Raw genomic sequence first — 55,732 nt, forward strand, 5'->3', positions numbered from 1 at the left:
CAGCAGGCCATAGGTGAGCTCCGGTGAGATCGGCAGGCGCGCGGAGAGATATTCCGGAAAACGGGTGTGATAGCTCGTGGTGAAGGGCCGCCCCTCAGTCAAACATACATGACGCGCGGCGAGGCCGATGGGCCCTTCGGTCGCGATGTGCAGATGGGTCGCATCGGCACGCTCGATCAAACGCCGCACATGCCGGGGCAGCGACGCCGACAGGCGAATTTCCGGATAGGTCGGCATCGGGAAGGAGCGAAAATGTTGCGGCGTCAGAAACATCACCTCGGCGCCGAATTGCGGCGCCAGCTCGGCCATGTATTCGAGAGACCGCACGACCCCGTTGACCTGCGGGCGCCACGCGTCCGTGGCAATGAGCACGCGCATTACGCGGCCACCGGTGCGTGGATTTCGCGCCGCCGTCTCGCTGCCGTGTCGGCCCACCGCACCATTTCGAGCGCGCCATCGTAATGTTCGACGATGGCGGTGCAGGATTCGACCCAGTCGCCCGTGTTGACATAGGCAATTCCGTCCAGATCGCGCATGGTCGCGTGGTGGATGTGACCGCACACGACCCCGTCCGCTTGATGGCGCTTCGCCTCGGCGGCGAGCAACTCCTCGAAACGTCCGATGTAATTGACGGCGTTCTTCACACGCAGCTTTGCCCAGGACGACAAGGACCAATAAGTGAGACCGAGCTTGCGCCGCACGATGTTCAGATGGGTGTTGACGAAAAGAGCCGCCGAATACGCGCCGTCACCGAGAAGCGCCAGCCACCGGGCATGGCGGACCACGAGATCGAACTGGTCACCGTGGATTACCAGATAAACCTTGCCGTCGGCCGCCTCGTGAAGCGCGAAATCCGCAAGCTCGATTCCGCCCAGATTCATCCCCAGGAAGTCACGCAGGAACTCGTCGTGGTTTCCGGCGATATAGACGACGCGCGCGCCCTTGCGGACCTTCCGCAACAGCTTTTGCACCACGTCGTTATGAGATTGCGGCCAGTACCAACCCGTTTTGAGGCGCCACCCATCGACGATGTCGCCCACCAGATAGATCGTGTCGGCGTCGTAATGCCTGAGGAATTCCAGGAGCTGCACCGCTTGGCAGCCTTTCGTGCCGAGGTGCAGGTCGGACAGAAAGAGAGTGCGGATGCGAATTGCCTGACTCATGAGACAGCCTCCGGTCTGAATGTGGTCAGGCAGAGCAGATTCGTGTCTCAGGGCTGTGACCGGGCCTTTGCAAATTTGTGACGCCGTCACATCGATTTCGACAAAATACGACATCGCCTCCCGGATTGGCCTTCACGTGGCGTCTGCCCCGTGGTTGTCTGCGGGTCCTCTCCCCCTACCGACTCAGAGTCCGTTGAACCCACTTCTCGGGATTTTCCTCAAAATACTGTCCGCTCTCGTCTTCACCGCCATGTCCGCCGTGTTGAAGACGCTGACGACGCGCTATCCGATCGGCGAGGTCGTCTTTTTCCGCTCGGCTTTCGCGCTGATCCCGCTTCTCGCGTGGCTCGCCTGGCAGCGCGCGCTCATCAACTCGGTGCGCACCCACAACATCGTCGGACACTTCAAACGCGGATTCATCGGCACGGCGGGGATGTATCTGGGATTTTCGGCGCTTTCGTTTCTGCCCCTCCCCGATGCCATCGCCATCGGCTACGCGTCTCCGCTCATCGTGGTGGTGCTCGCGGCGCTCGTGCTCAAGGAAAAGGTGCGCGCCTATCGCTGGACTGCCGTGGGCATCGGTTTTATCGGCGTCCTGATCATGCTCTCGCCCTATCTCTCGCCGGGGATGTTTGCCGGTGGTCTGACGTCGGGCCCGACGCTCGGCGCGGCGGCGGCGCTGGCCGGCGCCTGTTGCTCGGCCGGCGCCATGATCCAGGTCCGGCGACTGACCGCCACGGAGAAGACCGGCGCCATCGTGTTCTATTTCTTCATCCTCGCGTCGGGCCTGTCGCTCCTGACCCTGCCCTTCGGATGGCGCCTGCCGGACCGCCCCGACCTGCTCCTCTTCATCCTTGGCGGCACGTTCGGCGGGGTGGGGCAGATCCTGCTGACGGAGAGCTACCGTCACGCCGACACATCGATCATCGCTCCGTTCGAATACACGAGCATGATCTGGGCGCTTCTCATCGGATGGACGATGTTCGGGGACCTGCCGGCCCTGACGGTGATCGTCGGCGGCCTGATCGTCGCCGCCTCCGGGCTCCTGATCGTCTGGCGCGAGCGAAAGCTTGGCCTGCAGCGCGCCAAGGAACTGGCGGCTGCCTCGGCGAAATCCTCCGGATAGGCGCAATCCATGCCTTAGTCCGGTGCTTGACCCCGGCCCCTCCTTACCCCAAAACCTTTTTGTGGAACGATCGTTCGTTCTTTCAGGACACAGGACGGCTGGACATGGGCGTAGAAGGCAAAGAGCGGCACCGGGAACTGGACGCCGGCGCACAGGTCTTGTCCGGCCATATGGGCAAGACGATCCAGCGGCTGCGCAAGGCCTACAACCTTTCCCTGTCCGAACTCGCCGAGCAATCCGGCGTTGCAAAATCGATCATCAGCCAGATCGAGCGCAACGAGACCAACCCGACGCTGGCAACGATCTGGCGCCTGTCCCAGGCGCTTGACGTCTCGATCGAGCGGGTCCTGGCCTCGAGCGACGAGGAGCCCTTTATCGAGAAATCCTCCCGCGCCGATACGCCGAACCTCTTGTCGGAAGACGGCAAGGTGCGCCTTGCCATCATCGGCTGGATCAAGACCATCGAATGGTTGCAATGGTACGACGTGCAGGCCGAGCCGGGCGGCGTCCTCGATTCCGATCCGCACCAGCGCGGCTCGGTGGAATGCCTCTCCGTGCTCGACGGCGAGTTCGAGGTCGAGGTCGGCGACGTGGTGCAGCGGGCGAAAGCCGGCGAAACCCTGCGCTATCGCTGCGACCGCCGCCATACGGTCAGGTGCGTGGGCCCGGGTCCCGGACGCGCAACGATGGTCTGCATTCTCAAAGCCGCCGTGATGGACTGATCCGTCCGTCGGAAGCTGTCAGGGCTTCTTGTAGGCGTCCAGTGGCGGCAGCGACAGGATGTACTCGGCCATGGCGGCGCGATCCGCCTCCGACAGCTGAGCGGTGTTGCGAACCACATCCGCCATCGGTCCGCCCACGGTGTCGAAATTCGGCGTGTCGCCGGTCTTCAGGAGCGTCACGACTTCCTCCTTCGTCCAGCCGCCGATGCCCGACGGGCTCGGGGTGATGTTGGGAACGACACCCTTCCCTTCCGGGTGGGGGCCGCCCGCGAAACGGCGATCCGGGATGATGGCGCCGGCGAAATTACGCTCGCTGTGGCACTCCGCGCAATGACCCGGTCCATTCACCAGATATGCGCCGCGATTCCAGCTCGCCGATTTCGAGGGATCCGGCATGAAGAGCTTGCCGTCGAGGAACGCCAGATCCCAGAGGCCGATGCCGCGACGAACCGTGAAAGGAAACTTCAGTTCGTGATCGCGCACGCGCCCTTCGACCGGCGGCAGCGTCATGATGAACGCGTGGAGATCGGTGAGATCCGCCGGCGACATGCGCTGGTAGGATGCATACGGAAAGGCCGGGTAGAGATGGGTTTCGCCGGGCCCGATCCCCTCGCGCATGGCGCGAACGAAATCCTTCACGCGCCATGCTCCGATTCCATCCTGCTTATGGGGTGAAATGTTGGGGACGTGAAACGTCCCGAAGGGGGTGGCGAGCGCGAGACCGCCGCCGAGTTTCAGCTTGTCGCTTTGCCCGGGAACCGCATGGCAGGATGCGCAGCCGCCAGCGTAGAACAAGGTCTTGCCGTTGTCGGAGTTGCCAGCGCGACTGGGAAAGCCCTCAGGAACCCGCACAGTCTCAGAGTCGCTGCGAATCCAGCGATAGACAGTGGGAGACGTCAATGCGTAAAAGCCCGCCGCGCCAAGCAGCAGCAGGCCGACGAGCGAAAGCAGCGCTTTACGCATTCCCGCACCCCTCAATGTGATGACGGGCGGCGCAATGCCGCCCGCGATTCAACGCCCCGCCGATCAGCTCTTGCGGTAGGTCTTGTGGCATGTCCCGCAATTCTGCAGGACATTCGGCACCTGAGCTTTGAAGGAGGCCTCGTCCGTGACACTGGCCAGAGCCTTCTGCGAGGCCGAATCGAGGGAGGCAAAAAGCTTCTCGAACTCGGCCTTGTTCTCCCACACTGTCGGCAGCGCCTCGGTTTTTGCCGCAGTCTTGGTGCTTTCCGGAAATAGCGGCGGCAATTTCTTCGCAGTCTCCGACACCGTCTTCAGGGCGGCCTGCGCCTGCGCCAGATCGAACGGTGTCTGACCCCGCAGCATCCCGGCAATCGTTTTCGATTGCGCGCCGAACTGCTTCATCAAATCCTGCCGCTGCTCGACGACGTTGCTCTGGGCAATGGCCGCGGTCAGGCCAAGCGTCATCAAGCCGATGACGATAATCGCACGCTTCATGTAATCCCCCTGTCCGCGGCAGGCTCGAATGCCTGCCTTGCAATGCGGATGGTCCAAGTAAGGCACATATTCCGCAGGTTTCGCAGCCCGGCCGGAAACAAATATCCGTGAGCCACAGTGAAATTCGCGGTCGATTACTCGATCGGCTCGCCGGCCTCGGCCCAATCCTTGAATCCGCCCTTGTAATGTTCCCGCAGATCCACGCCCGCCGCCTGCGCAAGCTCCGCCGCCCGCACTGACCGGACACCGGAGCGGCAGGACAGGACGACGCGCTTGCCGGTGGGAATCGAGCCGGGCTCGAACGCCGACAGGGGATACGAGACGGCGCCGGGAATATGCCCCTCGGCGAATTCGTGGGGCTCGCGCACATCCACGATGAGCATCGAACCGTCGCTCAAACCCCGCTTGATGGCGTCGCGGTCGAGATCGACGAGGTTCGGTTTACTGGCGGTCATGACTGATTCCTCCGTGCGGTGGCTCTCGGATGTAGAGCGCCGCGCGGAGGACGGCAATCGTCGGATCAGGCGCTTGGCGGGATGCGCAGGACCCAGCCCGGCTGGATCATGTCGGGATTTTTGACGGGAGGTGAGTTGGCCTTGACGATTTCCGTATATTTGGCGCCCTGTCCCTTGCCGTAATGCTTCTCCGCGATCGCCCAGAGCGTGTCGCCCTTCACGACGGTGTACATCACCGATTCCGACGCGGGCTTCTGGATCTTGAGGCCGGTGGTATCCACCTCGGCGACGCCGTACGTGTTTCCGAGAGCCAGAATGATCTTCTCGGCCTCTTCCTGCGTGACGGCGTCTCCCGACAGCTTGACCTTGTCGCCGGTGACTTCGATGCCCAGTTTGTCGGCGTTGAAGCCGTGACCCTTGACCTCTTCCTTCAGCTTGTCCGCTGTGGCCGCCTGTGCGCTGCCGCCGAAAATCTTGGCGCCCGCTTCCTTGATGAAACTGAACAGACCCATGGAAAATCTCCCCTCTCAGCTTAGCCGTTGCGGCCAAGCTGAGAGCAAGACTCCTTGAACCGCCCTCGGGTTCCGTTCAGGCAAGCGATGACCGGGCGTCGGCAAGGGAAGGCAGGCGGTCTTTCAGGCGCAGCAAGGCTATGCGGGCGATCTGCTCGAGTGCGGTCCGGAATTCGGTATCCTGGTCGTGATCCAGCCGTTCCTCGAAAGCCTTCAGGATCTCCTCCTTGGAGCCACCCTTCACGGCCATGATGAAGGGAAAGCCGAACTTCTGCCGGTAGGCGTCGTTGAGCGCGAGAAACCCATTGCGTTCCGATTCCGTCAACGCGTCGAGCCCGGCGGAGGATTGTTCGCCCCTTGAATCCTCGGTCAACTCGGCGAGTTTCAGCCGCCCGGCGAGATCCGGATGCGCGTTGATGAGGGCGAGCTTCTCGTCCCGGCCCGCATTCTCGAGGACCGCCAGCAGGGCTGCGTGCAGGCCTTCCGCCGTGTTCTGCGCCGGCGACAAACCGCCCTCATGGGCCTTCGCGGCGATCCACGGCGAATGCTCGAAGATGTCGCCGTAAAGCGCGACGAAGACAGCCCGGCTCAGCGTGCTCGGCTGCAATTCGCGCGGGCGGTGATGGGTGAGCCAATGGCGCGCGATATCGATGCGCCGCGCCACCCAGACCCGCTCGTGGGAGCCGATGTAGTCGAGGAACCTTGCCAGCGCGGCGGCGCGACCCGGGCGTCCGACAAGCCGGCAATGCAGGCCCACCGACATCATCTTCGGAGCGGTCTCCCCTTCGGCGTAGAGCGTATCGAACGTGTCTTTCAGATAGGCATAGAACTGGTCGCCCGAATTGAAGCCCTGGGGCGTCCCGAAGCGCATGTCGTTGGCATCGAGGGAATAGGGCACCACAAGCTGCGTGCCCTCCCAATAGGGGAGCTCGTCCGCATACGAATCCGCCGTGTAGAGAAAACCGCCCTCCTCCGCCACCAACGCATTGGTGTGCCCGGATGTCCGCCCGGTATACCAGCCGGTCGGACGCTCGCCCGTGACCGCCTCGTGGATCCGGATCGCCTCGTTGAGATGCGCGCGCTCCTCGGCGACTCCGAAATCCTTGTAGTCGATCCATTTCAGGCCATGGCTGGCGATCTCCCATCCGGCCTCCTTCATGGCCGTCACGGCGTCCGGGTTGCGCTGAAGGGCGGTGGCGACACCGAAGACCGTCACCGGCAGGTTGCGCTCGGTGAACATCCGCCAGAGCCGCCAGAACCCCACGCGCGAACCGTATTCGTAGATCGATTCCATGCTCATGTGGCGCTGGCCCGGCCACGGGGCGGCACCCACCATCTCGGACAGGAACGCCTCGGAGGCCCGGTCCCCGTGCAGGATGTTGTTCTCACCCCCCTCTTCATAATTCACCACCAGCTGGACGCAGATCCGGGCGTCGCCGGGCCAGCGGGGATGAGGAGGATTGCGGCCGTAGCCGATGAGGTCGCGCGGATAGGATGTCTCGCTCATGGGTCAGCTGCCCCGATAGGTGGAATAGCTCCACGGCGTCACGAGGAGCGGCACATGGTAATGCCCATCGGGCTCGGCGATCGAGAACCGGACCGGCACGAGATCGAGGAAGGACGGTTCGGCCGCGGCCTCGGTGCTGCGGAAGTAGGGTCCCACGTGAAAGACCAGCTCGTAGGTGCCCGTATGAAAGGTGTCGCCGCTCAGCAGCGGCGCATCGGTGCGTCCGTCGGCATTGGTGCGGGCCGTCGTGACCCGGCGCCGCGTCTTGCCCTCGATGGCGAAGAGTTCGATTTCGACCCCGCTCGCCGGGCGGCCCAGCACATTGTCGAGGACGTGGGTTGATAGCCGGCCCATGGATGCTCCTTGGGAACGCCAATATCGGCGTCCGTGGCCATTCTACCGGAATGGCTTCCTGTTGAAAAAGCCCGAAAGCGGACCTTTCGCAAATGCTCGGGCCGCCTTAGGCTGCCGGCCCCTGCCCGCGTCAAGTGATTGCATGATCGACCCGCAAATTTCCGAATGGATCAGCCAGCTCTTACGCTGGGTTCATGTGATTACCGCGATTGCGTGGATCGGCTCCTCCTTCTATTTCATCCACCTCGATCTCAGCCTGAAGAAACGCGATGGACTGCCGACCGGCGTCGGCGGCGAGGCCTGGCAGGTCCATGGCGGCGGCTTCTACAACATGCGCAAATATCTGATCGCGCCTCCGGAACTGCCCAAGGACCTGACCTGGTTCAAGTGGGAGAGCTACAGTACCTGGATCACGGGCTTCTTCCTGCTGGTCTGGGTCTATTATCTCCGGGCCGATCTCTACACGATCGACCCCGCCATTCGCGTTCTCGCCCCTTGGCAGGCCGGCACCCTCGGGGTCGGCGCGCTGGTTTTGAGCTGGCTCGTCTATGAGGGGCTGTGCCGCTCGCCCGTCGGCCGGAACCCGGTTCTCCTCGGCGGCGTGCTGTTCGTCTATATTCTCGCCGCCGCCTATGCGTTCACGCATCTGTTCAGCGGGCGCGCGGCGTTTCTGCACACGGGGGCGATGATCGCCACATGGATGTCGGCAAGCGTCTTCTTCGTCATCATCCCCAATCAGAAAAAGGTCGTGGCGACGCTGCTGGCTGGAGGGATTCCCGATCCCGCCCTGGGCCTTCAGGCCAAGCAGCGCTCGACGCACAACAACTACCTGACGCTGCCTGTCATCTTCCTGATGCTGTCGAACCATTATCCGCTGGCGTGGTCGTCCCGTTATGCGGTCGGCATCATCGCCATGATCCTGATCGCCGGCGCGCTCATCCGCCATTTCTTCAACGCGCAGCACGCAGGGAAGAAAACACCCTGGTGGACATGGCTCGTGGCGGGCTATTGCGTGGCTGTCGCCATATGGCTGTCGATCATCGGCAAGCCCGGCTACGTCAACCAGGCCGAGGTACAAACCGGCGCAACCCCCGCATCCGTCGCGTCCTCCTTCGACGACGCGGTTCTGGTGATCCAGTCACGCTGTTCCATGTGCCACGCCGCGGAACCGTCCTGGGATGGGATCCCGGGTGCGCCCAAAGGCGTGTATCTGGACACCCCAGAAGCGATTGCACGGCAGGCGGAGATCATCCGGGTCCAAAGCGTGTTGACCCATGCGATGCCGCCCAACAACATCACCGAAATGACGGTGGATGAGCGCAAGGCCGTGGCCACATGGCTGGCGCAAAAGGACGCTATCCTGCGCTGAAGGCGCCGGCGATCGACAACGAAACAAACCACCAAAGGAGACAGGCGTGTCGGAACTCACCCTGGAAGTCGCTCAGACCATTGCTACCGCCGCGCTGAAGACCGCTCGCGAGAAGTCGTTCAAGCCGCTCTCGGTCGTGGTCTATGACCAGCGCGGCGCCATCAAGGCGCTCATGTCGGAAGATGGCACCAGCCTGAAACGGGCGGAGATCGCCATGGGCAAAGCCTATGGGGCGCTGGCCATGGGAGTGGGATCCCGCGCGCTCCACAAGATGGCGACGGACCGCCCGTATTTCGTCGCCGCCGCCACCCACGCGGTGGGCGGGCAACTGGTCCCCGTTCCCGGCGGCGTGCTGATCAAGGACGGTCAGGGCAAGATTCTGGGTGCCGTCGGAATTTCGGGCGACACGTCCGACAACGACGAGATCGCGGCGGCTGCCGGTATTGGGGCAGCAGGACTGACCTTTGATGCCGGCGCATAGGCCGGCACCGGAGGTCAAAACGTTGTTTTATAAGGGTTTTTAATACCCCTAGACAGAGGCCCCGGTTTGCTCAACAAATGAGATAAGGTCACCGAAAAGCGGTGACCGACATTTATCGGAACGATCAAGAACACGCCAAAGAGAAGGGAACGCGTCACATGTCATGGTTCAAACGCATGGCTCTCGCGACCGTCGCCACCGCCGCCCTCATGGGAACGGCGTCTGCCGAAGTGGTCTATAACCGGGCCAATTCCGGCGAGCCCGAAACGCTCGACACGCACAAGACCTCCACCGTCCAGGAAGCCCATATCCTGCGCGACATGCTCGAAGGTCTCGTGACCTACAATGCGAAGGGCGAGGCCGTCCCCGGCCAAGCCGAGAAGTGGGAAATCAGCGACGACGGCAAGACCTATCGCTTCACCCTCCGCGACGGCGTCAAATGGTCGAACGGAGACCCGGTGAAGGCCTCCGACTTCGTCTATTCATACCGCCGCATCATGGATCCGGCGACGGGCGCGAAATACGCCAACATCCTGTACCCCATCGCGGGCTCGGAAAAGGCCAACAAGGGCCAGGGCAAGATCGAGGATATCGGCGTCAAGGCGATCGACGACAAGACCCTCGAAATCCGCCTCGAACAGGCGACCCCCTACTTCCTCGAACTCCTGACCCACCAGACCAGCCTTCCCGTGCATCAGGCCTCGGTCGAGAAGTTCGGCAAGGATTTCGTCAAGCCCGGCAACATGGTGACGAACGGCGCCTACAAGCTCGCCGAATTCGTTCCGAACTCGCACATCAAGCTCGTCAAGAACGAGAATTATTACGGTGCCAAGGACGTCAAGATCGACACCGTGAACTACTTCCCCAACTCGGATTTCTCCGCGATGGTGCGGCGCTACGAGGCGGGCGAGCTCGACACCACGGACGATCTGCCCGCCGACCAGATGAAATCCCTGAAGGAACGCTTCAAGGATCAGGTCAAGCTCGGGCCGTGGCTCGGCACCTGGTATCTCGTGGTCAACTCGTCGAAGGCCCCGTTCAACGATGTGCGCGTGCGTCAGGCACTCGCGACCGGGCTTGATCGCGAATTCATCGCCGAGCAGATCTGGGGCCAGACGATGCAGCCCGGCTATTCCTTCATGCCGCCCGGCGTCGGCAATGCGGGCGAGCCGGCCTACATGGACAGCAAGGACCTCTCGCCGATCGATCGCGAAGACAAGGCGAAGGCGATGCTGAAGGAAGCAGGCTTCGGCCCCGGCAAGCCGCTGAAGGTCGAGATCCGCTACAACACCACCGACAACAACCGCAACACGGTGATCGCGGTGGCGGAACAATGGAAGCAGCTCGGCGTCGAGACGACCTTCGTCAACACCGACGGCAAGACGCACTTCGCGCATCTGCGGGATGGCGGCGATTTCGACATCGCGCGCTATGGATGGATTGCCGATTTCTCGGATCCGGAGGGGTTCCTGTTCCTGCTCAGGAGCGACAATAAGGGATTCAATTACGGCAAGTACAACAACCCGGAATTCGACGGTCTGCTGAAACAGGCCTCGACGGAGCTCGATCTCAAGAAGCGCGCCGAGATCATGCACAAGGCCGAGGCGATCCTGATGAAGGACATGCCGTGGATCCCCGTGATGTACTACGGCAAGAGCCACCTGATCTCGCCGAAGATCCAGGGCTTCTTGCAGAACACCCGTGGCGTCTATCCGACGCGGTTCTTGTCGAAGACCCAGTAAGCACTGGCAATCGGGGGCGGCCGGCAGACCCGGACCGCCCCCAATTTTTTAACTTTGACACAGCAGGAGGAGCCTCGTGCTCTCCTTCATCATCCGCCGGTTCATGTCGGCCATCCCGACGCTGCTGATCATCGTCACGATCTCGTTCTTCCTGATCCGCCTCGCGCCCGGCGGACCTTTCGACCTCGAACGCCCGCTCGAGGCCAAGGTGATGGAAAACCTCAACCGCATCTACCAGCTCGACAAGCCGCTGATCCAGCAATACTGGCTCTATCTGACATCCGTCGCGCAGGGTGATTTCGGTCCGTCGTTCTTCCTGCGCGATTTCTCGGTTGCCGAGTTGTTTGCGCGCGGCCTGCCAGTGTCGATGACGCTCGGCGCGCTCGCCCTGTCTTTTGCGATCATCATCGGGGGCACGCTCGGCTCCATCGCCGCCATGCGACAGAACAGCGGCGTCGACTATCTCGTGACAGGGCTTGGCGCGCTCGGGCTGACCATCCCGAATTTCGTCGTGGCCCCCGTCTTTCAGATCGTCTTCGGTCTAACGCTCGCGTGGCTGCCCGTCGGCGGCTGGGCCAACGGCTCGGTGCGAAACCTGATTCTGCCTGTCACGGTGCTGGCGCTGCCGCAGATCGCCGTGATCTCGCGCATGACCCGCGCGGCGATGATCGAGAACCTGCGCTCGAACCATATCCGGACGCTGCGCTCGCTCGGCCTGCCGCTGCATGTGATCGTCCAACACGCCTTGCGCGGCGCGGCCCTGCCGGTGGTCTCCTATCTCGGTCCGGCGGCCGCCGCGCTTCTCACCGGCTCGGTCGTGGTCGAGACGATCTTCGGCCTGCCGGGAATCGGCCGCTATTTCGTCGAAGGGGCGCTCAATCGCGACTACACCCTCGTCATGGGCACCGTCGTGGTCATCGCCGTGTTCGTGCTTCTCTTCAACCTCGTGGTCGATATCCTCTATGCGCTCATCGATCCGCGCATTCGTTACGATTGAGATGTGCCATGGCTGAAGGCGCCGTCATCCCCACCGAACTCATCACCGGCCCCGTCGTCGGCCGTTCTCTCTGGGCGGAAGCCCGCGTGCGCCTGGTGCGGAACAGGGCCGCCCTCATCAGCATCGTGGTGCTCGGCATCGTCGCCCTCGCCTGCATCTTCGGACCATTCGTGACCGGGCATCCGTTCGATCGCGTGTATCCCGACTATGTGCGGGCGCCTGCGAGCCTGTCCGCCTACCCGACCGCCCAACAGGTCGAGCCCGCCATCGAACGCATCGGCGCGCGCATCCGCGCAAAGGCCGAAAATCTGCAGATCGGCTACGATTCGATCCGCATGAATCTCGTGAGCCCGCGGCCCATCGACGAGCGGTTGCTCGCCTATTTCGAACGCTCCGACCTGTTTGGAACAGCGAAAGTGGCGGAGCGTCTCGACGAGGGCCGGACGCTGGTGGTCGATGTGCCGGTCAAGCGCACCTATTTCCTGTTCGGCACCGATGCGAACGGGCGCGACCTCCTCACGCGCACCATGAAGGCGGGCCAGATCTCGCTGGCCATCGGCCTGCTTGCCACCTTCGTGTCGATCCTCATCGGCGTCGTCTACGGTGCGACCTCCGGCTATCTCGGCGGTCGTGTCGACCTGATCATGATGCGCATCGTGGACGTGCTGTATTCGCTGCCGTTCATCTTCTTCGTCATCATGCTGGTGGTGTTCTTCGGGCGTAATTTCATCCTCATGTTCATCGCCGTCGGCGCGGTCGAATGGCTCGACATGGCGCGCATCGTGCGCGGCCAGACCCTGTCGATCAAACGACAGGAATACGTCCAGGCCGCCGAAGCGCTCGGGGTCGAAACCCGCGGCATCATCCGGCGTCACGTGATCCCCAACACCCTCGGACCCGTCGTGGTCTACATGACGTTGCTGGTGCCGAAGGTGATCCTGCTGGAAAGCTTCCTGTCCTTCCTCGGTCTGGGCGTCCAGGAGCCTGCGACAAGCCTCGGCGTGCTGATTTCCGAGGGCGCCAAGAATATCCAGGGCGCCACGTGGATGCTGCTCTATCCCTCATTGACGCTCGTCACCATCCTGTTCTGTCTCAACTTCATCGGCGACGGGCTGCGGGACGCTCTCGATCCGAAGGATCGCTGACATGGCCGAACCCGTTCTGACGGTCCGCAATCTCAACGTCCGGTTCCGCACCGGCGACGGCATCCTGCATGCGGTCAAGGGCATCGACATCGATGTGGCGGCGGGCGAGACCGTCGCCATCGTGGGCGAGTCGGGCTCGGGCAAGAGCCAGACCATGATGTCCGTCATGGGCCTTCTCGCTTCGAACGGCTGGGCCGAAGGCTCGGTGAAATACCGCGGCGAAGAGCTTGTCGGTCTCTCACCCGGCAAGCTCAACGATTATCGCGGCTCGAAGCTCACCATGATCTTCCAGGAGCCGATGACGTCGCTCGATCCGCTCTACAGGATCGGCGACCAGATCGCGTTGCCGCTCACCGCCCATGGCGGCATGAGCAAGGCAAAGGCGCGCGAGCGCGCGATAGAGCTTCTCGAACTCGTGCGCATTCCCGAACCGACGCGGCGGATCGATTCCTACCCGCACGAAATGTCCGGCGGACAGCGCCAGCGCGTGATGATCGCCATGGCGCTCGCCAACAATCCCGATGTGCTGATCGCCGACGAGCCGACGACGGCGCTCGACGTGACGGTCCAGGCGCAGATCCTCGAGCTGCTCGCCGACCTGCAGAAGCGCCTCGGCATGTCGATCGTCTTCATCACCCACGATCTGGGCATCGTGCGCCGCTTCGCCGACCGAACCTACGTGATGAAGCGCGGCGAGGTGGTGGAAAGCGGCGACACGAACGACATCTTCACGGCGCCAAAGCACGCCTATACGCGGATGTTGATCGACGCGGAGCCGACCGGTCGCAAAGAAGCGGTGGCGGCGGGGTCGCCGACGGTGATCGACGCGAAAGACATCAAGGTGACGTTCGGGCTGAAAAAAGGCTTCCTCGGCAAGGCGGGGCATGTGCTCCATGCGGTGGATGGCGTCAGCCTGTCGGTGCGCCAGGGCGAGACCGTCGGGGTCGTCGGCGAATCCGGCTCGGGCAAATCCACGCTCGGTCGCGCGATCCTGCGCCTGCTTCCAGCCAGCGGCACGGTGCGGTTCGAGGACCGGGAGCTGATGCCCCTGGACCGGGCCGGCATGCGGCCCTTGCGCCGGCATCTGCAACTGGTGTTCCAGGACCCCTTCGGATCGCTCTCTCCCCGCATGACGGCCGGCGAGATCGTCACCGAAGGCCTGCTGGTTCACGAACCCCGGATTACCCGCAAGGAGCGCGACCGCCGTGCCGCGCAGGCCTTCGAGGAAGTGCGGCTCGATCCGGCCTGGCGCAACCGCTTTCCGCACGAATTTTCGGGCGGCCAGCGCCAGCGCATCGCGATCGCACGGGCGATGATCCTGCATCCGAAGCTCGTCGTGCTCGACGAGCCAACCTCCGCCCTCGACCGTTCGGTGCAGAAGGAGATTGTCGATCTGCTGCGCGATCTGCAGACGGCCCATGGCCTCGCCTATGTGTTCATCAGCCACGACCTCGCGGTCGTACGCGTGCTCTCGGACGAGATCATGGTGATGAAGAGCGGCAAGGTGGTGGAGCGCGGCAACGCCGAGGCGATCTTCGACAACCCGACGCAAAGCTACACGCAGGACCTGATTGCCGCCGCGTTCCTGCGCGGGCTGGAGGACGTCAAGACCGGCGCCTCCGCGACGCCGCTGGCTTCATGAACGCCGTCGCAGCCCGATGAGCGTGGTGATCCGCCTCGCTTCACCCGAGGACCGTCCCGCCATCGAGGCGATCGTCGGGCGCGCGTATGATCCCTATATCGCGCGGATCGGACGGAAACCCGGGCCGCTGCTCGACGATTACGGCGCGCTGATTCATGATCACAAGGTGCATGTCCTCCTGGCCGAGGATACCATTCGGGGCTTCGTCGTCCTCATCCCCGAGGCAGACGCGATGCTGCTCGACAACGTGGCGGTCGATCCCGACGCGCAAGGACGCGGATACGGACGCATATTGCTGGATTTCGCCGAACGCACCGCCCGCGCCAAAGGCTTTGACTCGATCAGGCTCTACACCAACGAGGCGATGAGCGAGAACATCGCGTTGTATTCCCGCATCGGTTTCGTCGAAACGCATCGCGCGGAAGAGAAGGGGCTTCGCCGGGTCTACATGGCGAAGCGGATCGGCTAGACGAAGGGCTCCTTGATGCCCTCTTCCCGCAACGCCTCCTGCACGGCAGGACGTGCCAGAACCCGTTCCGCGAAGGCCCCGAGATTGGGGATCGTCCGCGGCGGCCGCGGCATTCCGCGGCCCCACCGGATGAGCACGAACAACAACAGGTCCGCGGTTGAGAACGTGTCGCCGAGCAACCATGGGCGATCGCCGAGTTGTCTGGCAATCACGTCGAACATCGCGTTGAGCCGTTTCTCGGCGGCATTCTTGACGCTGGCGACCGCTTCGTCGTCCATCGTGTGCTCGCGCGGATAGAACCAGGCGCGAAACTCAGCCTGCGGCGTGTTGGTCAGGTGCACCATCCACTTGTAGTATTCGCTCCGTTCCGGCGTACCGAGGGCGGGAGCAAGCTTCGCATCCGGGTACCTGTCGGCGAGATGCATCGCAATGGCGGCCGTCTCGAACAAAACCTGGCCGCCATCGACCAGGACCGGGATGCGCCCGCTGGGATTGAGTTTGAGATATTCGGGGCTCTGCTGGGCATTCTGGGTTCGGTCCACGAGTCGAAGCTCGAACGGCACACCGATCTCCCGCAGGATCATGTGCGGCACCAGGCTGGCATTGCCAGGATAATAATAGAGCGCGATCATCGGCCGGGCCTCGTTCGAATTTCCGTTCCGATCCTTGCTAGGGCGATCGCGGCCCGCCGTAAAGACGGGTTGCCTGTTGTCCGACCTTCCTTTTGCGGCGCTCCGCCCTATCGTCATAACAACAGCAGAGGGGGCACCAATGGCCAACAAGATAAAGGACTTGATCGACGCGTTGCGGGTCAAGCCGGGCGACAAGGTGAAACTGAAGGCCAAAGACGCGCGCGGCGAAGGCCTGTTTCCGGACGAACAGGAGACGAGGGCCGCGACGGCCGCTTTGGCGGAAGACATCAATGCGCTGCAAGATCGCCTCTATGCCGAACGCAAGCGCGCCGTCCTGGTGGTGCTCCAGGGCATGGACACGTCGGGCAAGGACGGCACCGTGCGGGACGTCTTCAACGCCACCGGTCCGATCGGCATTGAAGTTCACGCCTTCGGCCGGCCGTCGGAACTGGAACTGGCGCATGATTACCTGTGGCGGGTCCATGCCGTCTGCCCACGCCGGGGAATGATCGGCATTTTCAACCGCTCGCATTACGAAGATGTGCTGGTTCCGAAGGCCCACGATCTTCTGCCGAAATCGGAAATCGAGAAGCGCTACGACCACATCAACGATCTCGAACGCATGCTCACCGATAACGGCACGGCCGTGCTGAAATTCATGCTGCATATCTCGGCCAAGAAACAGGCCGAAAGCCTGCAGGAACGGTTGGACGATCCAAAGAAGCGCTGGAAGTTCAACCCCGGCGATCTCGAAGACCGCAAGCGCTGGGACGCTTTCGAAGACGCGTACGAAACCATGCTCGAAAAGTGCTCCACCAAGGCTGCTCCGTGGTATGTGATTCCGGCGGACCGGAAATGGGTTCGAAATGCCGCCGTCGGCCATGTCGTGAAGGCGACCCTGGAGGAAATGGACCCCCAATATCCGGCCCCGGCGTGGAAGCCATCGGATTTCCAGGTCGTCTGAGCCTGCGCAACGCCCGGAACGGGCGCGCAGGGACTTGCGGAGAATGCTCTTGAGCGCGACAATACTCTCATGAAAAGCATCCTTGTTCCGATCGAAGATCACGGCGTCATCGAATCCGCCCTCGAAACGGCCTTTCTCCTTGGCCAGAGCTTCGGCTCATACATCGAAGGCCTTGCCATCACGCCGGATTACCCGGTGGTGCTGCCGGTCGACATCGCGATCGGGGTGCCCTCCCCGATCACGCCGGAGAACCGGCAGGAGATGGCGACCGCCTGCCACGAGCGCTTCGACGCGTTCATGACCCGCAAGTGTGTGTCGGCCTCGACGAGCAGCCTCTCCGGACTAAGCTACGGCTGGCGGCAGGAAGGCTTGAGCGAAGACGCATTCATGGGGGCTTATGGTCGGGTTTTCGACGTGACGGTGCTGGGACGTCCCGACGGAGCCAGCGGTCATGCGCGGCTTTCCACCGTGGAAGCAGCCCTGTTCGAAACCGGACGCCCGGTGCTGATCGCCCCCCCTACGGCCCCGAAGACGCTCGGCAAGACTATCGTGATCGCCTGGAACCGCAGCACCGAGACGGCGCGCGCGGTGCTGGGCTCGATGCCACTGCTTGCCAAGGCCAACCGCGTCGTCGTGCTGGAGCTGGAAAACTGGGGCGTGCCAGGCCCATCGGGCTCGGAGCTCGTGCGGTCGCTGGCGATGCACGGCATACCGGCCGAAGCGCTCATCGGCAGCGATCCCGCCAACCGTCCCGGCGAACGAATCCTTGGCGAAAGCGCCGCGCTGGGCTGCGATCTTTTGGTGAAGGGCGCCTATACTCAGAGCCGCCTGCGCCAGATGTTCTTTGGCGGCGCCACCAGCCATATCCTCGGCAACACCACGATGCCCGTCCTGATGGCTCATTGAAACCGGGCGGCATCGGGGGACAACTCCCGACGCCCCATGGACGGAGGGTCGCCGCACGCGCATGCACCATATCGTTTGCCGCGATTGAGTCGTTTCATGTCCCCCGTCGCCAGTTCAAGGCCCGACCCGTTTAGCCATCCCGCGGCTCCCCGCTTCGCGGGCCGTCAGCCATGAGCGCTGCCGGCGCAACCCGTCCGCAAATAGTGCGATCAGGCGCGCTTTTCGGCATCGGCCTGATGCTGCTCGGTATCTTTCTGTTCGCGGTGAACGACGTGATGGGCAAATGGCTCGTTGCGACCTATTCGGTCGGCCAGGTGCTGTTGCTGCGCAGCGTCGCCGCGCTCGTCGTCCTTCTGCCCATCATGCGCAGGCAGAAAACTCCGCTGGCGATCCCGCCCCGTCCGGGGCTGCACACGATCCGCATCGTGCTCTCGACCCTCGAGGTCGCCTGCTTTTACGCGGCCGTCACCTATCTGCCGCTCGCTGACGTCATGACCTATTATCTCGCGGCGCCAATCTATGTGGCGGCTTTCGCGGTCTTCCTGCTGGGGGAGAAACTGGATTGGCCACGCATCCTCGCCATCGCGGTCGGTTTCGTCGGCGTGCTGGTGGCGCTGAGGCCCTCGCCCGCAACTCTCACTCTGCCGGCTCTGATCGCGCTCGCCGGAAGCCTGTTCTACGCCTTGTTGATGATCACCACGCGCCAGCTGCGCGAGACACCGGACGGAACGCTTGTCCTCGGCCAGATCGCAGGCGCGCTCGTGTTCGGCGCGGTCACGGCGCCGTTCGCCTGGGTTCAACCCTCGGCCCTGGAGCTCGCGGCCCTCTTTCTCCTCGGGATCGTGTCCATGGCCGGACATGCCTGCGTGAACCGCTCGCTCAAACTCGCACCCGCCTCCATCGTGGCGCCCTACCAATACACGCTCATCATCTGGGCGATCGTTCTCGGGTATCTGGCGTTCGGCGACATCGTGCAATTCTGGACATTGGTCGGCGCGGGAATCATTTGCGCCGCCGGCCTGGTTCTTCTCTTTCTGGAGCGAAGCGCCGCGCGCCGCGGACGTGTCGCGCAGGATATCGAAAAGCCGATACTCCCCGAAGCCTGAGGCCGCCTCGGAGCCGACAGCCGACATCGTTCTGCCCAAGACTTGCGCTTGACAGACGGTGCCGCGCGCGCCCCAATAACATCACAAAAATCAGAGGAAACACATGCGCCGGATACTCACTGTCACTGCCGCAACGGCAGCCGTCCTCATGGCATCGACTGCGATGGCTCAAGACATCAAGATCGCCCTGATCGCCGGCAAGACCGGTCCGCTCGAGGCTTATGCCAAGCAGACCGAGGCCGGCTTCATGATGGGGCTCGAATATCTCACGAAAGGCTCGATGAGCTGGAAGGGTCGCAAGATCAGCGTGATCGTCAAGGATGATCAGCTCAAGGCGGATCTCGCCAAGACCTTGCTCGAGCAGGCCTACAACGACGACAAGGTCGATCTCGCCATCGGAACCACCTCGTCGGCGGCCGCGCTGGCGATGCTGCCGGTCGCCGAGGAAAACGGCAAGGTGCTCATCGTCGAGCCGGCCGTGGCGGATGCCATCACGGGCGAAAAATGGAACCGCTTCATCTTCCGCACGTCGCGCAATTCCACGCAGGACGCCTATGGCGCGGCGGCGGCGATTCCCGCGACGGGCGAGGTGAGCGTCGCGACGCTGGCGCAGGATTATGCGTTCGGCCGCGACGGCGTCGCGGCGGTCAAGACCGCGCTCAAGGAAATCCGCCCGAACGCAAAGGTGGTTTTCGAGGAATACACACCCCAGAACGCCACCGATTTCACCGCTTCCGCGCAGCGCCTGTTCGACGCGCTGAAGGACAAGCCCGGCAAGAAGATCATCACCATCATCTGGGCGGGCCAGCACCCGCTGCCCAAGATCGCGGATCTGAAGCCCGAGCGGTACGGCATCGAAATCGCACCCGGCGGCAACATCCTGCCGGCGATGCAGATCTACAAGAACTATCCCGGCATGGAAGGCGCGATCTATTACTACTACGCCTTCCCCAAAAACCCGATGAACGATTGGCTCGTCGCCGAACACCAGAAGCGCTTCAACGCGCCGCCGGACTTTTTTACGGCGGGCGGCTTCGCTGCTGCCTCGGCGGCTCTGACCGCCATCGATAAGGCGGGCGGCACCGATACGGAGAAGCTCATCGGCGCCATGGAAGGCATGACCTTCGAGACACCCAAGGGGCCGATGACGTTCCGCAAGGAAGATCATCAGGCACTTCAGGTCATGTACCATTTCAAGGGCAAGGCCGACGGAAAGGATGCCAACGACCTGCTCGACCTGGTCAACACCATCCCGGCCGACAAGCTGCCCATTCCCGTGCGCAACAAGCGCTGACCGGATCGTGGTTTCACCGTCTTCGAATGAGTCCGCGCTCGAAACGCGCGGACTCACCATTCGCTTCGGCGGCCACGTGGCGGTCAACGACGTGTCGTGCCGGTTCGCGCCCGRCACGCTGACTGCCATCGTCGGGCCCAACGGCGCAGGCAAGACCACCTATTTCAACCTGATCTCCGGCCAATTGCGTGCGAGCGCCGGCCATGTGCTCGTGGCGGGCGAGGACATCACGAACCTGCCTGCCTCGAGCCGCGCCCGCCGCGGATTGGGTCGCGCCTTCCAGCTCACCAACCTGTTTCCCCGCTTGTCCGCGCTCGAGAACGTGCGCCTCGCGGTGCAAAGCCGGGCGGATGCGGGGTGGTCGCTTTTCCGGGTCTGGAACAGCCGCCGCGATCTCATCGAAAAGGCAGAGGCAATCCTTGAACGCGTTCGCCTTTCGGACAAGCGGCATGTGGAGCCGGCGGCGCTCTCGCACGGAGATCAACGCAAGCTCGAAGTTGCACTTCTCATCGCCATGGAACCCAGGGTTTTCATGTTCGACGAGCCCACGGCCGGAATGAGCGTCGACGAGGTTCCGACCGTTCTGGAATTGATTCACGACATCAAGCGCAGGGGCGACGCCACCGTCCTGCTCGTGGAGCACAAGATGGACGTGGTGCGCTCGCTCGCCGATCGCATCGTCGTGCTGCATAACGGAACCCTGGTCGCCGACGGCGAGCCGGCATCCGTCATCGCCTCTCCCATCGTTCAGGAAGCCTATCTGGGCGTCGAGGTTTCCGCATGAGCGAAATTCTCCTGCAGCTCGAAGGCGTGCATACCCATATCGGGCCCTATCACATCCTGCACGGCGTCGATTGCGCGATTCCCATCGGCGGTCTCACGGTTCTGCTGGGCCGCAACGGCGCGGGCAAGACCACGACGCTCCGCACCATCATGGGACTCTGGCAGGCCTCATCCGGCACCATTCGCTTCGCCGGCCTGAACATCTCCAAGGTCTCGACGCCCGACATTGCCCGCGCCGGCATCGCCTATGTGCCCGAATCGATGGCAATCTTTACCGACCTCACCGTGCGCGAGAACATCGTGCTGGCGGCCCGCAACGGACCCGTCGATCCCAACCGACTGGACTGGATGCTCGGACTCTTCCCCGCGCTGAAGCGCTTCTGGAACCTGCCGGCGGGCAATCTTTCCGGCGGACAGAAGCAGATGCTTGCGATTGCCCGGGCGATCGCAGAGCCCCGGCGTCTGCTTCTCGTGGACGAGCCCACCAAGGGTCTGGCGCCGGTGATGGTGCGCAGCATGATCGAAGCCTTTCGCGCCCTGAAGGAAGCGGGCGAGACGATCCTGCTCGTGGAGCAGAATTTCTTCGCCGCCTCGGCGCTCGGCGACCACGTTCTCGTGATGGACGACGGGCGTATCGCGCATTCCGGCGCCATGAGCGATCTCGTCGCCGATCAGGCCCTGCAGCAGCGCCTGCTCGGCCTCAGCCTGGATGCTCACCAATGACCGACGTCACCACCAGCGCATCCGACACGACGGAACTGCCGCGCAATCGGACGGATTGGCTACCGCTTCTCCTCGTCCCCGCCCTCGCGCTCGTCGCCCTGCCCTTCATCGGCAACCCCTCCTCCTGGGTCACGCTCACGGTCGCGGGCCTCGCCATGGGGATGATGATCTTCCTCATGGCGTCCGGGCTCACCCTCGTGTTCGGCCTGATGGACATCATCAACTTCGGCCACGGAGTTTTCATCTCCCTCGGCGCATACGCGACGCTGATCGTGCTCGGGCCGCTTGCCGCCTGGGGTGAAGCGGATTCTCTCGGCCTCAATCTCGCGCTCATGGGTCTGTGCATCGTCGTCGCCATGGCGCTGACGGCCGTTGTGGGCGCCGTCTTCGAGCGCGTCATCGTGCGGCCGGTCTATGGCAATCACCTCAAGCAGATCCTGGTCACGATGGGCGGACTCATCGTGACCGAGCAGGCCATTCACGCGATCTGGGGGGCTTCCCCGATTCCCATCGCGTTGCCGGAATCCTTGCGCGGCGCTTACGTCCTCGGCGACATCGTGATGGAGCGCTATCGCGTCTTCGCGGTCGTGATCGGGTTGGCGGTGTTCGGCGGCATGGAGCTTCTGCTCAACCGAACGCGGATCGGACTTTTGATCCGCGCCGGCGTCGAGAACCCGGAGATGGTCGAGGCGCTCGGCTATCGGATCCGGCGGCTCTTCGTGAGCGTGTTCGTGGCCGGTTCGGCGCTCGCCGGCCTCGGGGGTGTCATGTGGGCCTTCTACCGTCAGACGCTCACGGCCGGCATGGGCATGGAAGTGATGGTGCTCGTTTTCATCGTCATCATCATCGGCGGCCTGGGCTCTGTCGGCGGCTGCTTCGTCGGCTCGCTCCTCGTGGCGCTGGTGGCGAATTACGTCGGCTTTCTTGCTCCCAAACTGGCTTTGATCTCCAATATCCTCGTTATGGCGCTGGTGCTCGTCTGGCGTCCGCAAGGATTGTTCCCGGTGGCCCGTCGATGATCGCCTCCCCCGCCCCGACTCCTTTTGAAGTGGCGCCACGGCGAGGCGTGATCGCGCGCCTCCTGTCATCCGATCCGCCGCGTTCGCGCGCGCTCTCGATCATCCTGATCGGCATCGTCGCCGTTCTCGCCGCGACGCCATTCCTGTTTTCCGGCAGCCAGCCGCTCAGCACCGCCGCGAAGATCTGCGTGTTCATCGCGCTCGTGGCAAGCTACGACCTGCTCCTCGGCTATACGGGGATAGTCTCCTTCGCCCACACGATGTTCTTCGGCATCGGCGGGTACGGGGTCGCCATCGCGCTGGRGCGGTTGGGCCCGACCTGGACTTCGGTTGCGATCGGGGTCGCGGCGGCGTTGATGCTCTCGGCGGTTTTGGCCGTCGCCATCGGTCTTCTGTCCTTACGTGTGCGCGCGATCTTCTTCTCGATGATCACGCTCGCAGTCGCATCCGCGGCGGCGGTCCTCGCCTCGCAGATGTCGACGGTCACGGGCGGCGAAGACGGCCTTTCGTTTCAGCTCCCGCCGCAATTGCGCCCGGCCTTTCGCCTTCTCTCCGAGCCTGTTTTCGGCCTCACGATCAATGGGCGGATCCTGGCTTATTATCTCGTCTTCTTCGCCGCGCTCGCAGTGTTCCTCGTCCTTCTGCGCATCGTCAATTCGCCCTTCGGGCGCGTCCTCCAGGCGATCCGCGAGAACGAGTTCCGCGCCGAGGCGCTCGGCTACCGGGTCGTCGCCTTCAGGACGGCCGCGTCGGTGATCTCCGCTCTGGCAGCGACGCTCGCCGGCGCGATGCTGGCGCTGTGGCTGCGATACAACGGTCCCGACACGACACTGTCTTTCTCGATCATGATCGACATCCTGCTGATGGTGGTGATCGGCGGCATGGGCACTATGTACGGAGCCGTGATCGGCGCGGCGCTGTTCGTGCTGGCGCAGAGCTACCTGCAGGTTCTGATGGGGGCTGCCAGCGCCAGCCTGTCGGGCATCCCGCTCCTGCCCGATCTCGTCCATCCCGATCGCTGGCTCCTCTGGCTCGGCGCGCTGTTCATCGTCAGCGTCTATGCGTTTCCGGGCGGTATCGTCGGGCATCTTCGCAAGGAGCGCTAATTCTTAGAACTAAAGCCCGCTCTCAATCGTTTTCCTTGAGGATTCCAAGGAGTGCGCCATGAGCAGGGCTTTCGTTCGTGAGGCCGAGGGCGGTGAAGCGTTCGAGGATTTGCCGGATCGCCAGATCAGTCCGCATTCCAATCTCGTGACCTCGGCCGGTCTTGCCCGTATGGACGAAGAGATCGCGAGGTTGCGGGAGAACCTTGCACAGGCTCAGGCACGCGACGACCGCGCCGAGGTGTCGCGAGCCTCCCGGGATCTGCGCTACTGGACCCACAGGCGCGCCACCGCCGAAGTCGTGCCTGACCCGGTGGATCACTCTCACGTCCGATTCGGGTCCACGGTGACCTTCCGCCGGGAGGACGGGCGGGAGCAATCCTATCGGATTGTCGGCGAAGACGAGGCGGAGCCGACGGCCGGCACGATCTCTTATGTATCGCCCCTCGCTCAGGCCTTGATGGGAAAGGAAGTGGGCGACGTGGCGATTCTAGGCCACGGGGAAGCGGAGATCGTCGCCATCCGCTGACCAATCGCGGGGTTTTATGCTTTCGCCTGTTTCGGCGCGTCTTCGGCGACATCGTTGTCGTTGCGCTCGGCATCGGTCGCGTCGGGAATCGGCGCCTCGGGCACGAGAACGGCATCCCTGAGCAGCAGATCGATATCCTGCTGGATGCGCAGGAACTCCTCCCATTTGGAGGTCGTAATCAGCGCGCGTATCTCGACTTTCGGCTTTTCCTCCGGGTCCTCCCGCAGGCGCACTTCCAGCGTGTTGGGCTCGATCATGGGATGCTGCGCCACAAGCGCTGTCAGCGCCTCGACTTCCTGGCGAATGCCGATGCCGTCCGTCGCGCGCAATGCGACGATGCGCTTGTACGGCATCCGATCGCGGTTCGTGAGATTGATGATGTTGAGATTGACGAATGTCGCGTTGGGAATCGTGATCAACGAACGGTCGAGGCCACGGATGCGTGTGGACCGGATGCCGATTTCCTGCACGCGCCCCTCCAGCGTCCCGAACCGGCACAGGTCGCCGACACGAACGGGACGGTCCGCGTAGAGAATGAGGCCGCCGATGAAGTTTTCCAGCGTTGGCTTTGCGGCCAGCGCGACGGCGAGGCCGCCGACGCCGAGCCCTGCCAGAAGGCCGGCAAGGGGCAATCCGAGATAGGACGCACCGTAGATCAAGAGTGCGAGGGCGATGCCGATGCCCGCGATCCGCACGGCCGCGCGCGCCAGGTGGGCATCGATGCTCTCGCTTCTCGAAAACGTCAAATGGTCCGCGAGAGCGCCCGAGAACCGCATGATTCCCCATACTCCGGCGAGATAGGCGATGCCCTCGGCAATCGCCTCGACGGTATCGTTGACGTCGCCCGTGAGGTTGATCTGATAATCCGACACATAGGCGACGGACAGAGCCGCCACCAGGATTGTGCCCGGAACGAGCACGCTTTCGACGACCGGCCTCCTCGACTCGCCAGAGCCCGCGCGGCGTCTCATCATCCGAAAGACGCCCGCCACGACCGCGGCGGCGATCCCGAGCGTCAGCAGAAGGCCGATCCATTGCCACAAGGCCTGCCCGTGCAACTCGACACGGAATGACGGCGGCAGGGCTTCGACCAGCGCGAACCATTTGGGCGGCAGGAGATAGCCGGGCGACTGGCTGAAGAAATCGTAGAAATCCTCGGTCGCTCCGTTGGCGTTCGGCTCTTCCCGGATCAATTGATAGAAATCGCGGAGCAGATTGACGGTCTCGTTGGAGAAAAGGTACTCGCCGGCGCGGGGACCGTCTGGCATGCGCACGATGCGGATTTCGGTTCCGGGCACGTTCCAGCTCTGGAGCGTCTGATCCGCACCGGGCAGATTGGTCGAAGGCGGCAACGGCACGCGGTCGAGAATCTCTTTCAGAAGGAGCGTCGATTCCAGCCTGCGATGTTCGAGGTCAACCGGCGGGACCTGGCTGAGATCGAGTGCGCGGGACGCGCGGGCCAGCAGGGATTCGGCTTCCTTGACCTTGTCCTTGACGCCTTCGCTCCAGAAAAGTCCCGGCTCCGACCTGTTCTGGCGATAGGCTTCGAGAAGCAACTGGGAAGCCCGGGCCGTCTGGGATCGGAATCCCTCGAGGGTGGCGCGCGGGCTCGATGTCTCCGCGGGCGCGAGCGACCGAAGACTGCCAAGCGCTGGCGGGGAGCCAAAAAACTGCAGAGCCACGAACAGGCTGACGAGAAAAACGGTGAGGAGCGGTATCGCCGCATCGTTCGCAAGGTGACGTGCAGAAAATTTCATGGCTGCTTCCCGTGCCGCCCGGCGCAATGCGTCATCGCGGCCCTTTCCTCTTAGCCAGCGGCCTGACCGCACGCAAGGAATCCGATCCTCGCGCCGTCGCGAACGCCAGACCGGGACGGATCGCTAGGAACGCTCGCCTAAACACGTGGCGACGTATTCGCCTTGAGAACGCTGTCCTCGCGTGGCGCGAGATGTCGATCACATTTGTGGTTTCGGCCGCCATCGCATCTGTTCATGCCGTCTCTCCGAGCGCTATCATGCATTCCCCTTTGGTCACACAGAGTGTGCCTGCCTGAATCATCTCCGACATCATTTCATTCCCGGGAGACAGAAATGACCGAAAAGGAAGTCGATGTGGTTGCGGAGGAGTTGGCGCGCGCCGGGGGAAATTCCTGGTATCCCGGCCGCAGCGAAGACCCCGTCCTGAGGGTCGTGACCGAGCGCTTTCGGGACCGTGCCCGGTCCGCCATCGCAGCTTTGGACCGCTATCGCGCAGCAACGCGGGCAGGTGTCGGAAACGGCGAGCCGATCCCCGTCTCGCTCGAGACCGGCGATGGCGAACGGTTGCGCGTGGGCGCCACCGTCATCTATCGCCCCCCCGGCGATCGAAGGGCCTATTCGTGCATTGTCGATCAGATCGGAGACGGGCGCATCCATGTCGTTCCGCAGATCCCGGGCGGCGACGGATGGGTGCGCGAGCCCGGAATCGTCACCGAGGACGTCGTGAAGAACTTGGAGGAACAGGGCGTATTGGCTCGCAAGCCGTCCCGCCGATTCCGTTCTTCCCCTGAGGAGAGGTCGCCCGGCGGACAATCGCGCTGATCCCTGGCGGCAAGTATTGGAGAGCCCGACCGGCGAGACGAAGGACTAGGCGACAGACTTTCAGAGTTTTGGTTACCAAACGGCACCGATCCCGACTTCGCGGAGCTTCATCGGTGCCCCACGAGAGCTATGGCTTCGAATTCACGCTGGGACGGTCCACCATGATCTGGACGCGGACCTTGGCGGTTGGACTGCCGGTTCTCGGCCTGTGGTTTTTCGCCTGAGGGCCGAGACCAGCGACCTGGAGCACAGCCTCTCGTCAGACTTTCTTCAGAAAGCAGGTCTTGAGGACGAGATTCTTGACCTTCTCGACGCGTCCCTCGATCTCCTCCTCGTTCGCCGTCAACTGGATGTTCTTGACCACGGTCCCCCGCTTGAGGGTCACAGACGTGCCCTTTACCTTGAGATCCTTGATCAATTGAACCGAGTCGCCGTCGTTCAGCAGAGTACCGTTGCTGTCTTTCACGTCCATGACATCGCGCTCCGAAGGTTATGATGCTGTGTCTGGAACGGCATCGCGATAGTCAAGCCGGGGTCGGCTGGAATCCCCGCCCGATCGAACGCAAGCTCGTCTTATCCGCGTCACAGTGCGGTGCGAAACCATTCAATCCACTAATCGTTGTCCCCCTGCACGGCTTCGCCGATGTCGCCTACGAGGAGCCGATGCAGCCGAAGCCGCCCTGCGCACCCTATCGAAATTTCGACGCTGCCGAGTTGCGCATGGACGCGATCGTCCACGTGGCCGGAGTCGGCTTCGCCCTTGCCGGCGCAGCGACGCTCCTGGTGTCCGCTTTCCACCTGGCATGGGGCGCCTATGCGGCGGCATGGATCTACGCCACCGGCCTCGTGGCGGTGCTCGCGGTTTCGGCCACCTACAACATGTGGCCGGTGTCGCGGGTAAAGTGGATCCTGCGCAGGTTCGACCATTCCGCCATCTATCTTCTGATCGCCGGCACCTACACGCCATTTCTAACCCGCATCAACGGCGAGATCGCGTCCCCTGCGCTGTTGGCCGGCATCTGGACGACGGCAGCCCTCGGAATTTCGTTGAAGCTCGCCATGCCAGGACGTTTCGATCGGTTGTCGATCCTGCTTTACCTCGCGTTGGGGTGGAGCGGGATTGTGTTCTACGATTCCGTTTTCGGCGCTCTGCCCGCCTCCACCATGTGGTGGCTGGCCGTCGGTGGAGGCCTCTATACCGTGGGCGTCGTCTTCCACGTCTGGGAACGCCTTCGGTTCCAGAATGCCATCTGGCATGCCTTCGTGTTGTTGGCTGCGGCTTGTCACTATGGTGCAGTGCTCGATTATATGATCCTGGCGCACGCCTAGCGAAGCGCTGATCCCCCGCCCTTGAACCTTCTCTTGTAAGCGGCCCAGCTTGCTTTATAGGTTTTGGAGCATGGGCGGGCAGCATGTCGCTGCAGACGCTCAAGGCGCTTCCTGATGACGTTTCAGGGGGGACTATTCCAGCCGATGCAGGTAGCCGCGCACAGTGTTGCAATTTCTTGTCACACGACAGATCTTCGCCCTCATCGGGCCAGCCGTGGTTCTCATCTTTGCACTCACGTTTCTGTTAATCTGGCTTCTGGACCGGGCACGTTGGCACATCTTGTGCTTTTCGCTCGCCTTCGCATTTTACAGCTTGGGCGTCACTGTCCAGATACTCGATCTGACGCCGGAGAGCGGCCTTGAGACCGAGCTGTCGGCGCTTCTGTACTTGCTGAGCGCGATATCCCTGGTCGAGGGTCTGTTGCAGCGCGCATCGGCTGGCGGCGGCACGATTCGCTACGTGGCCGTTGTCACGGCGATCCTATCGGCCATTTCGTATTTTCATTACATATCCGACAACCTGGCCGCCCGCATCTGCATTCAGAACATCGGCATGGCGCTCATCCTCTTGGTTGCGCTGCCACGATTAGGCAGCATGAAACGCGGCATGCTGACGGATCGGATTCTCTACTGGGCGCTGCTCCTGTTCGCGCTGCATTTTGTCCCGCGGACGCTTTTGGTCATCGTCTCGAATGGCGCGCTCGACGGGTTGGGCGCGTCGCCCTTCTGGGTCGTTCTGCAAATCGCCATGCCGCTCTTCGGGATGGTGCTGGCACTATCGCTTCTGGCCACGAGCGCAGCCGACACGATCACAGATCTGCAACGGGAAAAGGATACCGATCCACTTACCGGCCTGCTTAACCGCCGAGGGTTCGATGCAACCGCCGAACGGGTGATCGGAACGAGCAGAGACGGCCTGTTCAGCCTGATCGTTTGCGACATCGACCATTTCAAATCGATCAACGACACCTACGGACACAGAAGCGGCGACAATGTCCTGCGATCGGTGGCGACGATTCTGCGCGAGGCCTCGCGCGGCGGCGATGTGGTGGCGCGGATCGGCGGCGAAGAGTTTGTCGTGCTGCTTCGGGAAACCGACGCCGTTGTTGCGCGCATGTTCGCGGAAGGGTTGCGGGAGAATCTCGAACGCGCGCGTTTTACCGCCGTCGCGCCCGGGCGCTCCGTCACCGCGAGCTTTGGAATCGCCCAGCGTCGGGATGGCGAAACGGTGTGGGATGTCGTCTCACGCGCCGACCGCGCGTTGTATGGCGCAAAGAACGCAGGACGGAACCGCAGTCTGATCGACGGGGTCGAGACCTTCTCTCCCGCGGGCTACGATTCATCCGCTGCGGCGTATAGAAGAGCCCGCTGACACGGGCGCGCAGGATTACCAGAAGAACGTCACGCTATACGCCAGAAACAGCACAACCACGACGATGGCGGCCATGCGCCAATGCTTTTCGATATGCTCGTGCAATGTCATCGTGGACGATCACTTTCTAAGTTTCAGGTCCGGTGAGCAGCCGTTGCGCCCCGGGATCTCGTTAAGACAGCCACGCGTTCTTCGCGTCAAGTCCGCGCACCAGCCCGGCCCGGCGACATCGGCCGTCACCCGTCATTTTCAGAATTGAGTTGATCCGGGCGCAAACCTTCATCCGTCCTTGTGGGTTTCAGCCGTATACCCGGCCCACCCGCCGCGCTCATCTCGTTCTCGGAAAAGAAGACGATTCCCGCGAGCTGCAAGGCGACCTGCAGTTTGTCACCGGTCTCCAACCGTCCTCCGAGCGCGCCATCGCCCGCTTCGAGCCGCTTGATGGTCGGTTCGGACACGCCGGACGCGGCGGCAAGATCGGCTTGCGACCACCCGAGCAATGCGCGGGCGGCCTTGATCTGTTTCACGGACACTTTCTGGTCTGGCACGCTGCTCTCTCTTTTGACACTTTTAGTATCAAAGAAAGCCGTCTTCGCCAACCGCCGAGCCGCATGCCGCCGTCTTTTCCGGGGGTCATGCCTCGCGACCGAGTGCTGCCATCTGGCATGGGTCCCAGCGCGGCTCGCCGTCGAACCTCTCGACGAGGAGATCGATGAGCACGCGGACTTTTCCCGGAAGATGAGCGCCCGGGGGGCGGACCACATAGAGCCCGTATTCGGGCATCGGATATTCCGTCAGGAGGGGCACGAGTTCGCCGGTTTGTATATCGTCCGAGGCGATGAAGGTCGGCAGGGCGGCGATGCCCAGACCCAGTTTCGCCGCGTCCAGGATCGCGTCCCCGTTATCGGCCCTGAAGCGTCCCTCGGGGCGAATGACGACCCGGCGTCGGCCCACCTGGAATACCCAGTCGCGGCCCGCGCTGCCGCTATAGATCAGGCATTCGCGCCCCACGATATCCCCGGGGACGGCGGGTCGGCCATGGCGCGCAAGATAAGCGGGGCTTGCCACGATGACGGCTGTCCCGCGCGCGAAGCGGCGCGCCACGAGGCTCGAATCCTTCAACTCGCCGATCCTTATCGCCGCATCCAGCCGCTCGCCCACGAGGTCTACGAACCGATCGCTGTAAGAGGCCTCGATCTCCAGTCGTGGATGGCGGCTGAGCAACTCGGCGAGGAGCGGCGTCACATGGCGCAATCCAAACGCCAAAGGGAGTGAGATCCGCAAAACGCCCACGGCCTCGCCGGAATGGTGGGCGACCGCGTCGCGGGCCTCGCCCAGATCGGCAAGGATACGTTCCGCCCGGGCCTTGAAGTCGATCCCGGTCTCGGTCGGGCTGATGCCGCGGGTCGTCCGGCTCAGGAGCCGCGTTCCGAGGTCCGTTTCGAGCCGGGCGATGCGTYGGCTGACGATCGACTTCGAGACGCCCAGCCGCTTGGCCGCCCGGCCGAACCCGCCGGCATCCGCCACCTCCACAAACGCCCGGATATCGTCGAGTTCGGACATGTCGGCGTTCCATTCCGGTCAACAGTGATGTGCGGATTATGACCGTTCTGTTGCGTTTTGAGAACCATTATCTTGGGATGACACAATCGTCCATCGATCGGAGTTCCCATGTCGACCGTTCTTGTCCTCAACAGCAGCCTGTCCGGCGAGGCGTCCGTCTCGAAGCAGCTTGTGAACGAAGCCCTCTCGAACCTGCGCAGTCAGGACCCGTCCGTGACGGTCATTTCGCGCGACCTCGGTGAGAACCCGGTCCCTCACATCACGGGCAGCGCGCTCCAGGGCCTGGCAAACGACCAACCTGACGCCGAGCAACGGCGGACCCGCGCTCTGGCCGACGAACTCATCGCCGAGATTCAGGCCGCCGATACCGTTCTGATCGGAGCGCCGATGTACAACTTCGGCATCCCCTCGACCTTGAAGACCTGGTTCGATTACGTGCTGCGCGCCGGCACGACCTTTCGCTACACGGAAGCAGGGCCCGAGGGGTTGCTCAAGGGCAAGCGGGCCATCGTGGTGGAAAGCCGCGGCGGGTTCTACAGCGACGGTCCGGCGAAAGTCTTCGACGGTCAGGAGCCGCACCTGCGCGCTTTGCTGGGGTTCATCGGCATCACCAACGTCGATTTCGTCCGCGCCGAACGCCTCGCCATGGGGCCTGATTATCGTGAGAAAGCGATCGAGGGCGCCACATCGGAGTTGCGCCGGCTCGCCGACGCCGACGTCAGGCAGGCGGCCTGATACAGCCATCTTCAGTTTGGGCGCCGGCCCGATGGGCGCCCAACCTCAAATCTTCCAAACGTTAGATAGTTTTCGCAACGCTTCGTTGGCGGCTGGCTCCTGAGAGCCGCCGACGGCGCAGGTTTAAGAGGCGACTTGATCAGCCGTCAGCCTCAGTTTCCGGGTGTGGCACTTTGATGAAGCGGGCGCGGCGATCGGAGAATCACGCGCAACGTCGACGGCTGGCAACCGAAGCCAGCCTTCGTATTGTTCCACCTAAGTCCCTGAAAGGATTGGTGGGTGCACAAGGGCTCGAACCTTGGACCCGCTGATTAAGAGTCAGCTGCTCTACCAACTGAGCTATGCACCCTCGCCGAAGCGAATTCAGCAGGACGTGGCCCGCTGAAGAGGCCGTGCAAGTAACAAACCGTGCGGCGGCTGTCTACCCCATTCGCCGAGGATTCGTTGATTTCGCGAAGGGTTTTTCCGGGATCGCCTCCGTCTCCACCGATTGGATGTCCCCGCCGCTACGGGCGGGGACATCGGGTCGGATCATTCGGCCGCGTGCTGAGCGTGAAGCCGTTCGCCGTGGCTCATGAGCTTGTTCAGGGCGCCGAGATAAGCCTGGGCGGTGGCCACCAGCGTATCCGGGTCGGCGGCCCGTGAGGTGAAGCTGCGGTCATTCGCCGAGAGACGGACCGAGACCTCGGCCTGCGCGTCGGTCCCCTCGGTCACCGCATGGACCTGGTAGAGTTCGAGCTTCGCCTCATGCGGCACCAGCGCCTTGATGGCATTGAAGGTGGCGTCGACCGGCCCGTTGCCCTCCTGCTCCTCGGTGACGATCTTGTCGTCGATCTGGAGCTTCATGGTGGCGCGCTGCGGGCCGCGCGTTCCCGCGACGATGGACAGCGATACCAGCTTGATGCGGTCATGCGCGGTGGCGATGTTCTGATCGACGAGCGCCTCGATGTCCTCGTCGTAGACATGCTTCTTGCGGTCCGCCAATTCCTTGAAGCGCACGAAGGCATCTTCGAGCTGGTTGTCGGACAGGTCGTAGCCCATTTCGCCGAGGCGCGTGCGGAACGCGTTGCGGCCCGAATGCTTGCCCATCACCAGCGAGGTCTTCGACACGCCGACGCTTTCCGGCGTCATGATCTCATAGGTCTGCGCGTTCTTGATCATGCCGTCCTGATGGATGCCGCTCTCATGCGCGAACGCATTCCGGCCGACGATGGCCTTGTTGTATTGCACCGGAAACGAGGTCGCCGCAGCCGCGAGCTTTGACGCGCGGGTCAGCATCGCGGCGTTGATGCCGGTATCGTATGGCAGCACGTCGCTCCGGGTGCGGATCGCCATCACGATCTCTTCGAGCGCCGCGTTGCCGGCCCGCTCGCCGATGCCGTTGATCGTGCATTCCACCTGCCGCGCGCCGCCATCGATGGCAGCCAGCGAATTGGCGACCGCGAGACCGAGGTCGTCATGCGTATGCGCGGAGAAGATCGCCTTGTCGGAATTCGGGACGCGTTCGCGAATGGCGCGGAACATATGGCGATATTCGTCCGGCGTGGAATAGCCCACCGTATCGGGGAGATTGATGGTGGTCGCACCGGTCTTGATCGCCGCTTCGACGCAGCGGCACAGATAATCGATGGACGTGCGGGTCGCGTCCATGGCCGACCATTCCACGTCTTCCACGAGGTTGCGGGCCTGCGAAACCGTCGCGGTGATGATCTCGATGACCTCGTCCTCCGTCTTGCGCATCTGGTGCGCCAGATGGATCGGGGAGGTCGACACGAAGGTATGGATGCGCGGACGCACGGCATGGCGAACGGCCTCGCCGGCACGGGCGATGTCGCCCGAGATGGCGCGGGCCAGACCGGCGACCGTCGCGTTCTTCACCCGGCTGGCAATCAGGCTCACGGCCTCGAAATCGCCGATCGACGCGATGGGGAACCCGGCCTCGATGATGTCCACGCCCATGATGTCCAGCAGTTCGGCGATCTCGAGTTTCTCCTCGAGAGTCATGGTCGCACCGGGGCATTGCTCGCCGTCGCGCAGGGTGGTGTCGAAAATCAAGACGCGGTCGCGGGGCGAACCGGAAACGGGGGATGCGGTCATCGGGTCTAGTCCTTCTCGGAGCGAGCGATCACAAGGCGCTCAAGGTTGGTTCCTTCTTTCGAACCCCTGAGTGCCCAGGCGCCAGCGCCCAGTCGACCCTCAGGGGCGACTAAGGAGAAGGAGGCCGAGGAGGCGCGCAGAAGCTGCCGCGGAAGCGGGGCAGTTCTTCAAGGCGCTGTGGGAGACGATGAACATCGCGACCCAAACCTCCAAACGTCACGGGAAGACCGCGACAGACCGCACGTTTCTAAACATGCTTCGGCGCTGTGGCAAGGCGCGCGGGCGAACAATCTTGCCCAAACGGCCCTCTTGCCCGCAACAAGCGCGGCGTTTATCCGGATGGGAACGACACAAAGCGTCGAACCACGTCATGGAGGCCGCTCGTGAGGCTTGCTATCCTTCCCGCGCTCATTGGGGCTCTCGGACTTGCCGCCTGTAACCAGACGACAGCCCCTGCCCCCGCCGCCGGCTCGACCAACGTAACACCGACGGGGTTCGCACTCCCGGGTGGAGGCGGGTGTCGGGGCGAGGTCGATCGTTATCGGGCCATCATGACGAACGATCTGGCGATGGGTCACGTCAGCCCCTCGGTCCACGGACGGGTCGAGAAGGAGATCGAGCGGGCTGAGGCCGCGTGCGCCGCCGGACGCGACGCCGAGGCCATGCGCATGATCGACGCCACGAAGAGCCGATACGGCTATCGCTGAGCGAAGGCCCACGCGAAGAATGATTGCAGGAAAAGCGGCATCGTATCGGGGTCGATATCGTCCATCCCCCGCACGATTTTCACGTCCTTCAGCTCGGGCAGATTCTGCCCGGCGATCAGCGCCCGGATCTTGTTCGCGCCTTCATCGGCGGGAACCTTGAGCGTCACCAGACGCATCATCGCCACCGTGGGCCAGCGGTCCACCACGATCCACCCGTCCGAGACCGTATAGTCGCTCTCGTGGAGCCCGGTCTCCTCGACCAGCTCCCGCGTCAGGCTGCTCGCCAGATCGACCGTCCCATCGGGCCGCATGTCGGCACGGTCAGGTGTCCCGGCGGCGAAATAGACCCTGTCGGCATTGACCGTGTGGTCCGCCATGACGCCGCAGATGAACGCGCCGTCCGATCCGCGCAGCGCCCCCATGGCAAAGCCGTTCGCGACGCTGGTGTCGGGGTAATCCATATCGATCCAGCCAACCAGATTGGCATAATCGGTCTCGAAATAGGTGCTGCGGCAGAGTTCGGGCGAGACGAGAATGTCGCCGAGCAGTAGGACGCGTCCGTTGAACATGCGCGGCTTGGCTGCGACGCGCCGCTGCCAGTTGGCGGCGATTGCCTCGCGATTGTCCTCCGCCCAGGACCATCGCATTGTGTCGAACCGGGCCTCGACGTGCGATACGCGGATGATGATCGCGTCCGATGTCATCGAAGCAATTCGCCTCGGCTGATGAGGACTGCGTTGCCGCCGATCTCCGCCGAGACAAGCGCGCCGTTCTTGATCACCATCTGAAGGTTGATGATGCTCGGCCGTCCCATCTCGACGCCCTGTTCGATGACGATGTCGTGCTCGCCGTCGCCCAGGGGCTCGCATTGCATCAGCGCACCGGCGAAAGAAGCAGCGGCGGAACCGGTCGCCGGATCTTCCGCGACGCCCATGCCGAGCCCGAACATGCGGGCGCGGAAGGCGAGGCCCCCTTCACGATCAAGCCGCGTATACACATAGGCGGCGGGGTGGCTGCTGTCGCCGAACGCCTTCTCCAATGCTTCGACGTTTGGCTTCGCACGTGCCAGAGCGTCGAGCGACGCGACCGGGACCAGATCGTAAGGAACGCCTGCGGAATGTCGGCTCGGCACGTGACGGTCGAACCCGATCTCGGTCGGATCGAGTCCGAGCGCCCAGGCGGATTCGGTGCTCTCCCGGCCGGGGGCCCAGGTTTCCGGCAGTTTCGGAAGGCGGAAACGCGCGCTGCCGCTCGTCTCATTGAGGACTTCGACCGCGCATGGCACGATCCCGACCTTTTCCTTGAGACCGAACGCCACCGCCCCGGGCTTCCCGCCGAGATCGAGAAGCGCGAGCAACACCGCCGTTCCCACGGTGGGATGCCCGGCAAAGGGCAGTTCGCGCTTGGGGGTGAAAATCCGGATGTCGGCGCGTTGCCGCGCATCGTCAGGCGGCAGGACGAAAACCGTTTCGGACAGGTTGAACTCACCCGCGATGGCCTGCATTTGCGCGGTGTCGAGATCCTGAGCATCGAGGACGACGGCGAGCGGATTGCCGGTCAGCGGATCGGCGGTGAAGACATCGAGTGTCACGAAGCGGCGGGCCATGGCGTCAAATCTCCTCGGCGGGAAAACGGCGGGTGGGCGACACGAATTCGTCCTGCGCTGCAACGGTCAGAATCTCGCGCGAGCCGGCCTCGGCGGTGCGTTTGAGCAATCCGAAGATCGAAGCAGAGGATTCGACGAGCGCGGTTTCGGCCGATCTCGAACGAGCATAATGCACAAAGAACAAAGCCGCGATCGCATCCCCGGCGCCGTTTACATTGAGCGAAAGCTTCGGCGTCCGCACGCGCCAGAAACGACCGCCCTCCCCGGCGATCAGGTCGAGTGCGTCGGGAGGCATGTCGCGGGTTTCGATCGACGTGACGAGCACGACCTTGGGGCCCAACCGATGCACCGCCGCGATCGCGTCTTTGACGCCCGCGAGCGAATCCGTCCCGATGCCGGAGAGATATTCGAGCTCGAACTGGTTGGGCGTGATGATGTCGGCCGCCGGAACGGCATGATCCCGCATGAACTCGGGCACGCCCGGACGAACGAAGACGCCGCGACCGACGTCGCCGATCACCGGGTCGCAGCAATAGAGGGCCGCGGGGTTGAGGGCTCGCACCCGCGACAAAGTGGACAGAATGGCATTGCCGATATCAGCCGAGCCCATATAGCCGGACAGGACGCCATCGCAGGCCTGAAGCACGCCCCGATCGGCGATCCCTTCGACCAGTTCCTCGATGGCGGGGCCGTCCACTACCCGGCCTTTCCAGGAGCCATAGCCGGTGTGGTTCGAGAACTGCACCGTGTGGATCGGCCAGACCTCGACGCCGAGCCGCTGCATTGGAAAGACCGCGGAGGAATTGCCCACATGGCCATAGGCCACATGCGATTGTATCGACAGAACGTTCATCTTGGTCGTGCCCAAAAAGCCGACATGGGGTTAGCGCATTGCCACGCCCGCAGCAAATTGCACTCTTTGATCCCAGCCATCACAGATGCATAAGGATCGCGGCCGTTCGGACGGTTGCCTTGAGCTTTCGACGATCCCGGAGAACCCATGAACCTAGAGACCCTCACGCACATTGTCGTCGATTTCGTGCGGGCCAATCGTGAGTTCGCCCCGATCGTGCTGGCGCTGCTGACCTTTGGGGAATCGCTGGCCTTCGTGTCGCTGATCGTCCCGGCGGCAACCATCCTGATCGCGGTCGGCTTTGCCCTCGCTGCAGCCGACATCCCGTTCTGGCAGGCGTGGCTGGGGGCCGTGAGCGGAGGTGTCCTGGGCGGGTGGATCTCCTTTGCCATCGGGCGCCATTACAAGACGAGCGCCTACGGGATGTGGCCGTTATCCCGCGACCCGAGGCTGATCGAGCGTGGCGAGCGTTTCTTCCTGCGGTTCGGTCCCTGGGCCGTTTTCTTCGGCAGGTTCTTCGGTCCGACGCGGGCCGTTCTGCCGTTGATCGCCGGCATCTTCCTGATGCCGGGTGTGCTTTTCCAATCGGCCAATATGGCGTCTGCCTTCGTGTGGGCCTTCATCGTGCTGGCGCCGGGAGCAGGTCTCGCCCAATACCTGCTTTGACCGGGCGCACACGGCGGAAAACCCCGCAATACCGGCAATTTTCCACCATTTCCCCTCTGTTGGTAGAGGTGGCGAGGTGTGGTTGCGGTGCTAGCGTTCCGGCATCGCCAACCCGGAGGCCGCTTCATGACCCAGACCCGTCAGGAAACTTACGACTGGTACGACGAGGCCGATGCGCTGGAGGCGCCGCGTGGGGGCGACGGAGCGCTGCCGGGGTTTCCGATCGCGTGGCAGCATTTTGGCTGGTGGCTTGCCGGCATTGCGTTTTCGGCTATCTGGATCCTCGAAACGTGGACGGCGACTTCCCCGGCACAGAACGCCGTGGGCTCGCTCGCGGAGAGCCTCTGGACCCTCCTTCTGTCGCTCGCCATCTGCCTCGGCATCTATCGCTTCAGCAAGGCTCAATCCCGGCCGCTTGCCCATGTGCTGTGCATCGTGAGCGCCGTGGTGCTTTTGTTGAATCACGCCCTGGCGTGATCCCGATCCGTCCTACGGCCGGTCGGAAATAATCTCGCGGATGCGGTTTGCCAGTGCATCCACTGGGAAGGGCTTCGTGATCATGGCCATGCCGGGGTCGAGAAATCCGCTGGCCGTCGCGGCATTCTCCGCGTAGCCGGTCATGAAGAGCACCTTGAGGCCGGGACGCGTGGTCCGCGCAGCGTCCGCAAGCTGCCGTCCATTCAGGCCAGGAAGCCCCACATCGGTAATCAGCAGATCGATGTCGATGCTCGATTGCAGCAACCGCAGGCCCGAAGGGCCATCATTGGCCAGCAGGACCTGGTAGCCGAGCTCGCGCAGGATGTCGGCCACGAGTTCGCGGACGGTCGGCTCGTCCTCCACCACCAGCACGGTCTCGCCGGACCCGCGCTGGACAGCCGGACGCTCTCCCTTGGGCTCGGCTAGAGCGGCCTCGCCGAGGTGCTTGGGCAAGAACACCTTCACAGTCGTGCCATGGCCGACTTCGCTGTAGATGCGCACAATTCCTTCCGACTGCCTTGCAAACCCGTAGACCATCGAAAGGCCGAGGCCGGTTCCCTCCCCCAGCGGCTTGGTAGTGAAGAACGGGTCGAACGCCTTTTCGGCGACCTCCCGAGACATGCCCACACCGGTGTCCGACACGCACACGCACACATATTCGCCCGGCGCACCCTCGGCCAGCCGCGACGTGTCATGCCGGTCGATGTTGACGTTCGCGGTTTCGAGCACGAGCGTGCCGCCGTTCGGCATCGCGTCGCGCCCGTTGATCGCCAGGTTGAGGATGGCGTTCTCCAGTTGGTGAGGATCGCACAAAGTGGGCCACAGGTCGGCGGTCGGCACGATCTTGATGTCGATCGCTTCACCCGATGTGCGCCGCAGCAGATCCTCCATCGACGCGATCAGATCGTCGGCATCCACCGCCTTGGGGTCGAGGGGCTGGCGGCGGGAGAAGGCCAGCAAGCGGTGGGTCAGCGCGGCCGCGCGGTTCGCCGCGTCGGATGCTGCTGTTGCGTAACGTTGCAGCTCGCCGGTCCGGCCCTGGCGGATGCGGTTCTGCATCATCTCGATCGAGCCGAGGATGCCCGTCAGCAGGTTGTTGAAATCATGTGCGATGCCACCGGTCAGCTGACCAACGGCCTCCATCTTCTGCGATTGCCGGAGCGCCTCTTCGGTCTGTCGAAGGACTTCCGCCTGCTCTTTCTCGGCCGTCACGTCACGGGCCACCGCATAGACCAGATCCTCGTCCGGCACCGCCGTCCAGTGAAGCCATCGGTATGTTCCATTGCGATGCCGGAATCGGCATTCGAAGCTCGTTGTCGCCAATCCCCCGCTGAGCCTCGCGAATTCGGCGATCGTTGCCGGAACATCATCCGGATGGACCATCGCCATGAAGGGACGCGCGGTCGCCTCCTCGAAGGTCCAGCCCAAGGTCCGCTCGAAGGCCGGGTTCACGCTTTGGTAGACCCCGTCCAGATTGCTGACGACGATCAGCTCGCGGCTGACGCGCCAGACGCGATCGCGCTCCTGGGTGCGCCGCGCCACCTGCTCCTCGAGGGTCGCGTTGAGGCGCGCCAGCTCGTGGACGGCGGCCTTCTGATCCTCGATGTCGGTATTGGTGCCGATCCAGCGCGCGACGCGACTGAGTTCGTCCCTGATCGGCAGCGCCCGGGCGAGATGCCAGCGAAAGGCGCCGTCGGCCCGACGAAGGCGAAATTCCGTCTGGTAGACGGCCCCCGTCCGCACCGCTTCCAGCCACAGGGCGCCCGCATTAGGCGCATCCTCTGGATGCAGGATCTCGCTCCAGCGGATCCCATCGAGATCGCCCGGACGGGCGCCCGAATACTCATAAACTTTCTCGTTGAACCAATCGAGCTGGCCCTCGCTGTTAGCCGTCCACACGTGGTTCGGCATCGCCTGCGAGAACGTCCTGAATTTCGCCTCGCTTTCGCGCAGTGCCTCCTCGACGAGCTTTCTGTCGGTGATGTCGTAGACCACCCCGACCCCGCGGGCGAGGCGGCCTTCGGCATCGCGCAACATTTCGCCGCGCCGCGCGATCCACCGCACCTCGCCGTTATCAGGCCGGGTGATCCGGTATTCGGTGTAGTCGAGGGCATTCTCAAGGGACTCGGCGCGAAGCGACCCCACGTTGGGGCGATCGTCCGGATCGACCAGATCTCCCAACGCCGTCAGGGGAAGCACCGCGTCGGCAAGACCCCATAGCCGCCGGAACTCTTCGGACATGCTGACCATGCCGGTCACCGGATCCCATTCAAAGGTGCCAACCCCGCCCGCTTGCTGGGCGATGCGGAGCCGCTCTTCGCTGGAGGCAAGCGCCGCATCGCTCATCCGCTGGGCCGTCCGGTCGCGCAGGACCTTGACGAAGCCCGTCAGAACCCCGCCGGCGTCCCGAACGGTCGTCATCTGGCCGCTGGCCCAGAACCTCGATCCGTCCTTGCGGACCCGCCACCCTTCATCACCCGCGGAGCCCGTATCCCGCGCCTGCCGGCTTTCCCTTTCCACGCGACCGGCGCGGACGTCGTCGGGTATGAAGCACCGGTGAATGGTCTGGCCCACCATCTCGGTCTCGTCCCAACCGAGAATTCGTCGGGCGCCGGCGTTCCAGTGCGTCACGCGTCCCTCCCGATCGAGCGCGATGATCGCAAAGTCGGTGGCGCCGTCGAGGATCTGACGAAGCTCGGTTTCCTTCTCGTGCACCCGCGCTTCGGCCCGGAGCCTGTCGGTCGTTTCCGTGCAGGCGCAGAACGTGCCTTCCACCTGGCCCTGCTCATTGCGGACCGGTGTGTAAGAGAATGCGAAGCTCGTCTCTTCCGGATACCCGTTCCTGTGCATCACGAAGCGGATATCGTCCATATTCGTCCCCACCCCCGCATAAGCCCGATCCATGATCGGCCCGATGTCGGGCAGGATGTCGAACCACACTTCAGCGAAAGGGCTGCCGAGGGCGCCGGGGTGACGATTCCCCAGAATAGAAGCGTAGCCGTCATTGTAGATCATGATGCGCTCGGGCCCCCACGCCACGAACATGGGCTGGCGTGAGCCGAGCATCACGCCGACCAGGGTGCGCAGCGCCGACGGCCACCGCGAGCGTGGGCCGAGCGGGTTATTGTGCCAGTCATACGCGTCGACACGCGTCTGCATGTCACTCATCATGGACGGGCTATCAACCAACTCCGACATCAAGCCCCTGCTCTGCGCTCGAGGTCCGTGAACGGCCAGGGCGCGCAGATTTTTTATAAGGGGCTTCCGCGCGGTGACAATCCTCGGATAGTGCCGGATCGGAATGCCGCATCCCCTGTGACGGAAAGGCAACGGCCAGGCTTAGACGCCGAAAAGGGCGGCCGGAGCCACCCTTTTCCCGTCAGCCATCCATGAAGGGCGGCGAAAACCGTTCGATTGCCTAGTTCCGGCTCTTGTCGACGAGGGCCTTTTCCTTGATCCACGGCATCATGTCGCGCAGACGGCCGCCGACATCCTCGATCGGGTGCGCGGCGTTGCGGGCGCGGGTTGCCTTGAAGGAGGTCTGGTGGACCTTGTTCTCGAGCATCCAGTCGCGGGTGAACTTGCCGGACTGGATGTCGGTGAGGACCCGCTTCATTTCGGCCTTCGTGTCGGACGTGATGATGCGCGGGCCGGTGACGTATTCGCCGTATTCGGCCGTGTTCGAGATCGAATAGTTCATGTTGGCGATGCCTCCCTCATAGATGAGGTCGACGATCAGCTTGACCTCGTGAAGGCACTCGAAATAGGCCATTTCCGGGGCGTAGCCCGCCTCGACAAGGGTCTCGAAGCCGGCGCGGATGAGCTCGACCAGACCGCCGCAGAGGACGACCTGTTCGCCGAAGAGATCGGTCTCGCACTCTTCCTTGAAGGTGGTTTCGATGATGCCGGCCCGACCGCCGCCATTGGCGGACGCGTAGGAGAGGCCGAGGTCATGCGCGTTGCCGGTCGCGTCCTGATGGATGGCGATGAGGGTCGGAACGCCGCCGCCGCGCTGGTATTCCGAGCGCACGGTGTGGCCGGGGCCCTTGGGAGCCACCATCAGCACGTCGAGATCCTTGCGGGGGTCGATGAGGTTGAAGTGCACGTTGAGGCCGTGCGCGAACAGCAAAGCTGCGCCCTGCTTCATGTTGGGGGCGAGATCGGCCTCGTAGATGTCGGCCTGGAGCTCGTCGGGCGTCAGCATCATCACGACGTCGGCCCATTTGGCGGCGTCGGCCACTTCCATGACCTTGATGCCGGCCGTCTCGGCTTTCGCGACGGACGGGGAACCCTTGCGAAGGGCAACGACGATGTCCTTCACGCCGGAATCGCGCAGGTTCAGCGCATGGGCGTGGCCCTGGCTGCCGTAGCCGACGATGGCAACCTTCTTGCCCTTGATCAGATTGATATCGGCATCCCGATCGTAATAGACGCGCATGGTTCTTCAGTCCTCTCCAAGGGGGATCCGCCCCCGATCTTCGTTGTTCGTTGCGCCCCCACATGGGCAATGCGCAACATTCCAGTTTTCCAGCGCCGTTTTAGCGAACAAAGCTGCGCTGGCAAGCGATCGTTTGTCCAAAAATGACTGCGGCTCGTTGGTGCCGCACCGAGGGACGTCGCCACCGACATCCGAAAGATTTCAGCGCCACGATGACATTTTGCCGCCGGCGCGCCAGATATGCATTCTCTCCGACACGCGCGCGAGCCAAGGAACGTCGATGAAACCTCTTGCTACCTCCGATGAAATCCTGACCTTCTGGCGCGAGGCCGGGCCCTCGAAATGGTTCTCGAAAGACGATGCCTTCGACAAGGCCTGCCGGGACCGCTTTCTCCCGACCTATGAGGCCGCCGCCAGGGGCGATCTCAACGAGTGGGAATTGACGCCTGAGGGCGCGCTCGCGGTGATCCTGCTTCTCGACCAGTTCCCCCGGAATATGTTCCGGGGCGACCGTGCGACCTACAAGACCGATCCGGTGGCGCTCCTTGCCGCGGATCGCGCCATCGAGCGCGGTTACGACCAGCAGGTCGAACCTCAGCTTCGCGCTTTCTTCTATCTTCCTTTCATGCATTCCGAAAACTTGGCGGACCAGCAGCGATCGGTGGCCCTCAACGAGACGCTCGGTGCTCCCGAATCCGTCAAATTTGCCCACCACCACCACGATATCATCGCCAGCTTCGGCCGTTTCCCCCATCGCAACGCTCTACTCGGCCGTGAATCCACTCCTGAGGAAATCGCCTTTCTGCAGGAGAGCGATTTTCGCGGTTAGCCTCACATTCCTTCCGCGCCGCGCGCCATCGCGGCGACGCCGGTGCGGGAGACTTCCGCGAGGCCGACGACCGTCATCAGCTTGATGAAGCGCTCGATCTCTTCGGTTGTGCCGGTGAGTTCGTACACGAAGGAGTTCAGCGTCGCATCCATCGTGCGCGCCCCGAAGGCCGCCGCGAGACGCATGGCCTCGACCCGGTGATCGCCCTTGCCGACGACCTTGACGAGGCAGAGCTCGCGCTCCACTGCATCCCCGGTGAGCGTGAGATCGACCACTCGGTGAACCGGCACGAGCTTTTCGAGATGGTTCTTGATCTGCTCGATGATGCTGTCGGTGCCCGCCGTCACGATCGTGACGCGGGAGATATGCGCCTCGTGCTCGGTTTYGGTGACCGTCAGGCTCTCGATATTGTAGCCGCGTCCGGAAAAGAGGCCCGCGATGCGCGCGAGGACGCCAGGCTCGTTGTCGACCACGACCGCGAGAGTGTGGCGGTTGATTGTTTCCACGCGGGTGGCGGCTGGGTAATGTGTGCTCATCTGACTCATGGCTCTTGGAGTTTTCCGGGCGCGATGGCCTCAAGCGGCGTTGCGGTAAGTCTCAATCGGCTCTTCGTCGATTTCGTCGTGGTCTACGATCCAAGTCTCGCGCAAGGCTGCGTCTCGCCATTCTCCGAATGACGGCAGCGACAGCACCGCATCGACGTAGGAGCGAGTATTCGCGTCGAGCATGATCGAGTAGGTGTCGAGACGCGTCACGAGCGGTGCGAACATCGCATCGGCCGCGGAGAATGCGCCGAACAGGAAAGGTCCGCCCTCTCCGAAGCGTTCACGCGCCTGCCGCACGATCTCGCTGAACCGCGCGACATCCGCGGCAACGCCCGCCCCGCGATCCCGCGTCGCGTATTTCCGGCCGAGATTCATCGGACAGGCCGAGCGAAGCTGAGCGAATCCGGAATGCATTTCGGCCGCCACGGAGCGGGCCATCGCGCGGGCCTTTCGATCCCGCGGCCATACCGGCGCGTCGAACGCATCCGCCACGTATTCCATGATGGCGAGACTTTCCCAGACGGTGACATCGCCATCGATGAGGATCGGCACCTTGCCAGCGGGCGAATGCTGCAGATTGCGCGCTTTCGTGTCCGGGAGATCGAGCGGAATCAGGACCTCGTCGAACGCAACGCCGAGCTGCCTCATCAGCAGCCATGGACGAAGCGACCAGGACGAATAGACCTTGTTGGCAATCACGAGCGTGGGCATCGCATTACACCAGCATCTTGCCCTTCTCGTCGATGACGGAACCGAGATCGGTGCCCGCCTCTCCGAGATAATCGTTGAGCAGCATTTCGTTATGGGCTTTCCCCGACGGAATCATCGGGAAGCAATTCTCGGTCTTATCGACCACGCAATCGAAGATCACCGGACGATCGACGTTGATCATTTCGAGAATGGCGGCGTCGAGGTCAGCGGGCTTATCGCAGCGAATGCCGACGCCGCCATAGGCTTCCGCGAGCTTCACGAAATCGGGCAGCGACTGCGAGTAGCTTTCGGAATATCGGCCGCCATGCAGCAATTCCTGCCACTGGCGCACCATGCCCATATACTCGTTGTTGAGAATGAAGATCTTGACCGGCAGGCGATATTGAACGGCCGTAGACATCTCCTGCATGTTCATCAGGATCGAGGCTTCGCCCGCGATATCGACGACCAAGGCCTTCGGATGCGCGAGCTGCGTGCCGATCGCCGCGGGCAAGCCGTAGCCCATCGTGCCAAGACCGCCCGACGTCATCCAGCGATTGGGTTCCTCGAAGCGGAAATATTGCGCGGCCCACATCTGATGCTGGCCGACCTCCGTCGTCACGAAAGTCTCGCGCCCCTTCGTCAGTTCGTAAAGCCGCTGGATCGCATATTGCGGCTTGATGGTTTCCTCCGAGGGCCTGTAGGCGAGGCAATTGCGCGACCGCCAGCCTTCGATCTTGTTCCACCATTCCTTCAGGGCGATCTTGTCGACCTGCGGCGCCGTCTGCCGCCACAACCGCACCATGTCTTCCAGCACGTGCGCGCAATCCCCGATGATCGGGATATCGACCTTCACGTTCTTGTTGATCGACGAGGGATCGATGTCGACGTGAATGCGCTTGGAATAGGGCGAGAACGCATCGAGCCTGCCGGTGATGCGGTCATCGAAGCGCGCACCGATATTGATCATCACGTCGCATTCATGCATCGCGAGATTCGACTCGTAGGTCCCGTGCATGCCCAGCATGCCGAGAAATTGCGGGTCCGCCGCCGGATAGGCGCCAAGCCCCATCAGGGTCGAGGTCACGGGAAAACCCGTGAGGCGAGCAAGCTCGCGCAACAGCGCGGATGCATGGGGACCTGAATTGATCACGCCGCCGCCGGTGTAGAAGACCGGCCGCTTGGCGTTCGCCATCAGCTCGATCGCGGCCTTGATCTTCTCCATGTCGCCCTTGACGGTCGGGCGATAGGTCTTGTGCTGGTTGTTCGTCGGTCGCGTATAAAGGCCCAGCTTGAACTGGATGTCCTTCGGCAGGTCGACCACCACGGGACCGGGGCGTCCGTTCGACGCCACATAGAACGCCTCGTGCAGGATGCGCGGCAGATCCTCGATCGATTTGACGAGATAGTTGTGCTTCGTGCAGTGGCGCGTGATGCCGACCGTGTCGCATTCCTGGAACGCGTCAGAGCCGATCAGATGCGTCGGCACCTGCCCGGTGATGCACACGATCGGGATCGAATCCATCATCGCGTCGGTGAGGCCGGTCACCGCGTTCGTCGCACCGGGACCGGAGGTCACCAGCACGACGCCTACCTTGCCGGAGGACCGCGCATAGCCTTCCGCCGCATGGACGGCGCCTTGCTCGTGGCGCACCAGAATGTGCTTCACCTGGTCCTGGTGGAAGATCGCATCGTAGATCGGGAGCACCGCGCCGCCCGGATATCCGAAAATATGCTCGACGCCCTGGTCCTGCAGGGTGCGGATCACCATTTCGGCTCCCGTCATGGTCTCGCTCATGTCACTCGCTCCGTCGGTCTCTGGTCTTTGTTGGTCTGGATCGATTAGGCAATAAAAAAGGCCCCTCGTGGGGGGCCTGTGCGCCATCGCCGGATCTGCAGGCTAACCCTGCTCCGTCGATGGCGTTCGTACTACGAGAATAACCTTGCGCACGGGTGCGTCTCTCATTTTCAAAAGTTGCGCAGACGCTAGCCGAAGCTCTTGATCCGGTCAAGCGATCTCGCATTTGGCGATTAACAGCCCAGCTTTTATGATAAGCGGCTCCTTTTCAGCAGGTTCTCATGCCCGATACGTCCGCTCCCCCCTCGTCGCCCGCACGCGGACCCCACGTGACCGCGCGCGCCCTTTTGCTGGGCGACCGCATCGATGTGGCGGGCCTCGAGCGGAGCGATCTTCTGTCGACCGCGCCCCTCGCCTTCAAGGCCGGCCAGGATGGATTCGTCGCGCTGTTCCGCTTCGGCGTCGCCGTACTGGTGGGCCTCACGCCGCTCGAGGAAGACGAAGTCATCCGTGGCCTGCGCCAGCGCGTCGTCGGCGAATTTGCGCGCCACGAGGAAGAGACCGCGATTCTCGAATTGCTGCCCGAGAAGGACGACCAGATTCCGCCCGGCGGCCCGATCTTCATCAAGGACCTGTCCCCCGCCCGCCTCGTCGTCATCGCCGATGCCCTGTCGAAGAGCGTCGTGCTGGCCCGCGACGAGAAACAGGCGGCCGCCGTCTTCGAGCAGGTCGAACCCTTTGCGCGCTATCTGGCCGAAAAAGGCCGGCGGCCGGCGGGGCGACGCGAAATCCTCAAGCATATCGGCAATGCGCTGTTGGTCCGGCAGCGGGTCTCCGGCAGCGTGGCGGTCGAGGAAAAGCCTGACGTCCTGTGGGATCGCCCCGACCTCGAGCGCCTTTATGCCCGTCTCGAGGACGAATACGAACTAAAGGAGAGGGCCGCGTCCCTGCACCGCAAGCTCGACGTCATCGGCGATACGGCCCAGGCCCTGACCGACCTGATCGACACGGAGCGGGGCCTGCGGCTGGAGCTGATCATCGTGCTGCTGATCGTCTTCGAGATCTTCATCACTTTCTATCAGATGTGGACCGGTCAGGGCGGTCACTGAACATCCGAAGGGCAGCATCATAGCCCTCCTCAGGCGCAACCCACGTCCAATCCGCGAGCTGGTGCCTGAACCAGGTGAATTGCCGTTTCGCGTACCGCCGCGTATCCCCCTGCCCCCGTGTGATCGCCTCTTCGAGATCGATCTCGCCCCTCAGATGGGCCATGAGACCCGGCACGCCATGCGCCCGCATGGCCGGCAGCATGGGGTCGAGGTTCCGCACCGCCAGCGCCCGGACTTCGTCGAGCGCGCCGGTCTCCATCATGGTGACGAAACGCCGGTCGATGCGCTGTCTCAGCTCGTCGCGCTTCGGCGAGAGGAACAGCTTGACCACGCGCCGGTCGGCCAGCGGACCCGGCCGGCGGGCGCCGTGGAACGACGCCAGGGGGCGCCCGGTCGCGGCGACGATTTCCAGCGCGCGCTGGACCCGCAGGCGATCGGACGGCCGCAAGCGGGAAGCGGTTTCGGGGTCGCGCTCGCTGAGAAGCCTGTGCAAGGCGGGGGTTGCGAGGCCTTCGCTCTCGCGCCGAACCTGCTCGCGGACTTCATCCGGCACCGCAGGCATGTCAGACAAGCCCTCGGTCAGCGCCTTGAAATACAGGCCGGTCCCGCCGACGAAAATCGGCAAGCGCTCCGCACCGCATTCCGCAAGCGCCGACAYGGCATCGACCATGTAGCGACCGACCGAGAAGTTGACGCCCGCATCCACGTGGCCGAACAGCCGGTGCGGCGCTTCCGCCTCTTCCTCAACGGTGGGCCGCGCGGTAATCACCCGGAGATCGCCGTAAACCTGCATCGAATCCGCATTGATCACGACGCCGCCGAGAGTCTTTGCCAGCTTGATCGCCAATGCGGACTTGCCTGACGCGGTCGGCCCTGCAATGAGAATCGCGCCGATTCCGACGTCACTCACAAACGGTCCCCACGATGGCATCTCCCCAGGATTTCATGGTCGCGACGCTCGTCGCCAACCCCTCGCGACGGGCCGTTACCGATGCGTTGGTGGCAAGGGTCGCAAGGGCGCTCGGAGATGAAACGCAACATGCCGTCCTGGCAAGCGGAATCGCCGCCGACCTGTTCCCCCATGCGGAAATCCACCCGGCCATCGTCGAGGCCCGTCTGAGAGCCGAGATCGGCGATGAGCCGATCGACATCGTGATCCAGCCGGTCGCCCAGCGGCGAAAGAAGCTTTTCCTCGCGGACATGGATTCCACGATGATCGGGCAGGAATGCATCGACGAGCTCGCCGATTTCGTCGGCCTGAAGGCCGAGGTCTCGGCCATTACCGAGCGTGCCATGAACGGCGAGATCGCCTTCGAGCCGGCTTTGCGGGAGCGCGTCGCCCTGCTGCGGAACCTGCCGGTCGGCGTCGTCGACGAAATCATGGAAAGCCGCATCACCCCCACGCCCGGCGGCCGGGCGCTGGTCCAGACCATGCGGGCCAACGGGGGTTACACCTGTCTGGTGTCGGGCGGCTTCACACTGTTTACCGGCCCGGTGGCGTCCAGGATCGGCTTTCACGAACATCGGTCGAACACCTTGATCGTGGAGGGCGAACGCTTCTCCGGACTGGTACAGGAGCCGATCCTCGGCCGCGAAGCCAAGCTCGCCACCTTGATCGAACTGCGCGATCGACTTGGCCTCGCGCCCCACGAGACCCTGGCCGTGGGCGATGGCGCCAACGACCTTGCGATGCTGGGCGAGGCCGGTCTCGGCGTGGCGTTCCGGGCCAAGCCGGCTGTTGCCGCAGCGGCACATGCGAGGATCGACCATGGCGACCTGACGGCGCTGCTTTATGCGCAGGGCTATGCCGAAGGATCGATTGCCTCTTAACATTCTATCCTGGTGTGAGGTTATTTATCTTATACAACTAGGAATTGATTGCTGCGATTAATGTGACGATATAACGCTGTTACGTCATTTTGTCGCAGGAACCGGCCATGCCTACACCCACGCCGCCGAACACCGCACCCCATCTCGGTATCCAGGGTACGGACATGCACGTCCTCGAGACTACCAGCAACGGAACCTACCTCGGCACGCTCCTCGGAACCGATAACGAGGGCGACGCGGTGTCCTTCTCGCTCCTCCACGATGCAGGCGGCCGTTTCGCCATCGTCAATGGCCGGCTGGTCGTGGCGGATAGTTCTCTTCTCGACTATGAGACCGCTTCCAAGCACGACATCGTCATTCGCACCATGGACAGCCGAGGCGCCTATCGCGATTCTCTCGTCAGGGTCTATGTGAGCGATGTGGAAGCCGACAGTCACGGCGCTCCGCCTCCTCCCGCGGTCAATCAAGCCCCGGTGGTGCTCGGCCTCAAGGGCGATCACGTTACGCAGCACTGCAATCCCGGCAATATTATCGGATACGTCGAGGCGGTGGATCCGGATGGCTACACGTTGACATACTCGCTGGTCGACAGCGCCGGGGGCCGCTTTGCCCTCACGCGCGGGAACCAGATCGTAGTCGCCAACGGCGCGGCCATCGACTACGCGACCGCGCAATCGCACACCATCAAAGTGAGGGTTCAAGACATTCACGGCGGCTCCCACGAGGAAGAGCTGACGGTCCATGTCTACAATCCGAACAGCGGCGACCCGGTGCCCGTTCCTCCCTCGACTCCGGCGGGCGCGGTTGTCGGTACCGAGGGTAACGACACCCTGAACGGCAACACCAGCGACCAGACCTTTTATGGACTCGGCGGTGACGACGACATCCATGGCAATGCCGGAAACGACTGGATCGATGGCGGCGCCGGCAACGACGACATGTGGGGCGGCGAAGGCAACGACACCTATGTGTTGGAAACCGGGAACCGGAACCTTCGATTATATTTTCGACGGAAGCGGCAGCGATAAAGTCCGCATCGACGCGCTGGCCTCCGACCTGACCTTCATTCGGGACGCGACCATGGGAGGACTTACCATCACCTCCGGCGGGTCGACGCTCAATATCGGCGGATATTTCAACGGACTGCCCTTGGGCGGGCCGATCGAAGAATTGATCTTCTCGGACGGTACGGTTTGGACGCTTCAGCAAGTTCTGCAGGCTGTGGCCCCCTCGCCTCCGCCTCCGCCACCCAACCACGCTCCTACCGACATTGTCCTGTTCGGCGACGCCATTCATGAAAATGCGCCCAACACCTCGGCGTTCGGCCACTTCCTCGCCCGGGACCCCGACGGCAATTTCCTGACCTACTCCCTCGTCGACGACGCCGGGGGACGCTTCAGCCTGCACGAGAACATGCTGATCGTGAACGACGGATCGAAGCTCGATTACGAGACCAATTCGACACACAATATTACGGTTCGGGTCACGGATTCTCTTGGTCTATCGACCGACAAGACTTTCACGATCCGCGTGCTCGATGTTCCTGAAATACCATCGCCGGACAACCACGCTCCCATCGAGCTGCACATTTACGGCGATGTCGTGCACGAGAACGCCCAGGAGGGCATGGCCGTCGGCCACGTCAATGCACGCGACATCGATGGCGATCTGCTTGACTACACGCTGCTGAATGACGCCGGCGGCCGCTTCCGGCTTCAGGGCAACATGCTGGTTGTGAAGGACGGATCGAAACTCGATTTCGAAACCAACACCTCGCACGAGATCAAGGTCCGCGTCACGGATTCGCGCGGCCTCTCGACGGAGAAGACCTTCGTCATCAGCGTGCTGGACGTGCCGGACGAAGTGTCGATCGGCGTCAATCTCAGCCTCGTCGGCGACACGGTGCTCGAAAACTCGGGCGAATACACGGTCGTTGGACATCTGGAGCCCGTCGAGGTTCCTGCTGAGCTGATGTCGTACGAACTCGTCGACAACGCGGGCGGGCGCTTCAAGATTGTCGGCAACAAGATCGTCGTGCAGAAGGACGCCGATCTCGATTATGAGTCAGTCCAATCCCATGCCGTTACGGTTCGGATGACGGGCCCGCAAGTGAACTTCACCAAGACGTTCACGATCCACATCGGCGATGTCGACGACGATCAGCAGCCTCCACCCCCGCCTCCGACTGAGAACCACGCGCCCATCGACATCCTCCTGTCGGATCAGACGATTTCGGAGAACAGCGAGAACGGGACAGTCGTCAGCGTGCTCTTCGCCAAGGACCCGGACGCCGGCGAGACCTTCACGTACACTTTGCGGGATAACGCGGATGGACGTTTCGCGATCGTTGGCGATGAGCTCGTCGTCGCGGACGGCGCCCGACTCGATTACGAATCGGCGTCGTCGCATACGGTGACCATACGGGTGACCGACTCCCACGGAGCCTCTTTCGACAAGGTATTCACCATCTTGCTGGAAGATGAAACCGATGAGACCGGCGGAGACGCCAACGACACCATCATGGGTGGCGACGGCGATGAAGTGCTGTCCGGCAATAACGGTCACGACTCCATCACGGGCGGCGCGGGCGACGATTCCCTGTCGGGCGGGGGCGGCGATGACCGGCTCTTCGGCGGACGCGGCGAGGATGTGCTGTCCGGCGATCTGGGCGCGGACACCCTGACCGGCGGTGCTGGCAAGGACACGTTCGTCTTTGCAACGAAACTCGGCAAAGGCAATGTCGACCGCATCACGGATTTCTCCGTCAAGGACGATACGATCGAATTGTCCAAGTCGATCTTCAAGGCGATCGGCAAGAAGGGCGTCCTCGCAAAAGACGCCTTTGCCCTCGGCGCGAAGGCCCAGGACGCGGAGGATCGGATTCTCTACAACGCCAAGAACGGCAAGGTCTTCTATGACGCAGACGGCTCCGGCGACAAAGCCGCGGTACACTTTGCGACGCTGAAAAAAGGCTTGAGCAGCCTTTCCAACCTGGACTTCTTCATCGTCTAAGGACCATTCTCGATATGTAACGATCAGAGGGCCCCACCGGGCTCTCTTTTCATTTCCAGGCCGGTCTCAATATCCCTGTCTGCCGCTCGCGCCTGTCTTGCAGACCGCCTTATCGGGTTCCGGGATCGGCCGGCAAACCGCCCCTTCTGGTGACATCGGTCCGTATTGATCGTGGTGCCCCGTGAAGGTTTCGCTCCTCGGGGCGATAAGCCTTCGGCGCAGCGCTGAAAATCTCGCGAACCGGCAAGACCATCTTCGTTGTCGTGCTGCTCCGCGAACTGGCTGGGAAGCCGCCATCCTACGGAAAAATGGAAGCCCAACAAAAAAGGCGGCCCGAAGCCGCCTTTCTTAAAGTTCCGTGACGCGCCGGCTACTCGATCGACAACGCGACGAACCGCACTTCGCCTTGCGGGGTCGCAACCAGCAGCAGGGCGGATTTGCGGCCCTGGCTCTTGAGGTTGTCGATCCGCTTGGTGACGTCCGCCGGGCTCGCGACCGGCTCCTGGCTGATCTCGACGATCACTTCGCCGGCCTGGATCCGCTTGTCGGCCGCGGCCGAGTTGGGATCGACCCGGGTGATGACGACGCCCTTCAGATCGTCCTTCAGATTGAAGCGGCGGCGCAGCTCGTCGTTGATGCCTGCGAGATTGAGGCCCAGTGCCTGGCGGGTGACCGTCGGAGTGTCGGTGGAGGGCGCCTGCAAGGTTGCCTGCTTCTCGCCATCCTCCAGACGTCCGAGCGTCACCTGCTTCGTGAGTTGCTGGCTCTTTCGCACGATCACCACGTCCACGGCCTTGCCGACGGGACTCGAGGCGACGATGCGCGGGAGATCGCGCGATTCCTTGACCTCCTTGCCGTCGAACTTGACGATGACGTCGCCGACATCGAGCCCGGCCGGTTTGGCCGGGCCTTTGTCGTCCACGCCGGCGATGAGAGCGCCGCGCGCGGCGCCAAGGTTGAGCGCTTCGGCGGTGGCGTCGTCGACGTTCTGGATGCGGACGCCGAGCCAGCCGCGACGGGTTTCACCGAATTCGCGAAGCTGCTCGATGACCGGGACCGCAGTCGACGCCGGAACGGCGAAGCCGATGCCGACAGAGCCTCCCGTGGGCGAGAGGATCGCCGTGTTGATGCCAATGACCTCGCCGTCCATGTTGAACAAGGGGCCGCCCGAATTGCCCTTGTTGATGGCAGTGTCCGTCTGGATGTAATTGTCGTAGGGACCGGATTCGATGTTGCGGCCGCGAGCCGAAATGATCCCCGCGGTGACGGAGCCGCCGAGGCCGAACGGGTTGCCGATGGCCATCACCCAATCGCCGGGACGCAGTCGGTCGGACTCGCCGAATTTCACGGCTTTAAGCGGCTTGTCGCTTTTTACCTTCAGGACCGCGAGATCGACCTTGGAATCCTTGCCGATGATCTCCGCTTTCAGGCGGGTGCCATCGGGAAAGATCACGCTGATGTCGTTCGCGTCGCCGATCACGTGATTGTTGGTGACAACGATACCGGACGGGTCGATGACGAAACCCGATCCGAGCGAATTCGAGCGCCGCTGGCGCTGCGGAGCGTTTTCCCCGCCCCCGTTGCCGTTGCCTTGACCGCGCCGGTTGAAGAACTCCTCGAACAGGTCTTCGAAGGGTGTGCCGGGCGGGAGCTGCGGCAGGGTGCGGTTGCGGGCTTCGACCGTGGTCGAGGCCGAAATGTTGACCACCGCACCCGTTACCTCCTCGGCGAGATCCGCGAAGGATTCAGGGGCCGAGCGGGCCTGGGCCGCCATCGGCACCGAAGTGGTCAAAAGGGTCACGACCGCCAGGCAGGACGCCGCCAACCGGAACCTTGACGGCCGGGGCGCTGGTCGGGATGAGGCTGGCGCATTCATCGTGTGGTCCATCGACGATCCTCTCTGGAGAGCTCTAAATTTGGTTGATCCATATCGCCATTCAAGCGTCGATTGCGGCGGAAGCGGGGCTAAATTTCAGCTCAGATGACGGATGCCCCACACGATCGCGACACCGACGACGGCTGAAATAATGCCGACGACCCGCATTCGGTCGCTCGGGCTGTGGGCGGCCTCATACATCGCCCGCCGCATCCCGTCGGGGAATGCTGCAAACAATATGCCCTCGACCGCGAGAGCGAGGCCGAGGGCTGATATGAGGTCGAGCATATGCGCTTATTGCGCCGGTGCCGGCTGGGTCGGGCGGGCGGCGTCAGCCGCGCCGTTCCGACCGCCGGACGCATCGTTGAAGAACCGGAAGAAATTCGATGTCGGGCTCAGGACCAGACGGGTATCGGACGATTTCAATCCAACTTCATAGGCCTGCATCGAGCGATAAAAGGCGAAGAAGTCGGGGTCCTGTCCGAAGGCCTCCGCGAGGATGCGGTTCTTGTCGGCGTCGCCCTGGCCGCGCAATTCCTCAGACTGGCGGTTGGCTTCGGCGCGGATGACGACGGCGTCACGCTCGGCCTTGGCACGGATCGTCTGCGCCCGCTGTTGCCCGTTCGCCCTCAGATCGGCCGCCTCCCGCTCGCGCTCGGTGCGCATGCGCTGATAGACAGCCTGGCTGTTGGCCGCTGGAAGATCCACGCGGGTCAGCCGGACATCGACCATTTCGATTCCGAGGCTTGCGGCCTGCCGGTTCACGTCCACCTGGATCCGGTTCATCAATCCGCCGCGCTCTGTCCGCACGATGGCGTCGCGCGAGGCGCTCGCCAGGACGTTACGCATGGCGGAGTTGGTGAAGCTGGTCAGGCGCTGGTTCGCCAGCGGAATGCCACCGACCGCCTGATAGAATTTCAGCGGATCGACGATTCGGTAGCGCGTGAAAGCATCCACCTCGAGATTCTGGCGGTCGGCCGAAAGCAGGGTCTGGACGGGAAGGTCGAGGTCCAGAACGCGCTTGTCGAAATACGTCACGTTGTCGATGAGCGGCATCTTGAAATGCAGGCCCGGATCGTCCTTGATTTCGGCCTGCACCGCGCCGAAGCGCAGCACGAGCGCATTCTGGGTTTGCTGGACGAAGTAGACCGAGCTGTAGAGCACGATCACCACCACACCGATGAGGATCAGCAAACCGGTGCGAAGAGCGGAGTTGTTCATCGCGTTGCTCCCGGCTGCGCCGCAGTTCCGGCCTGGGGAGCCCGACGCATTTCGTTGAGGGGTAGGTAAGGCACGACGTTCTGGCTGCCCTGATCGATGATGATCTTGTCGACCCCACCGTAGACGCGCTCCATCGTCTCGAGGAAAATCCGCTCGCGGCTGACCGCCGGGGCTTTCCGGTATTCCTCGTAGACCTGCC

Annotated in this window: 57 protein-coding genes and 1 tRNA gene (1 of these 58 cut by a window edge); 30 read left to right on the forward strand and 28 right to left on the reverse strand. The window is 63.1% G+C overall.

Features of this window, described 5'->3' with window-relative positions; translation table 11 throughout:
- Together AC1DVM_RS03870 and AC1DVM_RS03875 are read right to left on the reverse strand one after the other, a co-directional pair.
- A partial coding sequence (locus AC1DVM_RS03870) for a glycosyltransferase (protein WP_477252178.1) occupies positions 1-378 on the reverse strand: 378 nt, incomplete at its 3' end.
- Positions 378-1,163, reverse strand: a complete 786-nt coding sequence (locus tag AC1DVM_RS03875) for a UDP-2,3-diacylglucosamine diphosphatase (protein ID WP_477252180.1) — start codon at positions 1,161-1,163, stop codon at positions 378-380. The genes AC1DVM_RS03870 and AC1DVM_RS03875, both read right to left, overlap by 1 nt.
- 193 nt (positions 1,164-1,356) lie before the next feature.
- Between AC1DVM_RS03875 and AC1DVM_RS03880 the strand changes: the two genes are divergently transcribed.
- Positions 1,357-2,289 carry a DMT family transporter gene (locus AC1DVM_RS03880; protein ID WP_477252181.1) on the forward strand — a complete coding sequence of 311 codons (933 nt, stop codon included), beginning with the start codon at positions 1,357-1,359 and terminating at the stop codon, positions 2,287-2,289.
- 104 nt (positions 2,290-2,393) lie between these two features.
- Positions 2,394-3,011 (forward strand): helix-turn-helix domain-containing protein, encoded by a 618-nt coding sequence (locus AC1DVM_RS03885; protein ID WP_477252183.1) that lies wholly within the window; start codon positions 2,394-2,396, stop codon positions 3,009-3,011.
- An 18-nt stretch (positions 3,012-3,029) separates the two neighbouring features.
- Here AC1DVM_RS03885 and AC1DVM_RS03890 read toward each other — a convergent pair whose 3' ends face one another.
- The 6 genes from AC1DVM_RS03890 to uraH all read right to left on the reverse strand — a co-directional run bounded on the left by AC1DVM_RS03890 (position 3,030) and on the right by uraH (position 7,297).
- Positions 3,030-3,974, reverse strand: coding sequence for a c-type cytochrome (locus AC1DVM_RS03890; RefSeq protein WP_477252185.1), 945 nt, complete (start codon positions 3,972-3,974; stop codon positions 3,030-3,032).
- Positions 3,975-4,037: 63 nt separating this feature from the next.
- A complete protein-coding gene (locus AC1DVM_RS03895; RefSeq protein ID WP_477252187.1) occupies positions 4,038-4,469 on the reverse strand; it encodes a c-type cytochrome in 432 nt (143 codons plus the stop codon).
- A gap of 134 nt (positions 4,470-4,603) precedes the next feature.
- Positions 4,604-4,924, reverse strand: a complete 321-nt coding sequence (locus AC1DVM_RS03900; RefSeq protein ID WP_477252188.1) for a rhodanese-like domain-containing protein — start codon at positions 4,922-4,924, stop codon at positions 4,604-4,606.
- A 65-nt stretch (positions 4,925-4,989) separates the two neighbouring features.
- A complete protein-coding gene (gene lysM, locus AC1DVM_RS03905; RefSeq protein ID WP_477252190.1) occupies positions 4,990-5,436 on the reverse strand; it encodes a peptidoglycan-binding protein LysM in 447 nt (148 codons plus the stop codon).
- Positions 5,437-5,512: 76 nt separating this feature from the next.
- A complete protein-coding gene (gene puuE / locus AC1DVM_RS03910) occupies positions 5,513-6,943 on the reverse strand; it encodes an allantoinase PuuE (RefSeq protein WP_477252192.1) in 1,431 nt (476 codons plus the stop codon).
- 3 nt (positions 6,944-6,946) lie between these two features.
- A complete protein-coding gene (uraH, locus tag AC1DVM_RS03915; RefSeq protein WP_477252194.1) occupies positions 6,947-7,297 on the reverse strand; it encodes a hydroxyisourate hydrolase in 351 nt (116 codons plus the stop codon).
- A 142-nt stretch (positions 7,298-7,439) separates the two neighbouring features.
- Between uraH and AC1DVM_RS03920 the strand changes: the two genes are divergently transcribed.
- From AC1DVM_RS03920 to AC1DVM_RS03950, 7 genes are all read left to right on the forward strand, one after another.
- A complete protein-coding gene (locus tag AC1DVM_RS03920; RefSeq protein WP_477252195.1) occupies positions 7,440-8,666 on the forward strand; it encodes a urate hydroxylase PuuD in 1,227 nt (408 codons plus the stop codon).
- A gap of 46 nt (positions 8,667-8,712) precedes the next feature.
- Positions 8,713-9,147 carry a GlcG/HbpS family heme-binding protein gene (locus tag AC1DVM_RS03925; RefSeq protein WP_477252197.1) on the forward strand — a complete coding sequence of 145 codons (435 nt, stop codon included), beginning with the start codon at positions 8,713-8,715 and terminating at the stop codon, positions 9,145-9,147.
- 158 nt (positions 9,148-9,305) lie between these two features.
- On the forward strand, positions 9,306-10,889 hold the full coding sequence (locus tag AC1DVM_RS03930; RefSeq protein ID WP_477252199.1) for a peptide ABC transporter substrate-binding protein: 1,584 nt from the start codon (positions 9,306-9,308) through the stop codon (positions 10,887-10,889).
- A gap of 76 nt (positions 10,890-10,965) precedes the next feature.
- Entirely contained in the window at positions 10,966-11,886 is a 921-nt protein-coding gene (oppB, locus tag AC1DVM_RS03935; RefSeq protein WP_477252201.1) for an oligopeptide ABC transporter permease OppB, read from the forward strand.
- Positions 11,887-11,894: 8 nt separating this feature from the next.
- Positions 11,895-13,031, forward strand: coding sequence for an ABC transporter permease subunit (locus tag AC1DVM_RS03940; protein ID WP_477252203.1), 1,137 nt, complete (start codon positions 11,895-11,897; stop codon positions 13,029-13,031).
- Between the two features lies 1 nt (position 13,032).
- Positions 13,033-14,673: an ABC transporter ATP-binding protein gene (locus tag AC1DVM_RS03945; protein ID WP_477252204.1), complete on the forward strand. Its 1,641-nt coding sequence runs from the start codon at positions 13,033-13,035 to the stop codon at positions 14,671-14,673.
- 16 nt (positions 14,674-14,689) lie between these two features.
- Positions 14,690-15,142, forward strand: a complete 453-nt coding sequence (locus tag AC1DVM_RS03950; protein ID WP_477252205.1) for a GNAT family N-acetyltransferase — start codon at positions 14,690-14,692, stop codon at positions 15,140-15,142.
- On the opposite strand, the gene AC1DVM_RS03955 is transcribed toward AC1DVM_RS03950, so the two are convergent.
- Positions 15,139-15,774 (reverse strand): glutathione S-transferase family protein, encoded by a 636-nt coding sequence (locus AC1DVM_RS03955; RefSeq protein WP_477252207.1) that lies wholly within the window; start codon positions 15,772-15,774, stop codon positions 15,139-15,141. The genes AC1DVM_RS03950 and AC1DVM_RS03955 overlap by 4 nt on opposite strands.
- A gap of 139 nt (positions 15,775-15,913) precedes the next feature.
- On the opposite strand from AC1DVM_RS03955, the gene AC1DVM_RS03960 reads away from it, so the two are divergent.
- From AC1DVM_RS03960 to greA, 9 genes are all read left to right on the forward strand, one after another.
- Complete coding sequence (locus AC1DVM_RS03960; protein WP_477252209.1) at positions 15,914-16,738, forward strand: PPK2 family polyphosphate kinase; 825 nt, start codon at positions 15,914-15,916, stop codon at positions 16,736-16,738.
- A 69-nt stretch (positions 16,739-16,807) separates the two neighbouring features.
- A complete protein-coding gene (locus tag AC1DVM_RS03965) occupies positions 16,808-17,644 on the forward strand; it encodes a universal stress protein (protein WP_477252210.1) in 837 nt (278 codons plus the stop codon).
- A 170-nt stretch (positions 17,645-17,814) separates the two neighbouring features.
- Positions 17,815-18,750, forward strand: coding sequence for a DMT family transporter (locus AC1DVM_RS03970; protein ID WP_477252212.1), 936 nt, complete (start codon positions 17,815-17,817; stop codon positions 18,748-18,750).
- Positions 18,751-18,853: 103 nt separating this feature from the next.
- Positions 18,854-20,044, forward strand: coding sequence for a substrate-binding domain-containing protein (locus tag AC1DVM_RS03975; RefSeq protein ID WP_477252214.1), 1,191 nt, complete (start codon positions 18,854-18,856; stop codon positions 20,042-20,044).
- Positions 20,045-20,051: 7 nt separating this feature from the next.
- Entirely contained in the window at positions 20,052-20,828 is a 777-nt protein-coding gene (locus AC1DVM_RS03980) for an ABC transporter ATP-binding protein (protein ID WP_477252216.1), read from the forward strand.
- Entirely contained in the window at positions 20,825-21,550 is a 726-nt protein-coding gene (locus tag AC1DVM_RS03985; protein WP_477252218.1) for an ABC transporter ATP-binding protein, read from the forward strand. Before AC1DVM_RS03980 ends, AC1DVM_RS03985 begins: the two co-directional genes overlap by 4 nt.
- Positions 21,547-22,569, forward strand: coding sequence for a branched-chain amino acid ABC transporter permease (locus AC1DVM_RS03990; RefSeq protein ID WP_477252220.1), 1,023 nt, complete (start codon positions 21,547-21,549; stop codon positions 22,567-22,569). The genes AC1DVM_RS03985 and AC1DVM_RS03990 overlap by 4 nt, the downstream gene beginning before the upstream one ends.
- Positions 22,566-23,675: a branched-chain amino acid ABC transporter permease gene (locus AC1DVM_RS03995; RefSeq protein WP_477252221.1), complete on the forward strand. Its 1,110-nt coding sequence runs from the start codon at positions 22,566-22,568 to the stop codon at positions 23,673-23,675. Before AC1DVM_RS03990 ends, AC1DVM_RS03995 begins: the two co-directional genes overlap by 4 nt.
- Before the next feature lie 58 nt (positions 23,676-23,733).
- Positions 23,734-24,201 (forward strand): transcription elongation factor GreA, encoded by a 468-nt coding sequence (gene greA / locus AC1DVM_RS04000; protein ID WP_477252222.1) that lies wholly within the window; start codon positions 23,734-23,736, stop codon positions 24,199-24,201.
- A 14-nt stretch (positions 24,202-24,215) separates the two neighbouring features.
- Here the strand turns inward: greA and AC1DVM_RS04005 are convergent, their stop codons facing one another.
- Positions 24,216-25,958 (reverse strand): mechanosensitive ion channel domain-containing protein, encoded by a 1,743-nt coding sequence (locus AC1DVM_RS04005; RefSeq protein ID WP_477252223.1) that lies wholly within the window; start codon positions 25,956-25,958, stop codon positions 24,216-24,218.
- A gap of 333 nt (positions 25,959-26,291) precedes the next feature.
- On the opposite strand from AC1DVM_RS04005, the gene AC1DVM_RS04010 reads away from it, so the two are divergent.
- Complete coding sequence (locus tag AC1DVM_RS04010; RefSeq protein ID WP_477252224.1) at positions 26,292-26,780, forward strand: hypothetical protein; 489 nt, start codon at positions 26,292-26,294, stop codon at positions 26,778-26,780.
- Positions 26,781-27,039: 259 nt separating this feature from the next.
- Here AC1DVM_RS04010 and AC1DVM_RS04015 read toward each other — a convergent pair whose 3' ends face one another.
- A complete protein-coding gene (locus AC1DVM_RS04015) occupies positions 27,040-27,252 on the reverse strand; it encodes an alkylphosphonate utilization protein (protein WP_477252225.1) in 213 nt (70 codons plus the stop codon).
- A gap of 191 nt (positions 27,253-27,443) precedes the next feature.
- Here AC1DVM_RS04015 and trhA point away from each other — a divergent pair, with 191 nt between their 5' ends.
- Positions 27,444-28,109 (forward strand): PAQR family membrane homeostasis protein TrhA, encoded by a 666-nt coding sequence (gene trhA / locus AC1DVM_RS04020; RefSeq protein WP_477252226.1) that lies wholly within the window; start codon positions 27,444-27,446, stop codon positions 28,107-28,109.
- A 163-nt stretch (positions 28,110-28,272) separates the two neighbouring features.
- Entirely contained in the window at positions 28,273-29,481 is a 1,209-nt protein-coding gene (locus AC1DVM_RS04025) for a GGDEF domain-containing protein (protein ID WP_477252228.1), read from the forward strand.
- A gap of 236 nt (positions 29,482-29,717) precedes the next feature.
- Here AC1DVM_RS04025 and AC1DVM_RS04030 read toward each other — a convergent pair whose 3' ends face one another.
- Both AC1DVM_RS04030 and AC1DVM_RS04035 read right to left on the reverse strand, forming a co-directional pair.
- Positions 29,718-30,029 (reverse strand): helix-turn-helix transcriptional regulator, encoded by a 312-nt coding sequence (locus AC1DVM_RS04030; protein ID WP_477252229.1) that lies wholly within the window; start codon positions 30,027-30,029, stop codon positions 29,718-29,720.
- Between the two features lie 85 nt (positions 30,030-30,114).
- Positions 30,115-31,044: a LysR family transcriptional regulator gene (locus AC1DVM_RS04035; protein WP_477252231.1), complete on the reverse strand. Its 930-nt coding sequence runs from the start codon at positions 31,042-31,044 to the stop codon at positions 30,115-30,117.
- A gap of 108 nt (positions 31,045-31,152) precedes the next feature.
- Between AC1DVM_RS04035 and AC1DVM_RS04040 the strand changes: the two genes are divergently transcribed.
- On the forward strand, positions 31,153-31,779 hold the full coding sequence (locus AC1DVM_RS04040) for an FMN-dependent NADH-azoreductase (RefSeq protein WP_477252232.1): 627 nt from the start codon (positions 31,153-31,155) through the stop codon (positions 31,777-31,779).
- A gap of 273 nt (positions 31,780-32,052) precedes the next feature.
- Here the strand turns inward: AC1DVM_RS04040 and AC1DVM_RS04045 are convergent.
- Both AC1DVM_RS04045 and AC1DVM_RS04050 read right to left on the reverse strand, forming a co-directional pair.
- Positions 32,053-32,128: transfer RNA gene (locus AC1DVM_RS04045), tRNA-Lys, on the reverse strand.
- A gap of 182 nt (positions 32,129-32,310) precedes the next feature.
- The gene (locus tag AC1DVM_RS04050) at positions 32,311-33,876 is read right to left on the reverse strand and encodes a 2-isopropylmalate synthase (RefSeq protein WP_477252234.1); all 1,566 of its coding nucleotides are present in this window, start codon (positions 33,874-33,876) and stop codon (positions 32,311-32,313) included.
- Between the two features lie 383 nt (positions 33,877-34,259).
- On the opposite strand from AC1DVM_RS04050, the gene AC1DVM_RS04055 reads away from it, so the two are divergent.
- The gene (locus tag AC1DVM_RS04055; protein WP_477252236.1) at positions 34,260-34,583 is read left to right on the forward strand and encodes a hypothetical protein; all 324 of its coding nucleotides are present in this window, start codon (positions 34,260-34,262) and stop codon (positions 34,581-34,583) included.
- Here the strand turns inward: AC1DVM_RS04055 and AC1DVM_RS04060 are convergent.
- Genes AC1DVM_RS04060 through pdxY form a run of 3 tightly spaced genes read right to left on the reverse strand, consistent with a single transcriptional unit; the run spans position 34,574 to position 37,042 of the window.
- Positions 34,574-35,287 carry an NUDIX hydrolase gene (locus AC1DVM_RS04060; RefSeq protein WP_477252238.1) on the reverse strand — a complete coding sequence of 238 codons (714 nt, stop codon included), beginning with the start codon at positions 35,285-35,287 and terminating at the stop codon, positions 34,574-34,576. The genes AC1DVM_RS04055 and AC1DVM_RS04060 overlap by 10 nt on opposite strands.
- A complete protein-coding gene (locus AC1DVM_RS04065) occupies positions 35,284-36,189 on the reverse strand; it encodes a PhzF family phenazine biosynthesis protein (protein ID WP_477252240.1) in 906 nt (301 codons plus the stop codon). The genes AC1DVM_RS04060 and AC1DVM_RS04065 overlap by 4 nt, the downstream gene beginning before the upstream one ends.
- 4 nt (positions 36,190-36,193) lie before the next feature.
- Positions 36,194-37,042, reverse strand: a complete 849-nt coding sequence (gene pdxY, locus AC1DVM_RS04070) for a pyridoxal kinase PdxY (RefSeq protein WP_477252241.1) — start codon at positions 37,040-37,042, stop codon at positions 36,194-36,196.
- A 147-nt stretch (positions 37,043-37,189) separates the two neighbouring features.
- Here pdxY and AC1DVM_RS04075 point away from each other — a divergent pair, with 147 nt between their 5' ends.
- Both AC1DVM_RS04075 and AC1DVM_RS04080 read left to right on the forward strand, forming a co-directional pair.
- The gene (locus tag AC1DVM_RS04075) at positions 37,190-37,708 is read left to right on the forward strand and encodes a DedA family protein (RefSeq protein WP_477252243.1); all 519 of its coding nucleotides are present in this window, start codon (positions 37,190-37,192) and stop codon (positions 37,706-37,708) included.
- Positions 37,709-37,834: 126 nt separating this feature from the next.
- On the forward strand, positions 37,835-38,185 hold the full coding sequence (locus AC1DVM_RS04080; protein ID WP_477252244.1) for a hypothetical protein: 351 nt from the start codon (positions 37,835-37,837) through the stop codon (positions 38,183-38,185).
- 12 nt (positions 38,186-38,197) lie between these two features.
- On the opposite strand, the gene AC1DVM_RS04085 is transcribed toward AC1DVM_RS04080, so the two are convergent.
- Entirely contained in the window at positions 38,198-41,344 is a 3,147-nt protein-coding gene (locus tag AC1DVM_RS04085) for a PAS domain S-box protein (protein ID WP_477252246.1), read from the reverse strand.
- A gap of 259 nt (positions 41,345-41,603) precedes the next feature.
- Positions 41,604-42,623 carry a ketol-acid reductoisomerase gene (gene ilvC, locus AC1DVM_RS04090; protein ID WP_477252248.1) on the reverse strand — a complete coding sequence of 340 codons (1,020 nt, stop codon included), beginning with the start codon at positions 42,621-42,623 and terminating at the stop codon, positions 41,604-41,606.
- 280 nt (positions 42,624-42,903) lie between these two features.
- Between ilvC and AC1DVM_RS04095 the strand changes: the two genes are divergently transcribed.
- On the forward strand, positions 42,904-43,452 hold the full coding sequence (locus AC1DVM_RS04095) for a DUF924 family protein (RefSeq protein ID WP_477252249.1): 549 nt from the start codon (positions 42,904-42,906) through the stop codon (positions 43,450-43,452).
- Between the two features lie 2 nt (positions 43,453-43,454).
- On the opposite strand, the gene ilvN is transcribed toward AC1DVM_RS04095, so the two are convergent.
- The 3 genes from ilvN to AC1DVM_RS04110 are packed head-to-tail and all read right to left on the reverse strand — an operon-like array spanning position 43,455 to position 46,485.
- Positions 43,455-43,997, reverse strand: a complete 543-nt coding sequence (ilvN, locus tag AC1DVM_RS04100) for an acetolactate synthase small subunit (RefSeq protein ID WP_477252251.1) — start codon at positions 43,995-43,997, stop codon at positions 43,455-43,457.
- A gap of 30 nt (positions 43,998-44,027) precedes the next feature.
- Complete coding sequence (locus tag AC1DVM_RS04105; protein ID WP_477252253.1) at positions 44,028-44,708, reverse strand: glutathione S-transferase family protein; 681 nt, start codon at positions 44,706-44,708, stop codon at positions 44,028-44,030.
- A gap of 4 nt (positions 44,709-44,712) precedes the next feature.
- Positions 44,713-46,485, reverse strand: coding sequence for an acetolactate synthase 3 large subunit (locus AC1DVM_RS04110; RefSeq protein ID WP_477252255.1), 1,773 nt, complete (start codon positions 46,483-46,485; stop codon positions 44,713-44,715).
- A gap of 281 nt (positions 46,486-46,766) precedes the next feature.
- Here AC1DVM_RS04110 and AC1DVM_RS04115 point away from each other — a divergent pair, with 281 nt between their 5' ends.
- On the forward strand, positions 46,767-47,594 hold the full coding sequence (locus AC1DVM_RS04115; protein ID WP_477252256.1) for an RMD1 family protein: 828 nt from the start codon (positions 46,767-46,769) through the stop codon (positions 47,592-47,594).
- On the opposite strand, the gene miaA is transcribed toward AC1DVM_RS04115, so the two are convergent.
- On the reverse strand, positions 47,554-48,504 hold the full coding sequence (gene miaA, locus AC1DVM_RS04120) for a tRNA (adenosine(37)-N6)-dimethylallyltransferase MiaA (RefSeq protein ID WP_477252258.1): 951 nt from the start codon (positions 48,502-48,504) through the stop codon (positions 47,554-47,556). The genes AC1DVM_RS04115 and miaA overlap by 41 nt on opposite strands.
- A gap of 14 nt (positions 48,505-48,518) precedes the next feature.
- Between miaA and serB the strand changes: the two genes are divergently transcribed.
- The 3 genes from serB (at position 48,519) to AC1DVM_RS04135 (ending at position 52,436) form a co-directional block, all read left to right on the forward strand.
- Positions 48,519-49,424 (forward strand): phosphoserine phosphatase SerB, encoded by a 906-nt coding sequence (serB, locus tag AC1DVM_RS04125; RefSeq protein ID WP_477252260.1) that lies wholly within the window; start codon positions 48,519-48,521, stop codon positions 49,422-49,424.
- Positions 49,425-49,531: 107 nt separating this feature from the next.
- Positions 49,532-50,452, forward strand: coding sequence for a calcium-binding protein (locus AC1DVM_RS04130; protein WP_477252261.1), 921 nt, complete (start codon positions 49,532-49,534; stop codon positions 50,450-50,452).
- On the forward strand, positions 50,391-52,436 hold the full coding sequence (locus AC1DVM_RS04135; protein WP_477252263.1) for a cadherin domain-containing protein: 2,046 nt from the start codon (positions 50,391-50,393) through the stop codon (positions 52,434-52,436). Before AC1DVM_RS04130 ends, AC1DVM_RS04135 begins: the two co-directional genes overlap by 62 nt.
- Positions 52,437-52,806: 370 nt before the next feature.
- On the opposite strand, the gene AC1DVM_RS04140 is transcribed toward AC1DVM_RS04135, so the two are convergent.
- The 4 genes from AC1DVM_RS04140 to hflK form a co-directional block, all read right to left on the reverse strand.
- Positions 52,807-54,312, reverse strand: coding sequence for a DegQ family serine endoprotease (locus AC1DVM_RS04140; RefSeq protein WP_477252316.1), 1,506 nt, complete (start codon positions 54,310-54,312; stop codon positions 52,807-52,809).
- A 96-nt stretch (positions 54,313-54,408) separates the two neighbouring features.
- The gene (locus AC1DVM_RS04145; protein WP_477252264.1) at positions 54,409-54,600 is read right to left on the reverse strand and encodes a DUF2065 domain-containing protein; all 192 of its coding nucleotides are present in this window, start codon (positions 54,598-54,600) and stop codon (positions 54,409-54,411) included.
- Positions 54,601-54,606: 6 nt separating this feature from the next.
- The gene (hflC, locus tag AC1DVM_RS04150; RefSeq protein WP_477252266.1) at positions 54,607-55,533 is read right to left on the reverse strand and encodes a protease modulator HflC; all 927 of its coding nucleotides are present in this window, start codon (positions 55,531-55,533) and stop codon (positions 54,607-54,609) included.
- A protein-coding gene (gene hflK, locus AC1DVM_RS04155) for an FtsH protease activity modulator HflK (protein WP_477252268.1) crosses the window boundary here: on the reverse strand, positions 55,530-55,732 show its final stretch. 937 nt of this gene lie beyond the right edge of the window; only the last 203 of its 1,140 coding nucleotides appear in the window; the start codon falls outside the window, past its right edge; the stop codon is at positions 55,530-55,532. The genes hflC and hflK overlap by 4 nt, the downstream gene beginning before the upstream one ends.

It is taken from the genome of Microvirga sp. P4_A5, from assembly GCF_056402495.1.

What these genes read in the sequence shown, in the direction of transcription:
- AC1DVM_RS03875 (WP_477252180.1), bottom strand. Translation starts at nt 1,163, where the DNA reads ATGAGTCAGGCAATTCGCATCCGCACTCTCTTTCTGTCCGACCTGCAC.
- AC1DVM_RS03885 (WP_477252183.1), top strand. Translation starts at nt 2,394, where the DNA reads ATGGGCGTAGAAGGCAAAGAGCGGCACCGGGAACTGGACGCCGGCGCA.
- AC1DVM_RS03890 (WP_477252185.1), bottom strand. Translation starts at nt 3,974, where the DNA reads ATGCGTAAAGCGCTGCTTTCGCTCGTCGGCCTGCTGCTGCTTGGCGCG.
- AC1DVM_RS03895 (WP_477252187.1), bottom strand. Translation starts at nt 4,469, where the DNA reads ATGAAGCGTGCGATTATCGTCATCGGCTTGATGACGCTTGGCCTGACC.
- AC1DVM_RS03900 (WP_477252188.1), bottom strand. Translation starts at nt 4,924, where the DNA reads ATGACCGCCAGTAAACCGAACCTCGTCGATCTCGACCGCGACGCCATC.
- lysM (WP_477252190.1), bottom strand. Translation starts at nt 5,436, where the DNA reads ATGGGTCTGTTCAGTTTCATCAAGGAAGCGGGCGCCAAGATTTTCGGC.
- puuE (WP_477252192.1), bottom strand. Translation starts at nt 6,943, where the DNA reads ATGAGCGAGACATCCTATCCGCGCGACCTCATCGGCTACGGCCGCAAT.
- uraH (WP_477252194.1), bottom strand. Translation starts at nt 7,297, where the DNA reads ATGGGCCGGCTATCAACCCACGTCCTCGACAATGTGCTGGGCCGCCCG.
- AC1DVM_RS03920 (WP_477252195.1), top strand. Translation starts at nt 7,440, where the DNA reads ATGATCGACCCGCAAATTTCCGAATGGATCAGCCAGCTCTTACGCTGG.
- AC1DVM_RS03930 (WP_477252199.1), top strand. Translation starts at nt 9,306, where the DNA reads ATGTCATGGTTCAAACGCATGGCTCTCGCGACCGTCGCCACCGCCGCC.
- AC1DVM_RS03940 (WP_477252203.1), top strand. Translation starts at nt 11,895, where the DNA reads ATGGCTGAAGGCGCCGTCATCCCCACCGAACTCATCACCGGCCCCGTC.
- AC1DVM_RS03945 (WP_477252204.1), top strand. Translation starts at nt 13,033, where the DNA reads ATGGCCGAACCCGTTCTGACGGTCCGCAATCTCAACGTCCGGTTCCGC.
- AC1DVM_RS03950 (WP_477252205.1), top strand. Translation starts at nt 14,690, where the DNA reads ATGAGCGTGGTGATCCGCCTCGCTTCACCCGAGGACCGTCCCGCCATC.
- AC1DVM_RS03955 (WP_477252207.1), bottom strand. Translation starts at nt 15,774, where the DNA reads ATGATCGCGCTCTATTATTATCCTGGCAATGCCAGCCTGGTGCCGCAC.
- AC1DVM_RS03960 (WP_477252209.1), top strand. Translation starts at nt 15,914, where the DNA reads ATGGCCAACAAGATAAAGGACTTGATCGACGCGTTGCGGGTCAAGCCG.
- AC1DVM_RS03965 (WP_477252210.1), top strand. Translation starts at nt 16,808, where the DNA reads ATGAAAAGCATCCTTGTTCCGATCGAAGATCACGGCGTCATCGAATCC.
- AC1DVM_RS03970 (WP_477252212.1), top strand. Translation starts at nt 17,815, where the DNA reads ATGAGCGCTGCCGGCGCAACCCGTCCGCAAATAGTGCGATCAGGCGCG.
- AC1DVM_RS03975 (WP_477252214.1), top strand. Translation starts at nt 18,854, where the DNA reads ATGCGCCGGATACTCACTGTCACTGCCGCAACGGCAGCCGTCCTCATG.
- AC1DVM_RS03985 (WP_477252218.1), top strand. Translation starts at nt 20,825, where the DNA reads ATGAGCGAAATTCTCCTGCAGCTCGAAGGCGTGCATACCCATATCGGG.
- AC1DVM_RS03990 (WP_477252220.1), top strand. Translation starts at nt 21,547, where the DNA reads ATGACCGACGTCACCACCAGCGCATCCGACACGACGGAACTGCCGCGC.
- greA (WP_477252222.1), top strand. Translation starts at nt 23,734, where the DNA reads ATGAGCAGGGCTTTCGTTCGTGAGGCCGAGGGCGGTGAAGCGTTCGAG.
- AC1DVM_RS04005 (WP_477252223.1), bottom strand. Translation starts at nt 25,958, where the DNA reads ATGAAATTTTCTGCACGTCACCTTGCGAACGATGCGGCGATACCGCTC.
- AC1DVM_RS04010 (WP_477252224.1), top strand. Translation starts at nt 26,292, where the DNA reads ATGACCGAAAAGGAAGTCGATGTGGTTGCGGAGGAGTTGGCGCGCGCC.
- AC1DVM_RS04015 (WP_477252225.1), bottom strand. Translation starts at nt 27,252, where the DNA reads ATGGACGTGAAAGACAGCAACGGTACTCTGCTGAACGACGGCGACTCG.
- trhA (WP_477252226.1), top strand. Translation starts at nt 27,444, where the DNA reads ATGCAGCCGAAGCCGCCCTGCGCACCCTATCGAAATTTCGACGCTGCC.
- AC1DVM_RS04040 (WP_477252232.1), top strand. Translation starts at nt 31,153, where the DNA reads ATGTCGACCGTTCTTGTCCTCAACAGCAGCCTGTCCGGCGAGGCGTCC.
- AC1DVM_RS04050 (WP_477252234.1), bottom strand. Translation starts at nt 33,876, where the DNA reads ATGACCGCATCCCCCGTTTCCGGTTCGCCCCGCGACCGCGTCTTGATT.
- AC1DVM_RS04060 (WP_477252238.1), bottom strand. Translation starts at nt 35,287, where the DNA reads ATGACATCGGACGCGATCATCATCCGCGTATCGCACGTCGAGGCCCGG.
- AC1DVM_RS04065 (WP_477252240.1), bottom strand. Translation starts at nt 36,189, where the DNA reads ATGGCCCGCCGCTTCGTGACACTCGATGTCTTCACCGCCGATCCGCTG.
- pdxY (WP_477252241.1), bottom strand. Translation starts at nt 37,042, where the DNA reads ATGAACGTTCTGTCGATACAATCGCATGTGGCCTATGGCCATGTGGGC.
- AC1DVM_RS04075 (WP_477252243.1), top strand. Translation starts at nt 37,190, where the DNA reads ATGAACCTAGAGACCCTCACGCACATTGTCGTCGATTTCGTGCGGGCC.
- AC1DVM_RS04080 (WP_477252244.1), top strand. Translation starts at nt 37,835, where the DNA reads ATGACCCAGACCCGTCAGGAAACTTACGACTGGTACGACGAGGCCGAT.
- AC1DVM_RS04085 (WP_477252246.1), bottom strand. Translation starts at nt 41,344, where the DNA reads ATGCAGACGCGTGTCGACGCGTATGACTGGCACAATAACCCGCTCGGC.
- ilvC (WP_477252248.1), bottom strand. Translation starts at nt 42,623, where the DNA reads ATGCGCGTCTATTACGATCGGGATGCCGATATCAATCTGATCAAGGGC.
- AC1DVM_RS04095 (WP_477252249.1), top strand. Translation starts at nt 42,904, where the DNA reads ATGAAACCTCTTGCTACCTCCGATGAAATCCTGACCTTCTGGCGCGAG.
- AC1DVM_RS04105 (WP_477252253.1), bottom strand. Translation starts at nt 44,708, where the DNA reads ATGCCCACGCTCGTGATTGCCAACAAGGTCTATTCGTCCTGGTCGCTT.
- AC1DVM_RS04110 (WP_477252255.1), bottom strand. Translation starts at nt 46,485, where the DNA reads ATGAGCGAGACCATGACGGGAGCCGAAATGGTGATCCGCACCCTGCAG.
- AC1DVM_RS04115 (WP_477252256.1), top strand. Translation starts at nt 46,767, where the DNA reads ATGCCCGATACGTCCGCTCCCCCCTCGTCGCCCGCACGCGGACCCCAC.
- serB (WP_477252260.1), top strand. Translation starts at nt 48,519, where the DNA reads ATGGCATCTCCCCAGGATTTCATGGTCGCGACGCTCGTCGCCAACCCC.
- AC1DVM_RS04130 (WP_477252261.1), top strand. Translation starts at nt 49,532, where the DNA reads ATGCCTACACCCACGCCGCCGAACACCGCACCCCATCTCGGTATCCAG.
- AC1DVM_RS04135 (WP_477252263.1), top strand. Translation starts at nt 50,391, where the DNA reads ATGTGTTGGAAACCGGGAACCGGAACCTTCGATTATATTTTCGACGGA.
- AC1DVM_RS04140 (WP_477252316.1), bottom strand. Translation starts at nt 54,312, where the DNA reads ATGAATGCGCCAGCCTCATCCCGACCAGCGCCCCGGCCGTCAAGGTTC.
- AC1DVM_RS04145 (WP_477252264.1), bottom strand. Translation starts at nt 54,600, where the DNA reads ATGCTCGACCTCATATCAGCCCTCGGCCTCGCTCTCGCGGTCGAGGGC.
- hflC (WP_477252266.1), bottom strand. Translation starts at nt 55,533, where the DNA reads ATGAACAACTCCGCTCTTCGCACCGGTTTGCTGATCCTCATCGGTGTG.